The sequence below is a fragment of the Sphingobacterium sp. UBA7249 genome (assembly GCF_002472835.1).
Classification (GTDB): Bacteria; Bacteroidota; Bacteroidia; order Sphingobacteriales; family Sphingobacteriaceae; genus Sphingobacterium; species Sphingobacterium prati.
In genome coordinates this window covers 128,942-186,612 of record NZ_DKST01000007.1, presented here as the reverse complement: position 1 = coordinate 186,612, position 57,671 = coordinate 128,942, and the positions used below count along the sequence as shown (strand labels likewise).

At 37.5% G+C, this 57,671-nt stretch carries 56 protein-coding genes (2 of these 56 running past the window's edge); 45 read left to right on the top strand and 11 right to left on the bottom strand.

Going from position 1 to position 57,671, the window contains the following annotated elements; genetic code table 11:
* From B4A24_RS04810 to B4A24_RS04670, 29 genes are all read left to right on the top strand, one after another.
* Positions 1-902, top strand: the 3' portion of a protein-coding gene (locus tag B4A24_RS04810) for a UDP-GlcNAc--UDP-phosphate GlcNAc-1-phosphate transferase (protein WP_293943148.1). 220 nt of this gene lie to the left of the window's left edge; the window shows 902 of its 1,122 coding nt (coding positions 221-1,122); the start codon falls outside the window, past its left edge; the stop codon is at positions 900-902.
* 50 nt (positions 903-952) lie between these two features.
* Positions 953-1,474 carry a 3'-5' exonuclease gene (locus B4A24_RS04805; protein ID WP_293943146.1) on the top strand — a complete coding sequence of 174 codons (522 nt, stop codon included), beginning with the start codon at positions 953-955 and terminating at the stop codon, positions 1,472-1,474.
* A 116-nt stretch (positions 1,475-1,590) separates the two neighbouring features.
* The gene (locus tag B4A24_RS04800) at positions 1,591-2,070 is read left to right on the top strand and encodes an adenylyltransferase/cytidyltransferase family protein (RefSeq protein WP_293943144.1); all 480 of its coding nucleotides are present in this window, start codon (positions 1,591-1,593) and stop codon (positions 2,068-2,070) included.
* Positions 2,071-2,082: 12 nt separating this feature from the next.
* On the top strand, positions 2,083-2,505 hold the full coding sequence (locus B4A24_RS04795; RefSeq protein WP_293943143.1) for an adenylyltransferase/cytidyltransferase family protein: 423 nt from the start codon (positions 2,083-2,085) through the stop codon (positions 2,503-2,505).
* 4 nt (positions 2,506-2,509) lie between these two features.
* Positions 2,510-3,508, top strand: a complete 999-nt coding sequence (locus tag B4A24_RS04790; protein WP_293943141.1) for a mannose-1-phosphate guanylyltransferase — start codon at positions 2,510-2,512, stop codon at positions 3,506-3,508.
* A 268-nt stretch (positions 3,509-3,776) separates the two neighbouring features.
* Complete coding sequence (locus B4A24_RS04785; RefSeq protein ID WP_293943139.1) at positions 3,777-4,250, top strand: hypothetical protein; 474 nt, start codon at positions 3,777-3,779, stop codon at positions 4,248-4,250.
* 236 nt (positions 4,251-4,486) lie between these two features.
* A complete protein-coding gene (locus B4A24_RS04780) occupies positions 4,487-5,005 on the top strand; it encodes an ArsR family transcriptional regulator (protein ID WP_293943137.1) in 519 nt (172 codons plus the stop codon).
* A gap of 13 nt (positions 5,006-5,018) precedes the next feature.
* A complete protein-coding gene (locus tag B4A24_RS04775; RefSeq protein ID WP_293943135.1) occupies positions 5,019-5,987 on the top strand; it encodes an SDR family oxidoreductase in 969 nt (322 codons plus the stop codon).
* A 27-nt stretch (positions 5,988-6,014) separates the two neighbouring features.
* Positions 6,015-7,298 (top strand): nucleotide sugar dehydrogenase, encoded by a 1,284-nt coding sequence (locus B4A24_RS04770; protein ID WP_293943133.1) that lies wholly within the window; start codon positions 6,015-6,017, stop codon positions 7,296-7,298.
* Between the two features lie 8 nt (positions 7,299-7,306).
* Positions 7,307-8,833: an MATE family efflux transporter gene (locus B4A24_RS04765; protein WP_293943131.1), complete on the top strand. Its 1,527-nt coding sequence runs from the start codon at positions 7,307-7,309 to the stop codon at positions 8,831-8,833.
* 4 nt (positions 8,834-8,837) lie between these two features.
* Positions 8,838-9,902, top strand: coding sequence for a polysaccharide pyruvyl transferase family protein (locus B4A24_RS04760; RefSeq protein WP_293943129.1), 1,065 nt, complete (start codon positions 8,838-8,840; stop codon positions 9,900-9,902).
* Positions 9,895-10,857 carry a glycosyltransferase gene (locus B4A24_RS04755; protein WP_293943127.1) on the top strand — a complete coding sequence of 321 codons (963 nt, stop codon included), beginning with the start codon at positions 9,895-9,897 and terminating at the stop codon, positions 10,855-10,857. The genes B4A24_RS04760 and B4A24_RS04755 overlap by 8 nt, the downstream gene beginning before the upstream one ends.
* Positions 10,857-11,927, top strand: coding sequence for an EpsG family protein (locus tag B4A24_RS04750; protein WP_293943125.1), 1,071 nt, complete (start codon positions 10,857-10,859; stop codon positions 11,925-11,927). The genes B4A24_RS04755 and B4A24_RS04750 overlap by 1 nt, the downstream gene beginning before the upstream one ends.
* Position 11,928: 1 nt before the next feature.
* A complete protein-coding gene (locus B4A24_RS04745; protein WP_293943123.1) occupies positions 11,929-12,837 on the top strand; it encodes a glycosyltransferase family 2 protein in 909 nt (302 codons plus the stop codon).
* Positions 12,837-13,406, top strand: a complete 570-nt coding sequence (locus B4A24_RS04740; RefSeq protein WP_293943121.1) for an acyltransferase — start codon at positions 12,837-12,839, stop codon at positions 13,404-13,406. The genes B4A24_RS04745 and B4A24_RS04740 overlap by 1 nt, the downstream gene beginning before the upstream one ends.
* 2 nt (positions 13,407-13,408) lie before the next feature.
* A complete protein-coding gene (locus B4A24_RS04735) occupies positions 13,409-14,512 on the top strand; it encodes a right-handed parallel beta-helix repeat-containing protein (protein ID WP_293943119.1) in 1,104 nt (367 codons plus the stop codon).
* A 208-nt stretch (positions 14,513-14,720) separates the two neighbouring features.
* On the top strand, positions 14,721-15,872 hold the full coding sequence (locus B4A24_RS04730; RefSeq protein ID WP_293943117.1) for a glycosyltransferase family 4 protein: 1,152 nt from the start codon (positions 14,721-14,723) through the stop codon (positions 15,870-15,872).
* Positions 15,869-16,765: an NAD-dependent epimerase/dehydratase family protein gene (locus tag B4A24_RS04725; RefSeq protein ID WP_293943115.1), complete on the top strand. Its 897-nt coding sequence runs from the start codon at positions 15,869-15,871 to the stop codon at positions 16,763-16,765. The genes B4A24_RS04730 and B4A24_RS04725 overlap by 4 nt, the downstream gene beginning before the upstream one ends.
* A 30-nt stretch (positions 16,766-16,795) precedes the next feature.
* Complete coding sequence (locus tag B4A24_RS04720; protein WP_293943113.1) at positions 16,796-17,755, top strand: UDP-GlcNAc--UDP-phosphate GlcNAc-1-phosphate transferase; 960 nt, start codon at positions 16,796-16,798, stop codon at positions 17,753-17,755.
* An 8-nt stretch (positions 17,756-17,763) separates the two neighbouring features.
* On the top strand, positions 17,764-18,195 hold the full coding sequence (locus B4A24_RS04715; RefSeq protein WP_293943111.1) for a WxcM-like domain-containing protein: 432 nt from the start codon (positions 17,764-17,766) through the stop codon (positions 18,193-18,195).
* A gap of 187 nt (positions 18,196-18,382) precedes the next feature.
* A complete protein-coding gene (locus B4A24_RS04710) occupies positions 18,383-19,165 on the top strand; it encodes a polysaccharide biosynthesis/export family protein (RefSeq protein ID WP_293943110.1) in 783 nt (260 codons plus the stop codon).
* Positions 19,166-19,173: 8 nt separating this feature from the next.
* Positions 19,174-21,573 carry a GumC family protein gene (locus B4A24_RS04705; protein ID WP_293943109.1) on the top strand — a complete coding sequence of 800 codons (2,400 nt, stop codon included), beginning with the start codon at positions 19,174-19,176 and terminating at the stop codon, positions 21,571-21,573.
* Positions 21,574-21,708: 135 nt separating this feature from the next.
* Positions 21,709-22,401 (top strand): outer membrane beta-barrel protein, encoded by a 693-nt coding sequence (locus B4A24_RS04700; protein WP_293943107.1) that lies wholly within the window; start codon positions 21,709-21,711, stop codon positions 22,399-22,401.
* A gap of 33 nt (positions 22,402-22,434) precedes the next feature.
* Positions 22,435-23,733, top strand: coding sequence for an SUMF1/EgtB/PvdO family nonheme iron enzyme (locus tag B4A24_RS04695; RefSeq protein ID WP_293943105.1), 1,299 nt, complete (start codon positions 22,435-22,437; stop codon positions 23,731-23,733).
* 29 nt (positions 23,734-23,762) lie between these two features.
* Positions 23,763-24,806: a gliding motility protein GldN gene (gene gldN / locus B4A24_RS04690; protein WP_293943103.1), complete on the top strand. Its 1,044-nt coding sequence runs from the start codon at positions 23,763-23,765 to the stop codon at positions 24,804-24,806.
* Positions 24,807-25,007: 201 nt separating this feature from the next.
* Positions 25,008-26,849, top strand: coding sequence for a glutamine--fructose-6-phosphate transaminase (isomerizing) (glmS, locus tag B4A24_RS04685; protein WP_293943101.1), 1,842 nt, complete (start codon positions 25,008-25,010; stop codon positions 26,847-26,849).
* A gap of 30 nt (positions 26,850-26,879) precedes the next feature.
* Positions 26,880-27,842: a nucleotidyltransferase family protein gene (locus B4A24_RS04680; RefSeq protein ID WP_293943099.1), complete on the top strand. Its 963-nt coding sequence runs from the start codon at positions 26,880-26,882 to the stop codon at positions 27,840-27,842.
* Positions 27,843-28,067: 225 nt separating this feature from the next.
* Positions 28,068-29,234, top strand: coding sequence for a glycosyltransferase family 4 protein (locus B4A24_RS04675; RefSeq protein WP_293943097.1), 1,167 nt, complete (start codon positions 28,068-28,070; stop codon positions 29,232-29,234).
* Between the two features lie 11 nt (positions 29,235-29,245).
* The gene (locus tag B4A24_RS04670; RefSeq protein ID WP_293943095.1) at positions 29,246-30,187 is read left to right on the top strand and encodes a glycosyltransferase family 4 protein; all 942 of its coding nucleotides are present in this window, start codon (positions 29,246-29,248) and stop codon (positions 30,185-30,187) included.
* Here B4A24_RS04670 and B4A24_RS04665 read toward each other — a convergent pair.
* Together B4A24_RS04665 and B4A24_RS04660 are read right to left on the bottom strand one after the other, a co-directional pair.
* Positions 30,182-31,453 (bottom strand): protoporphyrinogen/coproporphyrinogen oxidase, encoded by a 1,272-nt coding sequence (locus tag B4A24_RS04665; RefSeq protein ID WP_293943093.1) that lies wholly within the window; start codon positions 31,451-31,453, stop codon positions 30,182-30,184. The two genes, B4A24_RS04670 and B4A24_RS04665, sit on opposite strands and share 6 nt — an antisense overlap.
* A gap of 418 nt (positions 31,454-31,871) precedes the next feature.
* A complete protein-coding gene (locus tag B4A24_RS04660; protein ID WP_293943091.1) occupies positions 31,872-32,972 on the bottom strand; it encodes a nucleotidyltransferase domain-containing protein in 1,101 nt (366 codons plus the stop codon).
* A 216-nt stretch (positions 32,973-33,188) separates the two neighbouring features.
* Here B4A24_RS04660 and B4A24_RS04655 point away from each other — a divergent pair, with 216 nt between their 5' ends.
* Positions 33,189-34,502 carry an aminotransferase class I/II-fold pyridoxal phosphate-dependent enzyme gene (locus tag B4A24_RS04655; RefSeq protein WP_293943089.1) on the top strand — a complete coding sequence of 438 codons (1,314 nt, stop codon included), beginning with the start codon at positions 33,189-33,191 and terminating at the stop codon, positions 34,500-34,502.
* Positions 34,503-34,600: 98 nt separating this feature from the next.
* Here the strand turns inward: B4A24_RS04655 and B4A24_RS04650 are convergent, their stop codons facing one another.
* The gene (locus tag B4A24_RS04650; protein WP_293943087.1) at positions 34,601-35,266 is read right to left on the bottom strand and encodes a TetR/AcrR family transcriptional regulator; all 666 of its coding nucleotides are present in this window, start codon (positions 35,264-35,266) and stop codon (positions 34,601-34,603) included.
* Between the two features lie 517 nt (positions 35,267-35,783).
* Between B4A24_RS04650 and B4A24_RS04645 the strand changes: the two genes are divergently transcribed.
* From B4A24_RS04645 to B4A24_RS04630, 4 genes are all read left to right on the top strand, one after another.
* On the top strand, positions 35,784-36,380 hold the full coding sequence (locus B4A24_RS04645) for a methyltransferase domain-containing protein (RefSeq protein ID WP_293943085.1): 597 nt from the start codon (positions 35,784-35,786) through the stop codon (positions 36,378-36,380).
* A 141-nt stretch (positions 36,381-36,521) separates the two neighbouring features.
* A complete protein-coding gene (locus tag B4A24_RS04640) occupies positions 36,522-37,142 on the top strand; it encodes a hypothetical protein (RefSeq protein WP_293943083.1) in 621 nt (206 codons plus the stop codon).
* A gap of 344 nt (positions 37,143-37,486) precedes the next feature.
* Complete coding sequence (locus B4A24_RS04635) at positions 37,487-37,672, top strand: CsbD family protein (RefSeq protein ID WP_108635218.1); 186 nt, start codon at positions 37,487-37,489, stop codon at positions 37,670-37,672.
* A 182-nt stretch (positions 37,673-37,854) separates the two neighbouring features.
* Positions 37,855-38,763, top strand: coding sequence for a DUF4625 domain-containing protein (locus B4A24_RS04630; RefSeq protein WP_293943080.1), 909 nt, complete (start codon positions 37,855-37,857; stop codon positions 38,761-38,763).
* A gap of 561 nt (positions 38,764-39,324) precedes the next feature.
* On the opposite strand, the gene B4A24_RS04625 is transcribed toward B4A24_RS04630, so the two are convergent.
* A complete protein-coding gene (locus B4A24_RS04625) occupies positions 39,325-39,924 on the bottom strand; it encodes a hypothetical protein (protein ID WP_293943078.1) in 600 nt (199 codons plus the stop codon).
* Between the two features lie 879 nt (positions 39,925-40,803).
* On the opposite strand from B4A24_RS04625, the gene B4A24_RS04620 reads away from it, so the two are divergent.
* Genes B4A24_RS04620 through B4A24_RS04610 form a run of 3 tightly spaced genes read left to right on the top strand, consistent with a single transcriptional unit; the run spans position 40,804 to position 46,037 of the window.
* Positions 40,804-41,430, top strand: a complete 627-nt coding sequence (locus B4A24_RS04620; protein ID WP_293943076.1) for a TlpA family protein disulfide reductase — start codon at positions 40,804-40,806, stop codon at positions 41,428-41,430.
* A gap of 1 nt (position 41,431) precedes the next feature.
* On the top strand, positions 41,432-44,620 hold the full coding sequence (locus B4A24_RS04615) for a SusC/RagA family TonB-linked outer membrane protein (RefSeq protein WP_293943075.1): 3,189 nt from the start codon (positions 41,432-41,434) through the stop codon (positions 44,618-44,620).
* A 40-nt stretch (positions 44,621-44,660) separates the two neighbouring features.
* On the top strand, positions 44,661-46,037 hold the full coding sequence (locus tag B4A24_RS04610; RefSeq protein WP_293943073.1) for a RagB/SusD family nutrient uptake outer membrane protein: 1,377 nt from the start codon (positions 44,661-44,663) through the stop codon (positions 46,035-46,037).
* Between the two features lie 47 nt (positions 46,038-46,084).
* Here B4A24_RS04610 and B4A24_RS04605 read toward each other — a convergent pair whose 3' ends face one another.
* The 5 genes from B4A24_RS04605 to B4A24_RS04585 form a co-directional block, all read right to left on the bottom strand.
* Positions 46,085-46,528: a hypothetical protein gene (locus B4A24_RS04605; protein ID WP_293943071.1), complete on the bottom strand. Its 444-nt coding sequence runs from the start codon at positions 46,526-46,528 to the stop codon at positions 46,085-46,087.
* Positions 46,529-46,722: 194 nt separating this feature from the next.
* On the bottom strand, positions 46,723-47,718 hold the full coding sequence (locus B4A24_RS04600) for a helix-turn-helix transcriptional regulator (RefSeq protein ID WP_293943069.1): 996 nt from the start codon (positions 47,716-47,718) through the stop codon (positions 46,723-46,725).
* 17 nt (positions 47,719-47,735) lie between these two features.
* Positions 47,736-48,683 (bottom strand): hypothetical protein, encoded by a 948-nt coding sequence (locus B4A24_RS04595; protein ID WP_293943067.1) that lies wholly within the window; start codon positions 48,681-48,683, stop codon positions 47,736-47,738.
* A gap of 4 nt (positions 48,684-48,687) precedes the next feature.
* Positions 48,688-49,194, bottom strand: coding sequence for a hypothetical protein (locus tag B4A24_RS04590; protein WP_293943065.1), 507 nt, complete (start codon positions 49,192-49,194; stop codon positions 48,688-48,690).
* Positions 49,195-49,204: 10 nt separating this feature from the next.
* On the bottom strand, positions 49,205-49,417 hold the full coding sequence (locus B4A24_RS04585) for a hypothetical protein (RefSeq protein ID WP_293943063.1): 213 nt from the start codon (positions 49,415-49,417) through the stop codon (positions 49,205-49,207).
* A gap of 138 nt (positions 49,418-49,555) precedes the next feature.
* On the opposite strand from B4A24_RS04585, the gene B4A24_RS04580 reads away from it, so the two are divergent.
* The 3 genes from B4A24_RS04580 to B4A24_RS04570 all read left to right on the top strand — a co-directional run bounded on the left by B4A24_RS04580 (position 49,556) and on the right by B4A24_RS04570 (position 51,929).
* Positions 49,556-50,383 carry a LytR/AlgR family response regulator transcription factor gene (locus B4A24_RS04580; RefSeq protein ID WP_293943061.1) on the top strand — a complete coding sequence of 276 codons (828 nt, stop codon included), beginning with the start codon at positions 49,556-49,558 and terminating at the stop codon, positions 50,381-50,383.
* 4 nt (positions 50,384-50,387) lie between these two features.
* The gene (locus B4A24_RS04575) at positions 50,388-51,464 is read left to right on the top strand and encodes a histidine kinase (RefSeq protein ID WP_293943059.1); all 1,077 of its coding nucleotides are present in this window, start codon (positions 50,388-50,390) and stop codon (positions 51,462-51,464) included.
* A gap of 147 nt (positions 51,465-51,611) precedes the next feature.
* Positions 51,612-51,929 (top strand): hypothetical protein, encoded by a 318-nt coding sequence (locus B4A24_RS04570; protein ID WP_293943057.1) that lies wholly within the window; start codon positions 51,612-51,614, stop codon positions 51,927-51,929.
* 57 nt (positions 51,930-51,986) lie between these two features.
* On the opposite strand, the gene B4A24_RS04565 is transcribed toward B4A24_RS04570, so the two are convergent.
* The gene (locus tag B4A24_RS04565) at positions 51,987-53,033 is read right to left on the bottom strand and encodes a Fic family protein (protein ID WP_293943056.1); all 1,047 of its coding nucleotides are present in this window, start codon (positions 53,031-53,033) and stop codon (positions 51,987-51,989) included.
* Between the two features lie 874 nt (positions 53,034-53,907).
* Here B4A24_RS04565 and B4A24_RS04560 point away from each other — a divergent pair.
* From B4A24_RS04560 to B4A24_RS04540, 5 genes are all read left to right on the top strand, one after another.
* Complete coding sequence (locus tag B4A24_RS04560) at positions 53,908-54,564, top strand: fibronectin type III domain-containing protein (protein ID WP_293943054.1); 657 nt, start codon at positions 53,908-53,910, stop codon at positions 54,562-54,564.
* A 5-nt stretch (positions 54,565-54,569) separates the two neighbouring features.
* Positions 54,570-55,052, top strand: coding sequence for a DUF5675 family protein (locus B4A24_RS04555; protein ID WP_293943052.1), 483 nt, complete (start codon positions 54,570-54,572; stop codon positions 55,050-55,052).
* Between the two features lie 42 nt (positions 55,053-55,094).
* Positions 55,095-55,364 (top strand): hypothetical protein, encoded by a 270-nt coding sequence (locus B4A24_RS04550; RefSeq protein ID WP_293943050.1) that lies wholly within the window; start codon positions 55,095-55,097, stop codon positions 55,362-55,364.
* Positions 55,354-55,524 (top strand): hypothetical protein, encoded by a 171-nt coding sequence (locus B4A24_RS04545; RefSeq protein ID WP_293943048.1) that lies wholly within the window; start codon positions 55,354-55,356, stop codon positions 55,522-55,524. Before B4A24_RS04550 ends, B4A24_RS04545 begins: the two co-directional genes overlap by 11 nt.
* Before the next feature lie 228 nt (positions 55,525-55,752).
* Positions 55,753-56,754 (top strand): Rpn family recombination-promoting nuclease/putative transposase, encoded by a 1,002-nt coding sequence (locus B4A24_RS04540; RefSeq protein WP_293943046.1) that lies wholly within the window; start codon positions 55,753-55,755, stop codon positions 56,752-56,754.
* Between the two features lie 261 nt (positions 56,755-57,015).
* On the opposite strand, the gene B4A24_RS04535 is transcribed toward B4A24_RS04540, so the two are convergent.
* A protein-coding gene (locus B4A24_RS04535; protein ID WP_293943044.1) for a DUF2268 domain-containing putative Zn-dependent protease crosses the window boundary here: on the bottom strand, positions 57,016-57,671 show its 3' portion. 289 nt of this gene lie beyond the right edge of the window; the window shows 656 of its 945 coding nt (coding positions 290-945); its start codon lies off the right edge, out of view; the stop codon is at positions 57,016-57,018.

Here is a 57,671-nt window from a genome sequence, read left to right as displayed (position 1 = left end):
CCTATATTTCATTCTTAGATGATATTCGTGGGGTGCATCCAACAGCGAGATTAACAGTTCATTTAGCATCCGTATTACTCATGGTTTATGAGTTTGGTGTATTCAATTACCCATGGTATTATCTTGTGTTAGCATTTGTATTCAACATTGGTGTCATTAATGCTTATAATTTTATGGACGGTATCAACGGAATGACAGCATTTTGTACCTTAATTATGGGGGGGCTTTTACTTTACGTTAATACCAAAATAAACTATATCGAACAGGATTTCTTGATCTATACTTTGATTGGTGTAGTTGTTTTTGGATTTTTTAATTTTCGTAAGAAGGCGGTCTGTTTCGCCGGAGACGTAGGGCCAGCGGTACTCTCCTTTATGTTGTTGTTTGCCTTGGGAAAATTAATTCTAAAAACAGGTGATTTTACCTATATCCTTTTCCTTAGCGTATATGGTATTGAAATCGGCTGGTCCGTTGCGCGTCGTGTGTATCAAGGATATCATATCTTTGAGCCACATCGTACGTTTTTACTGCACATGTTAAGTAATGAAGTTGGTCATAGCAGCCTATTGGTCTCAACTGTCTATGGTCTTGTCCAATTAGTGCTTGGCGCATCGGTAATTTATATTGTACAATTTGATGCTTCCGTACAATGGTCTTTTGCTATCACAACACTTGCGGGATTGAGCGCATTTTATCTGATCGTAAAGCAGTATATCTTCAATAATTACTATATTAAGGGAGAGGAGAAGTATGCTATCCGTCACAGGCGTATTCTCAGGTTGAAAGCGCGTAGAAACACAGCGCGAAAGTTGGTTTCAGAAGTCAAATTAGCCCAGGAAGCCAAGATTATCGAAATGCCTAAAAAGGAGAAACGAGAAGATTTATTGCATACCGGAATTTGATATGATCTAAAAAACCTCTAATTTTACCTCGACTTTTAAGAGGAGTGAACATGCAGTCAGGATTAAGTTTTACAGCAATAGATTTCGAAACAGCCACAGCCAACCAAAATTCTGCCTGTGCTATCGGATTGGTGGTGGTGGAGCAGGGAATTATTGTTGATGAATTTTATTCACTGATCCAGCCTCCTCAAAACCAATACATGTGGCAGACTACCCGTGTGCATGGTATAAGGGCAAAGGATACCGCCACAGCACCTACGTTTAAAGAATTATTTCCGCGTATTTTTCCATTAATCAATAATCGTGTTATGGTCGCACATAATGAATTATTTGACCGTGGCGTTTTGCGCAAGACCATGAATTACTATAATCTCCCTTATGATAGCCTGGGTTTAATGGAGAAATGGGAATGTACTTTCAAGATCTATCAGGGGAAAGGTTTTAAGCCTGCCAGACTAAATGCTTGCTGCGAGGTATTGGGAATTGAGCTGAATCATCATGAAGCACTTTCCGATGCCCGTGCCTGTGCCAATTTATACCTCAGACATGCTGATATCCCTTCTTTGGCATGATATTTACATTGAATTTACGTAGAATGAAAGGAGGTCATCCATTGTTCTCATTATAAATTTTATCTTTGATAAAAGAAAGAGATTGTCATTTTATTGGTTTTAATTTTAATTTAATTATGATAAATATTCCAGCCAAAGGCATGCGTATAGGGATTACCTTTAGTGCTTTTGATTTATTGCATGCCGGGCATATTAAAATGCTTGAAGACGCTAAGCGTCAGTGCGATTTTCTGATCTGCGGCTTACAGACTGATCCAACTTTGGACCGGCCAGAGAAAAATAAGCCCGCGCAGACCGTTGTCGAGCGTTATATTCAGCTTAAAGGGTGCAAATATGTGGATCAGATAGTACCTTATGCTACTGAACAGGATCTTGAGGATGTACTTCGTTCTTTTAATATTGACGTACGTATCGTCGGCGACGAGTATCGGGAGAAAAACTTTACCGGTAGAGCGTATTGCGAGGAAAAAGGAATCGAATTGTATTTCAACAGTCGCGACCATCGGTTCTCTAGTTCTGGTTTGCGTAAAATAGTGGCAAATGCCAATTTAGAAGAACAATCCTTATTGAAATCAGACCTTTCATCAACAATCTAAGAAAATAACTACATGAAAATAGGAATTACTTTTGGTGTATTTGATTTGTTGCACGCCGGTCATATTATGATGCTGGAAGAGGCTAAGCGCCACTGCGATTATTTAATTGTTGGGCTCAATACCGACCCATCGGAAGTATCGCCGGAAAAGGCTAAACCCACACAGACCATTGTTGAGCGATATATCCAGTTGGAGGGCTGCCGTTATGTGGATGAGATTATTCCTTACGAGACTGAGCAAGATCTGATTGACATGATTAAGGCGTTACCAATCAATATGCGTATTATCGGCGAAGAATATCGCGACACTGACTTTTCGGGACGGTCGTATTGTGTAGAAGAAAATATCGAGATCTATTATAATAAACGCACACATCGTTTCTCGAGCTCAGGTTTACGCAAAGTTGTCGCAGATAAAGAAGCAGAGAAAAAATAATATTATGAGCACAATTATCCATGTGGTATTAACGGGGGGCGTAGGGAGTCGTTTATGGCCACTTTCCCGGAAGAGCTACCCAAAGCAGTATCTTTCCTTATTTAAAGATGGCTCCCTGTTTGAAATGACCATTAAGCGCAATCAATCACTATGTGGACAGGTTATCGTGGTAGGCAACTGTGATAATCACAGTTTGAGCCGTGAGGTCATGGAAAACAATAAGGTTGATTATATCGATATTGTCGAGGCGACCCCACGTAATACTGCTGCTGCAATTGCTTTTGCCGCATTCGCGGCTCAGCCCGATGATATCCTTATTGTCACACCTTCGGATCATGTTATTGTAGGTGAGAAGGAATATGCGGAGGCTATAAAAGCTGGTATCGAAAAGGCCAATAAAGGTTATATCGTCACTTTTGGTATACAGCCAACTCGACCAGAAACGGGGTACGGTTACATCGAGTATAAAGATGATAAGGTCCTTTCTTTCCGGGAGAAGCCTAATCAAGATACGGCAGAAGATTTTATTGAGCGGGGTAATTTCCTCTGGAATTCAGGTATGTTCTGTTTCCGCGCGGATACTTTCTTAAGCGAATTGCAGAATTTTGAACCCAAGGTATATGCAACGGCGTTTAATGCCTGGCAACACCGTCAGGATGGGGAGCTTGATTTAACTTTATCTAAGGAGATTCCTTCTATTTCGATTGATTATGCCGTAATGGAGCGATCGAAGAAAATCCGTGTGGTTGCTACGAGTTTTCAATGGTCTGACCTGGGATCTTTTGAGTCCATGTACGATTACTTAAAACAGACCGGGCATCCTGTCGATGAGAATGGTAATATGGTGATCGGTACGGATATTTATACCGCTTTTGTTGGTTTGAGAGACAGTATCTTGGTGCATACAAAAGATGCAATTTTGGTCTTGCAAAAAGAAAAATCGCAGGATGTTAAAAAAATCTACAATACTTTAGAACGTCATCAATCCAAATTGATTGACTAGATTACTAGAATAAAAGCTGAACCTGATCGTTACAGTCCGGCTCAGCTTTTATGATATTATCCTTTTATTAGAACCGATATCCGTAAAGTGCTTGGTTAACAAAAAGTTAATCTTTATGGCTGATTGTTTGCTCGTGCATTCTCAAATGTCCCCTATTTGTCCCTGCCGAGTTAATGTTTAATTAATAGTATTATTATATATTTGGTTAGTATTTAATAGCGTCGGTGCGCAATACTTTAGTCATTTAACTTTAACCAACATATTTAATATGATGACCATAGCCATACTTATTGTTTTATTTTTAGGGGGATATTTTTTCTGGCGGAGAAAACAGCTGGAACAGCGATTTAATAAAAGCGTCGGAATGACTGTCAACTATATGTTTCAGGAGCGCCCCGGGCAGTACAGCGGCGATAGAAATGCCAGAAGTGGTGTATTTATCTTCAAAGCTGAACGAAACGATGACCGGCTGAAGAATATCGTTATCCGAAAAGTAAAACCATTACATTCCGCGTTGGATGTCAATCTTGAGCAAATTTTAGTGATACCATTTGAGCGACAAGATAGCATAAAATCAGATGTTTCAGTACGTTTTAAAGTTAACCGAAGGAGTGCAAAAATTGAAGATTTAAAGGGCGGACGTATAAGTATTTCGGGCGTGTTAAACTTCGAGCAAAACAGACCAGAATCATTTACTGCTATAGTGCCAATTTCGGATCTTTATCAAAGAGCTGAGATCTGATCGATTAAAAAATACTCTTGTTTTATATTTTTTGGATACCTTGTTACAAGGTATCTAAACTTATACCCATTTCAGACTTAATGTTCCACGTGAATTGTAGTGCCGAAACTCTGTGATTCAGGAGGCTAAAAAACGATTTGTCAAAAATAAATAGTTTATTTTTATTATTTAACAATTTATTCATTTGCATAGCAAATCCGGATTGAGTACTTTTGTTACTCATTATTACTAAACCGATGTTGGATTCATTGATTACTTCTAAGACCCGGCTCAAATTGTTGATTAAGTTTTTCGTTTCTGCGAGTAACCAAGGACATTTGAGGGGACTGGCTGATGAATTTCAGGAGTCAACCAATGCGATTCGCAAAGAGCTTAACCAACTTTCAGAAGCAGGCTATTTGGAAAAGAATACATCCAAAAACAAAATTCTGTACCGAGCCAATACTTCCCACTCCTTATTTAAGCCGCTTCAAAGATTAATTCATACCTATTTGGGTATTGATGAAATTGTGGAATATATTCTACAGAAATCCGGAGATATTCAGGAAGTTGGCCTATTAGGCGACTATGCTGCAGGAATAGATTCTGGAGAAATAGATGTGTTAATTTTAGGTGAAAATATAAATCAGGCATATTTATTGCAGTTAGCGGACAAGGTTGGAAAAAAGTTGGATAAGAAAGTGAATCTTTCTTTTGAGAAATCTACAGAAGAGCAACGTTATCTTAGTTTATATACAAATAATTCCAATATATAATACTTTTTATAAAATGAGTAAAATATTAATTACGGGAGGGGCCGGATTTATAGGCTCTAATCTTACAGAGCATTTTTTAGGTAAAGGACATCAAGTGGTTGTCTTGGACAACTTCGCGACTGGTCACCGTCATAACATCGAGCAACATACCAATAATCCAAATTTTAAATTGATTGAAGGTGATATTCGTAACAATAAAGATTGCCAGATAGCTGTAGAGGGAGTTGATTATATATTACATCAAGCAGCATTAGGGTCAGTCCCACGATCGATAAAAGATCCACAGACAACGAACGAAGTAAATGTAACTGGTTTTTTAAATATGCTGGTGGCAGCCCGTGATGCTGGTGTTAAGAGATTTATTTATGCGGCATCATCTTCAACGTATGGCGATTCGGAAAACCTACCAAAAGTAGAAGATATCATTGGTAAGCCATTATCCCCATATGCAATTACAAAATATGTCAATGAATTATATGCGGATATTTTCTCGAAAACTTATGGTTTAGAGACTATAGGACTTCGTTACTTTAATGTATTTGGACGTCGCCAAGATCCCAATGGTGCATATGCAGCGGTAATTCCGTTATTTGTGAAGAAGTTTATGAGTCATGAAAGCCCAGTGATTAATGGTACGGGAGATTATTCACGTGATTTTACTTACATCGACAATGTGATTCAGATGAACGAGCGTGCTATGACAACTAATAATGCAGCTGCCGTTAATACTGTTTACAATACAGCTGTTGGGGACCGTACTACTTTAAACCAATTGGTCGGTTATCTGAAGGAATTTTTGACTGAATATGATGCGCAGATTGCCCAGGTAGAAATAATCCACGGCCCTAATAGGCAAGGGGATATTCCACACTCACTAGCTTCAATTGATAAAGCTCGCCAGTTATTGGATTATGAGCCTACACACGTCATCCGTGAAGGTCTGAAAGAGGCGGTAAAATGGTATTGGGATAATTTAAAATAGATTAATTAGATTAAAAGCATATAGATAATGAAAAAAATAGCTGTAATAGGGTTGGGTTATGTCGGCCTTCCTTTGGCAAGATTGTTCGCAACTAAATTTCCAGTATTAGGATTTGACATTAATCAAAAGCGTATTGACGAATTGCGGTCTGGCAAGGATTTAACCTTAGAGGTTGAGGATGATATTCTTCAGGCGGCATTGGTTAATGAGAATCCATTTGCCACAAATACAAATGGTCTGTATTGTTCGAATCAATTAGCAGATATTGAAGGGGCTAATTTTTATGTAGTTACTGTGCCAACTCCGGTAGATAAAAATAACCGACCAGATTTGACGCCGTTATATAAAGCTTCAGAAACCGTAGGGAAAGTACTGAAAAAAGGAGATATTGTTGTTTACGAATCTACCGTTTATCCAGGTGTGACAGAAGAAGAATGTATTCCGGTTTTGGAAAAAATATCAGGACTAAAATTCAACGAAGATTTCTTCGCAGGTTATTCGCCAGAGCGGATCAATCCAGGTGATAAAGAACATACCGTTGAGAAGATCTTAAAAGTTACTTCTGGCTCCACTCCAGAGATTGGTGAGGAGGTTGATGCTGTTTACAAGGAAGTAATTACCGCAGGTACACACTTAGCTCCTTGTATCAAAGTTGCTGAGGCCGCTAAGGTAATTGAAAATTCACAACGTGATATCAATATTGCGTTTGTCAATGAATTAGCCAAGATCTTTAATATCTTGAACATTGATACCCATGCTGTATTAGAAGCTGCTGGAACGAAGTGGAATTTCTTGCCGTTTAAACCAGGTTTGGTTGGCGGTCACTGTATCGGTGTAGATCCATATTATTTAGCACAAAAAGCACAAGAGCATGGTTATCATCCAGAAATTATTTTGGCAGGTCGTCGTTTAAATGACTCTATGGGCGAGTATGTAGCTTCGCAAGTTGTTAAAACCATGATCAAGAAAGGTATTAATGTAAATGGCGCAGAAGTCGTAATGCTTGGTGTGACGTTTAAAGAGAATTGTCCAGATGTACGTAATACAAAAATTGTTGACGTCATTACTGCTTTAGAAGATTATGGTGTGAAGGTAACTACTTATGATCCATGGGCAAATCCAGCTGAAGTTAAACACGAATATGGAATTGAGAGCGTGACAGAATTACCCGCGGCTAAATTTGATGCAATTGTATTGGGGGTTGCACATGAAGAGTTTTTGAATATTCAACTTAGTGATTTGAAAAAAGAATCAGCTATTGTTTATGATGTGAAAGGAATTATTTCTGAACAGGCGGATAATAGACTTTAAAATAGAAAATGTCAAGTTCAAAAACAATAGCAAAAAATACCCTCTTTCTTTATGTGCGAATGTTTTTTAATATGGGAGTATCTCTTTATACATCTCGTATTATTCTTAGAACACTAGGGGTTGATGATTATGGTATTTATAATTTGGTTGGGGGAGTTGTAGTTTTGTTTTCTTTTTTGAATGCAGCTATGTCATCTTCAACTCAGCGATTTTTGAATTTCGAAATTGCTCAAGGAAATCTATTAAAAGTTAATAGGTTATTCTGTACAAGTTTTAATATTCATCTCTTAATCAGTTTCGTTGTATTGCTTTTAGGAGAAACAATAGGTTTATGGTTTTTAAATCATAAATTAAATATTCCAGAAGATAGGCTGTATGCAGCGAATTGGGTCTATCAGATGTCATTGCTTACGACTATTATCGATATTACTCGGATACCATATAATGCAGTGATTATAGCTTATCAAAGGATGTCTTTTTATGCCTATGTCGGCATTTTGGAAACAATATTAAAATTAGTGATTGTATACCTCTTGCTGGTTTTCAATGGATATGACCGATTAATAGTTTATGGCATCCTTTTAATGATTGTTAATTTTATGATTAATATAATATACAGATGGTTCTGTATTAAGAAATATAACGCACAATCTATCTATCGTTTTGTGTACGATAAAAAATTAATGTTATCAATGGCATCTTTTTCAGGATGGAACCTTTTAGGGCAAGTAGCTAATGTTGGTGCAAGTCAAGGTATTGGGATGATATTAAACATTTTTTTGGGGGTTACGCTAAATGCTGCGGTAGGAATTGCGAATCAGGTTAATGCGGCGATATATAGTTTTGTGAGTAACTTTCAAGTAGCTTTTAATCCGCAAATTACTCAAACATATGCAAAGGGAGAATTTGAAAGACATAACAATTTAATATTGACAACGTCTAAGATGTCGTTTTTTCTATTAGCATTCTTAGCTTTTCCTATTTTAGTAAATACAGATTTTGTACTTCAGTTATGGTTGGGAGATAACATACCAAGCTATGTACGAGAGTTTACGCAGATTATTATTTTTATATCTCTTATTGATGCCTTGAGTGGGCCATTTTGGATTGCGGCGCACGCAATAGGCAACATAAAAAAATATCAAATAATATTATCGCTAATTCTCTTGCTTAATTTACCTTTGGTATATTTATCATTAAAACTCGGTTTATCTCCTACTTACGCTTTTTTATGGAAATTTTTACTGAATATCTTGGCTTTTTGTTATCGATTCTGGTATATTAAAAATAGAAATCATCTAGACAAAAAGAAGAGCTTAAGTTTCTTGTTTGTCGCAGTAATTACATTAATATTAATTGTAGGCATGACAAACTATTCATGTTATTCGTTCACAAATAATAATTATCTAAATTTTGCTATAAAATGTGTTTTGGTTGAATTTATACTATTTACAATTGCAGTATGTATAGGATTAAATAAAAAAGAAAGAGAACAAATTGTTGTATTTATTAAACGTAAAATAAGTAAAAATTGATATTATGATAAAGACACTAGTTGCAAAAATGAGATCGCTGAAAAGAATCATTTTGAATAGACTACAACTAAGTCAAATTGCGAAGAATCTTGTCGCAGATAGTGTGGGACAAAAGAGAATTTTTCTGTTTCAGACTCCAACACATTCTAACATTGGGGACCATGCTATTGCAGCGGCGGAAATTGATTTTTTTAAGCATTATTATTCTGATTATAAGCTTATTGAGATTAATCAGTCGCAGATGATAAATTTCGTTAAAAAGTATAGAGCCCTGATTAAACAAGAAGACATAGTAACATTACATGGTGGAGGAAATTTTGGTAATGAATATATGGCAGAAGAAAAGCTAAGAAGGTTTTTAGTTGGGAATTTTCCCGACAATAAAATTGTTGTTTTACCTCAAACTATTTATTATTTTAACAACGACGAAGGTCAAAGGGAATTAAAAATTACACAAGATATTTTTTCAAAACACCCAAAGCTTACATTGACAGCTAGAGAAAGTATTTCGTACGAATTGATGAAAGAGTATTTTCCAAATAACAACGTGATACTTACTCCGGATATCGTATTGTTTACATCACAGATATTATCTCAAAAAAGATCTTATGGATTGGAGGTGATTAGGCAAGACCAAGAGTCAATATTGTCAGAAGAAGATAAGAAAGAAGTGAAAAAATTATTAACAAGTAATTTTAAACAAGTAATTTCATCTGACATGCATGTTAAGGACTTCAGGTCCATCAATACTGTGAACGAAAGAGCACAAATTTTAGAAGGTAAGTTTAAACAATTTCGCTCAGCAAAGATTGCTATTACTGATCGTTTGCACGGAATGGTGTTTGCCGCGATTACAGGTACACCCTGTATTGTTTTTAGTAATTATAATCAAAAGGTGACAGGAACATATGATTGGATTAAGGACTTAAAATATATCAAATTCGTTAAAAACGTTGAGGAAGCAAAATTGGCTTTTGATGAATTGATCCAGTTAGAAGATTACCAAATGTATGACAATTCGAAATTGCTCGAAAAATACAATCCTTTAAAACAAGCTATCGATGAATAAACCATTAATTTCTGTAATTGTACCCATATATAATGTGGAAGAGTTCCTTCCTATTTGTATTGATTCTATTTTGGCTCAAACTTATGAAAGAATGGAAATCATTCTAGTCGATGATGGGTCGCCTGATGGCTGTGGCGCAATATGTGATGAGTATGCAGATAAAGATAACAGAATTGTTGTTATTCATAAAGAAAACGGTGGTTTATCAGACGCACGGAATGCCGGGCTGGAGGTCGCCAAAGGGGAATATATATGGTTTGTCGATAGTGACGATTATATACTATGTGATTGTTTAGAAGATTTTATGTCAGAGATTCATAAGAATTCACTAGACTTGCTTTCTTTTGGTTTTCAGAGAGTTACTGCAGAAGGACGAACGTTGCCAACAAAAATTAATTATAACACTAACACATTTATAATTGATGGTGTCGAGTTGTTAAATAATTACACAGTTATATCCAATGCTTGGATGTACATATATAAGAAGGAAATCATTGATAATAATAACATCAGATTTATAAAAGGTATATATCATGAAGACGAAGCTTTTACAACAATCTATATCTCTTATGTACAAAAGTATAAACATCTTGGAGATGCTGTAGCTTATGCCTATTTATCTAGGCCGGAATCAATTATCAATACTTCAGATTATAATAAAAAAGTCAAACGATTAGTAGATATGGTAGTTGTGGTAGATGCTATAAACCTAATACGAATAAAAACTTCAGGACTTCTTTATCGCGGTCTATCTCGTAAATCTGAACAACTGTTAATATCAATATTTTTAAGAATGAAAAATGAGAAAATAAAAAGGGAAGATATGGAAAATATTGTTAATAAGCTAAAAGACATTGGTCTTTATCCGTTGGCTATAAAGAGTGAGCGTTTGAAATTCAGAATTTTGGGTAGGCTGCTTAACAATAGATTTTTTCTTAAAATATTTCATCATTGATGCAAGAGATTTATTTTATACAAGGATATTATTATTATCTGCTGTTCTTTCTATTAGCTACGGTTGGGACTTCATTTTTTAGCTATTTTGATAAGAAGCAAATCAATAACCTGCAATTTTTTATATTGATCTGTTTTTCTTTGTTTACAGTGTTTTATATTGGCGATAGAGATAATGAAATCGGCGTAGATACATATAATTACAGTCGTGCTTTTGAGTTATATAGAAAATCTGATACGTTTTTTATAAAGAAAGATTTCTTTTTCGACTTCTTTACTTACTGCGTCTCGAAAATATTTGATTTTAATTTTTTTTTGAAAATATGTGCATTTTTGTATGTATTTGGAGCCTTTATTGGTCTGAAAAAAATATTTAAAGAGAATTTTTATTTACCATTTCTTTTATTTATTGTTTCACCGTATTTCTTCCAATTTGGAATAAATGTAATGCGTAATGGAATTGCCGCATCTTTATTAATGATTGTAATTGCATACTATTATAATGGAGAAAAGAGATGGAAAATAATAACAGTTACAATTCTCTCGTTGGGGTTCCATATTTCAATGATTATTCCTATTTTAATGTTTTTTATAGCAAAATATTTAAAAAAAATAGAGTTAATACTGCTTATTTGGCTTGGTGCAATTGGCATTAGTTTGTTGAAGATTAATATAATGGCTCCAATTGCTAACTTAATGTTAGATTTTTCTGATCGTGTCGGAAGTTATGCGGAAAGTAGTGATGAAAGTAGCTCTTGGGGTAATTTTTTAGTTTTTGGTGCATTCCCTGTCTTATTCGCTGTTTATATGATAGTGTATAAGAAATTTAGGAATGTTTTTTATTTAGAATTAACAAAAACTTATATGCTAACACATACAATCTATATTGTTCTTATAAACACTACTTATGCATTACGATTTGGTTATCTTGCAGAATTCATGATGTCTATTTTGCTGTTTTTTCCATTGATAGATAATTCTGGTCTAAAAATAAGTTTTGTTAGGTTTAAATTAAGTTTGTTTATATTAGTTGTTTTTTTGGTTAAAGGTTATAAAATATTGGTAGTTTAAGATGATGATAACAGTTTTTACAGCAACCTATAATAGAGCTGACACCTTGCCACGCTTATATGATTCTCTATTACAACAAATATCAAAAGATTTTGAGTGGTTAATTGTTGATGATGGTAGTACAGATAATACGGAATATCTGGTTAAAGAATGGATTGATGAGGGGAAAATTTCTGTTACATATTTTAAGCAAGAAAATGGCGGTAAGCATAGAGCTATTAATAAGGGGGTAGATCTAGCAAATGGAGTTCTCTTCTTCATTGTTGACAGCGATGATTATCTTCCAATGAATAGCTTAATGTTGGTTGAAAATTACTATTCACAGATTAAAAATAATGATGAATTCATTGGTGTAGTAGGTTTTAACGCATATCCGGATGGTGAATTAATGGGTCAGAATATGTTTCCTGAGGCAATAACTGACTCTAATTTAATTGAAAGAAGGGAGAAATTTGGAGTAAAAGCTGATATGGCTAAGGTATTGATTACAGAAAAATTTCGCTCCTTTAAATTTCCGGATATTATCGGTGAAAAGTTTGTTGCGGAATCTCTTGTTTGGAATAGGATGGCAATACAATATAAATTCAGATATTTTAATGAAGTGATTTATATTGCTGAATACATGGAAGGAGGGCTTTCTAATAATAGTATAAGAAATAGGAGGAAAAATCCAAAATATACCACATTGTTATATCAAGAATTATCAAAAAATCCTATGGCTCCGCTAAAATTGAGATTTCGGGCGTTAATCAATTTTTGGAGATTTGCATTATGTAAATCTAGTAATATCTTCGAGCTATTAAAGGAAGTGCATTTTTCCATGTTAGCCGTTATCGCACTTCCATTAGGTGTAGTGTTATCTTTTAAAGATAGATTTATGCAGGATGTAAATATTAAAAAAATCAAATAATGCAGGGTAGAAAAATATTTAAATATGTAAAACCGCTTTTGAATACTTGTTCGGCAATTCTTAGATTTTTCCCGGCTTTTGTAAATTACTTTCTATGGGATTTGTTTTCTAATTTTGGAGGAAAGTTATTTTGTGGACTGAGATTTATTCTTGCTAAAGCAATTTGTAAAAATGTTGGAGATAATGTCTATTTTGGAAAGTATGTTATACTGAAAAATGCAAAACACATTTCGATTGGAAATAATGTTAGTATCCATGATTACTGTTATATCGAGGGAGCCGGAGAATTAAATATCGGAGATAATGTTTCGATTGCTCACAATTGCTCAATATTAACGTCAAATCATACATGGGCTAATGTGGATATACCAATTAAATATAATAAAGAGGTTTTTGAAAAGGTAATTATTGAAAATGATGTTTGGGTTGGATGTGGTGTGAGAATTCTTGCAGGAGTTTTGATTAAAAGAAGAAGCATCATCGCGGCTGGATGTGTTGTCAATCGAGATGTGGAGAGTCATACAATAGTGGGAGGAGTACCTAATAAATTTTTAAAAAAAATAGACTAATTATGAAAATATTTGCTTTGTTAATTGTTGTGTTTTCTAGTATATGTGGAGCTTGTTCACAGCCAGTGTTTCGATATAGCACTAATTTACAGCCTAAAAAGGTTTCTGTATCTACGGAAATACAAGGACGCCAGTTCGTAGAGATAGTAAATTATCTTCCTCCAAATCATGTGAAAGATGGAAGTGTTGATTATACTAATTTCATACAAAAGGCAATTTCGGAAAATTCTTATGTAAAAATGCCAAATTTTCCGATTCAAATAAATGATAATGGGATACATCTTTCAAACAATAGTATAATAGTATTTAATGAAAAATCGAAATTATATCTCAAGCCCTCGAGAAAACAACAGTTCGCAATGTTAAAAATTGAAAACAAGAAGAATGTAACGTTGATTAATCCAGTACTTGAAGGTGACCGTAAAAAACATCTGGGAAGTGGAGGAGAATGGGGGATGGGAATTAGTATCTTATCGTCATCCAACGTAAAAATATTAAACCCATCAATTAGGAACTGTTGGGGTGATGGTATTTACATTAATCGCCTTTCAGGAAATAAAAATTCCGACAACATTATTATAAATGGAGGAATGATGGATTTTAATCGTAGAAATGGAATTTCTATTATCAGTGGATCTAATATTTATATTAAAAATATCCTATTATCCAACCAAAGCGGTACCTTACCAATGGCAGGATTGGCTATTGAACCAAATAATAGTAATGATATATTAAAAGGGATACATTTGGATAATATCGTGACTCATAACAACAATGAATCGGGAATTGGTATAGTATTGGTTAAACTAATTGGGAATTCACTTAAAACAGTCTCTATTGATGTCAATAATCATATAGATAATGGATCTAAAAATAGTGTATTGATTTCGGGGCTCAAAAGTAAATATCAAAGCCAAATTAAGAAGATAGGGGGAAATATTTCCTTTAATAGCTGTGTTTGGAATGGAAAATCAAACGCAGCTAGAATTGGTAGCAACTTTAATTATATGCCAACATTAACTATTTCTAAGGTGAGATCGACTGATAAGAAGTTACCTCAATTAAAACGGGATCTAAAAGCACGACGAATTTCCGTAATCAATTAACGAGATCTATAAACTATGGAAGCTTATTTGTAATTCAGGAAGACAATAAAAGAGTAGATATTTTAATCACAGTCAGTTATTATTTTCATATTGTTATTAGGCAGTTCTTCAAATTAGAAGTGAGCTACCGCTGAAGGGGCTTATTTGTATTATCTACGGCTAAGAAAATAGTGTCTTGTGTTTCAACTAAGAAATGTGATCAAATTTTATGATTAAATTATTAAGGATAACAACAGTTTCTCATTCATTAGATCTGTTGTTAAAAAACCAACTTAGATATGTTGGGGAAAAAGACATCGAAGTAACTATTGCATGTACTAAAGATGAGAGGATCAGAGAGATACAAGAAAGAGAGAAAGTGGACTACTGTGAGTTGAAATTGACTCGCACATTAAATCCTTTCAAAGATTTACTTTCATTATTCGCTGCAATTAAAATTATCAGGAAACTAAGACCTGATGTTGTTCATACACATTCTCCAAAGGCTGGCATCATTGGCATGTTGGCCGCTTGGATCTGTAATGTCCCTTTAAAAGTGCATACCGTAGCAGGGCTACCATTGATGGAAACTGAAGGTTTAAAAAGGCAGATGTTAATTCTAGTAGAAAAAGTTACCTATTTATGTGCCGATTATGTTTTACCTAATTCGTTTCGACAAAAAGAATTTATTGAAGACAAAATTTATACAGGAGATAAGCTCCAGGTTATTGGTAAAGGAAGCTCCAATGGAATAGATTTAACATATTTCAATCCCGATTTATTCAACTCTGTTTATTGTGAAAATTTCCGTAGTGGTCTCAATATAGAGAAAGATGATATTGTTTACTGTTTTGTTGGAAGATTAGCATATTATAAAGGAGTCAATGAATTAATAACGGCTTTTTGCACTTTGAATAATAAATATGCTAATGTCAAACTTCTTCTTGTAGGCCCTTTTGAAGAATTGAATCCTTTAAAAGACAGTACTTTAGAACTGCTCAAATCGAACAAAAGTATTATTTCTGTAGGGCATCAGAATGATATTCGCCCTTATTTAGCGATATCTGATATATTTGTGTTCCCAAGTTATCGAGAAGGATTTCCTCAATCATTAATGCAGGCAGCGGCAATGAATCTAGCCTGCATTGCTACTAATATCAATGGTTGTAACGAAATTATTGAAGATAATGTAAGTGGGGTTTTAATTAGTCCTAAAAGTTCAGAGGAAATTTTAGACAAGTGTGAATTTTTATATTTAAATTGGGAATTTAGGATCAAGATTTCGAAGAATGCTAGATATAATATGGTTCAAAACTTTGAGCAAAAAAAATTCTGGGATAAGTTAATAGACTTTTATAAGGAAAAGTTGAAGCAGAGATGATAAATGTTATATTGGGCTGTTCGGGCTTCATCGGAAAAAATTTACTTAATTCGCTATCTGATTCTGTTGGATTATCATTAAGACGTCAAGATTGGAAAGATAAATTGGCTGCTAGTAATGTTAACGCTATAATTAATTTAGTCGGGAAAGCTCATGACCACAGTGGGAGGTCTGTTGAGAGTGACTATTATTATGCCAATGTAGAATTGACAAAGCAGATCTTTAAAGAATTTTTGAGATCTTCTGCTAAACTTCTAATTCATGTTAGTTCAATTGCATCCCAAGAGGAATTTGAATCTCTTCAGCCGCTGAATGAGACAGATGAATGCCGTCCTGTTTCCTGGTATGGACAATCTAAACGCCAAGCAGAAGAGTGGTTGTTACAGCAAGAAATTCCAGTAGGTAAAAAGGTAATAATCATTCGCCCACCTATGGTTCACGGACCTGGAGATAAAGGGAATTTAGGTTTATTATACAAAATGATTTCAAAGGGAGTCCCATATCCTCTAGCCTCTTTTGATAATGTTCGTTCCTTTATTGCTATCGATAATTTGGTTTTTTTTATTCAAAAAATTATCGAAAAAATGAATAGTCTGGATACAGGGATTTATCATGTAGCGGACAACGAGCCTGTTTCCACTAGAGAAATCATAACGATAATAAAGAATGTTACAGGAAAAACTGTTCCAGATTTAGCGCTTCCTAAATTTTTTGTGAAAAGTATTGCTAAGATAGGGGACTTCATTCCCATCCCGTTAAATAGTAAGCGTCTAAAAAAAATGACAAGTAACTTGCTAGTTTCTAATAATAGGATTAAACAGCTATTAGATATTGATTGCTTGCCAATGACAGCACAATTAGGAATAAAAAAAACAATCGAATCATTTCGATAGATATAAATTATATAAAATTATTTTATAAAAATGACATATATTTTAGTGTTGATTGCAATGTTTATCTTAGAGCTTTTTTATTTCAAAATAGCAGATCGTTTTAATATTATTGACAAGCCAAATGAGAGATCATCACATTCTTCGATTACATTAAGAGGCGGGGGTATTGTTTTTTATCTTGCTGCCTTGACGTATTTTATTTCATCGGGGTTTCAATATCCATATTTTTTTATTGGATTGACATTGATGACAGTTATCTCTTTTCTAGATGATGTTTTTACTTTGTCTAATAGAATACGACTATTGATACATTTTTCATCTGTGCTTCTTATGGCATATCAGTTAGATCTATTTGATATGTCTTGGTATTATTTGTTAGGTGGATTTGTTGTTGTCGTTGGGGTTATTAATGCATACAATTTCATGGACGGTATTAATGGTATAACCGCCTGTTATAGCTTGGCAGTAGGTGGTTTACTCTTAATTGTCAATCAAACTATACATTTTATTGAAAATGATTTATTGCTTTTTTCTTTAATAGGAGTGATGGTTTTTGCTTTTTTTAATTTTAGAATTAAAGCAAAATGTTTTGCTGGAGATGTTGGCTCTGTGGCCATCGCTTATATTTTACTCTTTGCATTAGGTTTATTAATCTTAAAAACGACTAATCTCATTTATATATTATTTTTAGCTGTTTACGGTATAGATACAGTATGGACAATTATAGGAAGATTGTATCGAAAAGAAAATATTTTCAAAGCACACCGATCACATTTGTATCAATTTTTAGGAAATGAGGTTGGAATAAATAAACTACTTATTTCTTTTATATATGGACTAATTCAAATTTGCATAGGTTGTTTAGTTATATGGTTTTCGAATGAAGATACTAATACACAAATATTATTTTCTATTACAGTCTTGTTTGGATTGAGTATGATTTATTTAGGTATAAAAAATTATGTTATTAAAAGGTTTGTAGCACATTAATATATATTATGGCAAATATAAGTACTATACAAGGTGGGAAAGCTGAAGATCACCGAGGGCAAATTCGATTTGTGAATGATTTTGATATGTCTTTGGTTAAAAGATTTTATATTATTAAAAATTTAGATACAGAGTTAATTCGAGGATGGCGCGCCCATCGAGTAGAACAACGTTGGTTTTATGTTCTTTCAGGAGCTTTCTCTATTGATTTAATCGAAATTGATAATTGGGAAACTCCTGATCCATGCCTTCCTGTAATAAATAAAATATTGACGGCTAACGAAATGCGATTGTTACATGTTTCGGCAGGATTTGGTACAGCTTTTAGAGCATTGGAACCTGGGAGCGAACTATTAGTATATGCAGATCGCTCTATTGCCGATGCATCATTAGATGATTATACTTGGCATACTAATTACTTTTTAAATTATCAACCATAGTGTCTGTCTCTTACAATTTAAATTTAAACATATTCTGTTTTTTATATATTTGGGCATGGCTTTTGATAACAATGGTTTTTGACAATAGATATTATTTTATTTTAAAATTGCATCTTTACACCTAATTTGGATAAATAAATATATTTTTGTTGATAAATTACTAAGAAATTATAATATATAAATACGCATGCGATTATTTTCAAAGTATGGTCTATTCCTGGCATTATTTGCTCTAATTTTAATAATGTTTGGTTCCTGTGGTTCCCGTAAGAACATGGTCTATTTACAGCCTGATTCGAGCCAAATAAATACGTTGTATGAACAATACGTGCCCAAGATTCAGATTAACGATATCTTGACCGTTGTTGTTACAGCAGCCGACCCTAAGGTGACAACACCATTTAATCCTGTAAGTTCAATGACAAGCGGTACCTTAACGCAGCAAACTGATATGGCTCTTCGCCCCACTTATACGGTTAACGATGAGGGAGATATCACCTTGCCTATGTTAGGAAAGGTTCATGTTGCAGGTTTAACTCGTGTCCAAGCTATAGAGAAACTGAGAATTGAGTTAGCTCAGTATATAAAGGACCCAGGTGTAAATATAAATTTTAATAATTTTCGGATTTCCGTGTTAGGAGAGGTAGCTCGTCCTGGATCGTTTACCTTACCAACGGAAAGAGTGACTGTATTAGAAGCTTTAGGAATGGCTGGCGATTTGACCATTCGTGGACTTCGTGAGAATATCATGTTGATTCGAGAAGTGAACGGACAAAAAACAATGCATCGCTTGGACTTAACTCAACAAAACACATTAAATTCGCCATATTATTATTTAGCGCAAAATGATGTCATTTATGTCGAACCAAATAAAGCGCAAATCAACAATTCGAAATTGGGAGCAAATACTAATATCATTATTTCGATTGCAAGCTTATTAATTACAGTGATTTCAGTATTGACCCGATAATAAATTTCATGGAAAAATATCCTAAACAAATTAAGGAAACTCAAGAAGAGGAAATTAATCTACGACAGCTTTTTGAGCAATATGCCTATTATTGGAAATGGTTTGCAGTGTCAATTATTGTGTGTATTGGGATTGCAGTGGTCTATCTTAGATACGCTCAGAAAAATTACAATGTAACTGCAAAAATTTTACTAAAAGATGAGCGAAGTGCTTCTGCTGGAGAACTTGCAGGAATTGCAGAATTAAGTAGTGGTTTGGGGTTTGGTGGCAATCGGTTCGCTTATGTAACAGATCAAATAGAGGTTCTTTCTTCTAGAAGGCTAATGCGAAAGGTTGTTGATCAACATCATTTAAATATTTCTTATGCGCTTAAAGGTAAAATCCTTTCTTCTGAAATTTTAGAAGCCGAAATGCCTTTTGTGTTGCAGACTCAAGGGAACCAAGATAGTATAATATTAGATCTTCGTGTAGTCACAATCGATGGGAAGCAGCTACAAGTAACTGATGCTATAACTGGGAATAAAATGACTTGTAACTTTGATGAGTATTTTAAGGTTGGAGAAAGACCTATATTATTCCATAGAGTTAACCCAAAGCGTATCGATTTAGGAGTCGAGTATACAGTAAGCGCTATTCCGAAAAATTGGGCTGTTGATGCTAATTTGGCCGCTATTTCTATTCTTCCGAGTAAAGAGGCTCAGTCCTATGTGGTTAATTTTTCGATGATAAATTCATTGGAGAAGAAAGCTAAGTTGGTCTTAAATTCATTAATTGATGTTTATAATAATGATTTGACGGATGATAAGCTCAGAACTACTCGTGCGACCTCTGACTTTATTAATAAACGCTTATTGTTGATTTCCAAAGATCTTTCTGGGGCTGATGAACAAGCTGCAGAATTTAAATCGGCAAACTCAATGGTCGATATGGCTACTGAAGCTGGTGTATTTTTGAATAATGCTTCAGAGAATGACAAAAAAGTGTTAGAATATCGTACACAGCTACAATTGGTTGATCATATGAGTGATTATCTTAAGAACCAAGAAGTTGGTAAACTTATACCGTCTAATATTGGCTTGCAGGATGCTTCTATAGGCAATTCGATAACTGCTTATAACAAATTAGTTTTAGAGCGTGACGATTTGTTAAAATCGGCCTCTGAACAAAATCCTGCGGTAATCGCATTAAATGAAAGTATTACTGAATCTGATAAGAATATTCGCCAGTCATTGAAAAACTATCAGAAAGTAACACAATTAGCTTTAAGTAGTATTCAAAGTAAATCAAATGAGATTAGGGGACGTATTAACTCGATTCCCAACCAAGAACAAGGCTTTAAAAAGATTTCAAGGCAGCAACAAATCGTAGAATCACTTTATCTATTGCTTTTACAAAAACGTGAGGAAAGTGAAGTTAAGGCTGCTGCAACTCCCGATAATTTGAAAATTATTGATGCTGCTTATGGCAATGGTATTCCTGTTTCTCCAAAAAAAGCAATAGTACTAATAGGAGCACTGATTGCAGGCTTCTTGGTCCCCTTTATAATTCTTTACCTTAAATTTCTATTGGATAATAAAATCCATTCGCGTAAGGATATCGAGGACATTGTCAAAGTACCAGTTCTTGGTGAAATTCCTACTGCTGAAGATACTATCGTGCATTTAAATGATCGTTCTTCTTTAGCTGAAGCTTTCCGTATTCTGCGAACCAATATGAACTTTATGTTTGGAGCTGAACAGAAAGATGCTTCAAAAGTTGTTTTCGTTACTTCAACAATTTCTGGTGAAGGTAAGTCATTTGTTACGACCAACTTGGCGCAGATCTTATCTATGTCTGGAAAAAAGGTTTTATTGATTGGTGCGGATATTCGAAGTCCCAAAGTATTGGATTATCTTGGACTGTCTCACTTACAGCATACAAATGTAGGGATTACGCAATTCTTGATCAATCCGGATATGGATGTAGATAATATCATTATTAAGAAACCGGGGAACTATGATTTTGATGTGGTTTATTCAGGATATATAGCTCCAAATCCGGCAGAGTTGTTGATGAACGGTCACTTTGACGACGTGATTAAATACGCTCGTGGACATTATGACTATATCCTAGTCGATACTGCACCAGTTAGCTTAGTAACCGATACATTATTAATTGCACATAATGCTGATTTAACGCTCTATGTATCTCGTGTTAATTATCTTGATAAACGTCTGCTTCAGGTGCCTCGCGAGCTATATGTAGATGGAAAATTGAAAAACCTTGCGGCAGTAGTCAATGACGTAGACTTTGCCCGCGGTTATGGCTACGGCTATGGTTATGGCTACGGTTATGGTGATAAAGGAAAAAAGAAAAAGGGCTTAGCAAAGGTTTGGCAAGACCTTAAAGATCGTTTAAATATAAAATAGCCATATACGAAAATTGAGTTTGGCTTCATTATTGCAAAGCCCCAAGTCGAAGAGTCGATTTGGGGCTTTATTTTTATACTAAATTTTATTACAATTCGTTATGACTGTAATATTTTTAATACTAATCAACTTACTATGGTAAAAAAACTATTTTGCACTTTATTCGCATTACTGGGTCTGGTTATCGGGACCGTTTCGGCTCAATTTTCTCGACCAATAAGTGTAGGTGCCGGTGCTGGGGGCATATTCGCGTTAACGGATCTTTCCAATAATGGAGCTAAATTTGCTTTTTACGGCGAAGCAGATTACCTTATTACTCCGTTCATATCTGTAGGGCTGCATGGCGAAAAAGGTAAATTGAATGGTAGCGGTTATAATAGTGAATTTGAAAATAACTATTATGCAGCAAATGTGAATGGAAAGGTACGGATAGGACAATTTCTAGGGGCCTCAAAAAATTACAGCTATTATACACTTCAATCAAATACCCTTTCAAAAATTCTTTCGAATGTTTATGTAGGGGCAGGTGCTGGAGCTCTTAAAAATCGTATTAAACTACAACTTGATCCAGCATATGCAACTTCTATTGTTGACCTTGGCGGAGAAATTGCTGAGGATCGGTCGGAAATTCATTTTGTGATACCTCTAAGTGTAGGCGTTGACATTCCCTTTGGCCGCACTTTATACGGGCCACAATGGGCAATCAATGTCAACTATCAGCATACCTTAACGACCAATGATAATTTAGACGGGATAATTAATAAAAATAATGACCAATATGGTTTTGTGTCCTTGGGTTTAAAATATGCACTTTTCAATCGGAAATAAGCTAATCGAACAACCTAATTTAAATAACAAATGATGGTAAATATATTAAAACAGGTCTATAAAAATCGTCTGTTGGGTTTTGGCGTTTTGGCGATCGTAATTGGCTTTTCTGCCTGTAAATCAAATTCAGCAATCTATAAAGCACCTAAAGTAAATGCCTTTCGAGGTGGTAAGCTGCCAGCGCCCCCAGGTATGGTGTATGTTCCTTCGGGAACAATCCTTTTTAAAGGATCTTTGGATAGTGGCAATGTGGGTAAGAATGTCAGTGTCAGTGCATTCTTTATTGATGAAGCTGAAGTAACAAATAAACAATACCGTGAATTTGTCAATTGGGTGGCTGATTCTGTTGCTGTGACAGATTACCTACAGGATGATCAGTACTTTTTAGAGATCGCTGGGGAGCAAGTAGGACAACGGAGAATTAATTGGGCGAAGGTCAAGAAAGTTTCTCCGTTATGGAAGAGCAATGATCCGAGCATTCAGGAACGCATTGCGCCAATGTTGGAGATGCGAGGTAATCGACGTGCACTTAATCCAGAAGTAATCAAATATCGTTTTTCCTATTTACAGTCGAAGGGTAATCTGAAAAAGGGCTATGTGACGGATTCCGTTGCTGTCATGCCGGTGGAAGATATCTGGACAAAGGATTTTCCAAATGCGCAACTAGCCTCATTAGATGCAAATTATTTTTCCCATCCTTCTTTTGATTATTATCCCGTTGTTGGGGTCACATGGAGACAAGCGCGTGCGTTCACGGATTGGCGTGCGAGCCAAATGGCGGCTACAGTATTGAAAAACTCTTATCTTAATGGATATCAACTAAGCCTGAGTTTACCAACAGAGGCGCAATGGCAATATGCTGCATCCGGTAAATTGGATCCGCAAGATACCGTAGCAGGTTCTCGTATGACCATTGACGGTGCGGAAGGTAAAAAGAAATTAGCTGTCAACTTTAAACAAGGCGAGGGTACTTACTCGCGCGATGGTGCTACATTCACCTTGCCGGTTAAATCGTATATGCCAAATGCTTTTGGTGTCTACAATATGGCTGGTAACGTTTCTGAATGGACATTGGATGCTTATAGCCCATCGGCAGTCGTATTTGTCAATGACCTTAATCCTGCATTATTGTATGATGCTGATGCGAAAGACGGTGATGCCCTTAAACGAAAAGTTGTACGTGGTGGTTCATGGAAAGACAATGGCGAGCAGCTGAATAGTGAGACACGGAATTATTCGGTGGATTACGAACCGCATTCTTATATTGGCTTTCGTTGTGTAATGTCCGCATTTGAAATGCCGACCGTACAAAGTAAAACACGTAAATATTAATCTTGGCTGTAAATATAAACACGATTACGATGAAAATGAAAACAGTAATGACAGCTTCCATGACCTTGGTCGTTGGGTTGTTGTTCGCTCAGCAAGAGACGACAATAGATACAGTTCCTCGACAACAGGATACGTTAAATAACGTAATTTCCGGGATTCCGGTTGAATCGGGGGAAATTAATCCCGATACTATCCCCACCACAGACGGATTTTATCAGGCCAATAGCATGGAAGATGCTGTTCCTTTCGCTTATCCTGAGGTGAATAAGAAGAATATCCGTTTCTACAAGCGCGTATGGCGTGATATTGATCTAAAGGATGAAAAAAATAATATATTGGCGATCCCGGGCAATTCTCTTATAGAAGTTGTAATGAAAGCGATCGAAAAAGGGAAGCTTTCGCTTTATAGCCCTGATGACGATTCTTTCAAAGGACGATTAAGCGCACAAGAGGGGATGGCACGTTTTGCGGATAGTGTGTTAGTCCCAATCTTTGATGATGAAGGGAACCAGATTGACTCCAAAATGGCGCTGAATGAGTTTGATCCTGCTCGTGTAACCAAATTTCGGGTGAAAGAAGATATCTTTTTTGACAAACAGCGCAGCAGATTGGAGACACGGATTATTGGTGTTGCTCCGCTAATGAATATTACCACTTCAGCGGAGTTGGCCGAATCAGTAGGTGCTACGCCAGCCTTTTGGCTTTATTTCCCACAATTGCGCTACAGCCTGGTACAAGTGGATATTTCCGATCCAGACAAAGGGCTTTATGATATGACCATGGACGATTTCTTTGTACAGAATAAATTTGCAAGCACAATTGTACGCGAGTCATCTCCAGGGATGTTACAAAATGTAAAGGAAGCTGAAAATGGAGCGCAACAATTGGATGGTAAGAAAGTAGAGGAAAAACTGGATGCTTACAAGAAGAAATTGTGGAGTAATCCAAAAGGTGTGAAAGCGGAAGAATTGGAGGGCAACCAGTCTAAAACGCAGGAGCAGCAAAATCAATCCAAGACGGAAGAAGTGAGAGAAGAGAAGGTCGAAGAGGAAACAAATTCCGAAAAATTATAAAAGAATTATTAAGCAAGCAAAGGCCTTTTCTGTTCCCCAGAGAAGGTCTTTGCTTTTTAGAAATTTTACGATTTGTTAACGTGTCATTCGGACACTTGGCATATATTTTGTCTAGGTAGACAGGTTTGAGCTGGCGACAGCTTAAAGCAAAACAAACAGAACAAACAGAAATCACTTATTTTAAACTAAACTTAAACTTTTATGTGTGGAATCGTTGGTTATGTAGGCCAGGAAGAGGCCTATCCAATCCTTATTGATGGCTTAAAGCGGCTCGAATATCGCGGCTATGATAGCGCTGGCGTCGCTCTTTTACATCAAAATACAATCAATCTTTATAAAAAAGAAGGTAAAGTAGCAGCACTGGAACAAGAAGCTCAAGGGAAAAATCTAAGTGGAAATGTAGGTATTGGTCATACCCGTTGGGCAACACATGGTGAGCCCTGTGACCGAAATGCGCATCCGCATTTATCGGACTCCGGAAGGATCGCATTGATCCATAATGGCATTATTGAAAATTATGGTCAATTAAAAGCTGATTTAGTGCAAAAAGGATATGATTTTAAAAGTGATACAGATTCTGAAGTACTGGTTAACTTTATCGAGGATATCCAAATTAATAATAACTGCTCACTAGAAGAAGCCGTGCGAATCGCACTTAAACGTGTTACGGGAGCTTATGTGATCTTACTTATCGATCCGCAATTACCGGATACGATCATTGCTGCCCGGAAAGGATCACCTTTAGTGATTGGTGTAGGGGAAAAAGGCCACTTCTTGGGCTCAGATGCTTCACCGATGCTGGCTTATACAAAAGATGTCGTTTATATCAATGATTATGAAATGGCCATCGTTCGCCCCGATGAATTGATACTCAAAAATTATGGAAATGAAACGATCACGCCTTTTGTGCAACGGCTCGACTTAGACCTCGAAGCGATAGAAAAAGGGGGCTATGAGCATTTCATGTTGAAGGAAATCTTTGAACAGCCGCAGACAATTTTTGATTCTTTCAGAGGCCGCTTAGATGCCGAGCAGTTACGCGTTACATTAAGCGGTTTAGATAGTATCGCTGATAAATTACTGAAAGCACGTCGTATTATTATTGTCTCTTGTGGTACGAGCTGGCATGCGGGCTTAGTTGCCGAATATATTATCGAGGAACTGTGCCGGGTGAATGTTGAGGTAGAATATGCTTCTGAGTTTAGGTATCGCAATCCAATCATTGATGAGAATGATGTCATCCTGGCTATTTCTCAAAGCGGTGAAACAGCTGATACACTAGTTGCACTGGAGACTGCGAAAAAACAAGGTGCGACGATATTTGGTATTGTGAATGTCGTAGGCTCTTCTATTGCACGCTTAGCGGACGCAGGTGCGTATACACACGCTGGACCGGAGATCGGTGTGGCAAGCACCAAAGCTTTTACGGCACAGTTGGTCGTATTACAGCTTTTTGCCTTACGTCTGGCCCAATTAAAAGGGACAATATCGGATGAACGCTTTAAAACATTGATTGAAGGGCTTGCAAAGATCCCTGAGCAAGTCGATTGGATATTAAAAACACAAAAGGCAACGATACGGACTATCGCTGATAAATATCGCGAATCTTCAGATTTCTTATACTTAGGTAGAGGCTATAACTTCCCAATAGCTTTGGAAGGGGCACTAAAATTGAAAGAAATTTCATATATCCATGCTGAAGGCTATCCTGCTGCAGAGATGAAGCATGGCCCGATTGCTTTGGTGGATGAAACGCTTCCGGTGGTATTTATTGCAACACAAGATCCTTTTTATGAGAAAATTGTAAGTAATATGCAGGAGATTAAAGCACGCAAGGGACGTTTGATCGCAGTGGTTTCTGAGGGTGATACGCAGGCTGCTGAATTAGCGGAAGATTATATTGTAGTTCCTCAGGCAGATGAGATTTTAGCTCCTTTATTATCTGTAATTCCATTGCAATTACTGTCCTATTACATCGGTGTCGAACGCGCTGTCGATGTTGACAAGCCGCGTAATCTTGCAAAATCTGTCACAGTAGAATAAGGTCTTTTTTTATTGATAACAATTCAAACAATGATAAATAACAAAGAGAATAACCAAAAGCCAATTCTGGTTATCCTGGCTGCCGGGATGGCAAGCCGTTATGGTTCAGCTAAACAAGTTGAAAGCTTTGGTCCATTTGGCGAAAAAATTATAGATTATTCCATTTACGATGCAATACGTGCTGGCTTCGGTAAAGTCGTTTTTGTGATTCGTGAGGAATTTTTGGCCGTAATGAAGAGCAATGTTGGTGACAAACTTCCTGATACAGTTGAAGTCGAGTACGTCTACCAAGATTTTGATTTACGCAAATTTGGTGTAGACCGCGTAGTCGAACGTCAGAAACCATGGGGTACGGGACATGCCGTAATGAGTGCTGAGCCAGCTGTAGATCGTCCATTTTGTGTGATCAATGCAGATGATTTCTATGGTTACGATGCATTCCAGAAGATGGCTGATTTTCTAAAGGAAAGAGCCACTGATCAAGAAATGGCTCTGGTTGGATTTGAAGTAGGAAATACATTGTCTGATTTTGGCTATGTATCCCGCGGGGTATGTGAAGTCAACGCGACAGATCACTTACAAAGTGTTACCGAACGCACCAATATTTACCGTAATGAGGGTAGCATTGTTTATGCGCAGCAGGAAGATGAAACAATCTTACCAAATAATACACGTGTTTCGATGAATTTCTGGGGTTTCACACCCAAGATCTTTGAAGTTGCCCGTGCGTTATTTCCTGGTTTCGTCGAACAAAATTACGAAAACCCCAAAGCAGAGTTTTTTATTCCAGACCTACCAGACTATATGGTTAAGCAAGGCCTAGCCAATTTCTCTGTGTTACCCACAGATGCAAAATGGTTTGGAGTAACCTACAAAGAGGATAAAGAACAGGTGCAGCAAAGTATACAACAGTTAATTGTAGATGGGCATTATCCACAACGATTGTGGCCAGTTAAGAAAGTGGTAGATGAGAGTATTTATTTAGATTTTTAGTCTTTTTGAAGATATCTTTTAATCCTTCATGAAAATTGAGAGAAAATATGTTTTATCCTGGCAATTTAATTTAAATTGCCAGGATAAATTCTAAAACGCCCTTTCTGGGGGAGGTTTCAAAAAATTTAATTGTTTAATAATCAACTTAATTTTGTAATTTGTTTTTATAGGCATGAGTTAAACATTTTTAATTGATTTATTGAATTGATCTTATTCCGGAATGCTATGAGAAAACTTGCTAACCATAAATCTCTCAATAAAAAGATTATTATATCATGTAGTTATTCAAATTCAATAATAAATTTGCGTGGGAAACTAATAGAGGAATTATCCAAAAAATATCATGTAAGCATTATAAGTCCTCAAATAAATAATAATCAAATAAGGGAGACGTTAGAAAAATGGGGCGTTTCTATTTACGAAATCACACTACACCCTAATAAAATTTCGTTTTTATCTGATTTAAAGTATATTTTCCAAATCAGAAATATACTCAGCAAAGTACAGCCAGATATTTTTTTCGCTTATACCATTAAACCCATTCTTTATGGCAATATTGTTTCTTGGATTTGCGGAATACACAAAATTGCTAATTTATTTACCGGCATGGGTTATATGTTTCTAGAGAAACGTCATAAGACATTTATTGATAAATTATTTCGAGTAATCTTGAAGGTAAGTCTAAAAATAAATAGATCAACATTAATTTTTTTTCAAAATCGAGATGATTATCAAGAATTAACGAATCTTAAGATATTAAATAAAAGAAGTAATGTTTTGATTGTTAATGGTTCAGGTGTAGATTTGGAAAAGTTTTCCTATAATAAGCCCGACATATCTAAGGTTAGCTTTCTTATGATAGCAAAGCTTGTCAATTCAAAAGGAGTAAGGGAATTTTACGAATCAGCTAAAATTATAAAAAATAGATATCCGGATGTAACATTTAAACTATTGGGCGAATACGATGGACATGGAACTGATTGTATTTCTAAGACATTATACAATGATATAATTAGTAATCGAGTGATAGAGTACCTTGGCTGGTTAGATGATGTTCGTTCGGTTATTATCGATTCATCTGTAGTTGTTTTACCCTCCTATAGAGAGGGGGTGCCTAGAAGTTTGTTGGAAGGTATGGCAATTGGGCGGCCATTGATAACAAGCGACGCTATTGGTTGTAGGGAAACTATTGAATCCATTCCTGGGAAGATTAATGGATTTATGGTCAATCAGCAGGATATAAATTCTTTAACAAATAGAATGGAATTTTTTATCATTCATCCTGAGAAAATAATAGAATTCGGATTAAATGGCCGAGAATTTGCTGTAAGAAAATTTGATGTTAACGAAATAAACAATTATATAATGAAGGCGCTCCGCCTGAACTCTTAAATTCCAAAATTATGAAAGATACTGGTTCGACTAATATTACATTTATTATTGTTGAGGTAATGTTACCGCTAGTTTTATCATATTTTATTACATTTATTTTATTCAGTTTTTTGCTTAACAAAAGAATAGACTTGAAAATGGTTGCTCAACCTAATGCGAATACTGTAACCCATGTTTTACCTACTCCGCTTATAGGGGGGATAGGGATTTTTATTGGAGTTATGCCTTCTATTTTGCTCTTTTTAGATAAAAATTTTCACTTGAAATCTTATATTTTTGGATTACTACCTCTCGTTTTCTTGGGTCTTTATAAGGATAGATTTCAGTCTGCATTATCACCAATTCTTCAGCTAATATTTCAAATTACAGCATCAGTTGTTTTATATCTTCATTGGAACGAAATAAACCATCTTAACTTTAACTGGTTTAATATGAGCATTTTTATAGCGGTATCTTGTGTCATTATCAATGCGTATAATTTTATTGATGTGATGGATGGATTAGCTGGAGCTTATATTTTGACCGTATTTATTACTCTGGGGGGTGTTATGATTTATCAAAAAGATGTTCAACACATTTCTTTTGTCTTTTCTTTTATTGGTGGAATTTTCGCTTTTCTAAAATTTAATTGGACGCCAGCAAAGCTATTTATGGGCGACCTTGGTTCATTTGGGCTTATATATTCACTCTTATTTTTACTAATTTCGGCGCGTCCGTCAATGGGTATCCCTACAATTCTAGAGTACCTTTTTATTTTCTTTTTAGTGATTTTTGAGTTTATTTTTACTATTTTAAAAAGAATAATGAAAGGAAAATCTCCATTAATAGGAGATGGTATTCATATCAGTACCATATTGTTAAAGAACGGAGTTAAAAGTCAAGCGATAGTTACTTATGCAATAGTAATCACTTTACTTACGAACATAATAGCTTTTTGTATAAGAATATTATAGTTTTTTATCAGAAAATAACGATCGTACTGCGTCCTTTCCAGATAAATACGCTTCTTCCATAGAAAAATATTTCCACAATCCGTATCTGCCGATGGGCGTAATATTATTTACTGTTAGTTCATCCATCAAAGAGCTGATTATAATTTTTTGGCCTTCACTAATATATGTATATGCTGGTGATATAATTATGCTACTGACTGTAGAAAAGCTGCCAAAATCAATCAGTTTATAATCTAATAAGTATTGGATTACAAGATCTGCAATTCGCTGATCGGTGTAGTTTTGGCAATGCCTTGTTTCAACCTCCACCGATATGGACACATGCCCAGGAGGACAAGTATCATTAATGACATTCTTGGGAAAGCCTAATCTGTAGAAAGGAACCCTTTTATCTGGAACATAGAGCCAGTGGTATTTATGTAATAACGAACCCTTTATAATAATTCTGATATTCTTTATGCTTGTATATTCATAATTTGATATAATTTTATTTGAAGGATCAATTAAAGAAGAAAGCTGAGAAAGGGGAACGGAGCTAATTAGGTGATCATATTTATACTCCTTCCCCTTAAGGTCATAGCAAATTTTCTTTTTGACATTGATAGAAGTTATCTCTGTCTCATAAAAAATATATTTTTTTATTTTTTCAGCTAGGGCTTCTGCCATAGAACTGATCTTGCCTGATTTTGGATAATAAAAGAAATCATTATATCCCTGGTAGGGGACGTCTGAAGTTGCGCTTTTTAACAGTAAATCCATGTCAATAGCTGGAAAATAATTTCCCAAACAGTCCTTCGGTAGTTCGTCCAACGGTCTACCCCACAGTTTTTCGTTATAGGGTTCAAAGAATAATTCAAATAATGTCTCACCAAAATGCCCTTTTATAAACTGACTTAACGTATTTGATTTTTCTTTTCTTTCTTTCCCGATTTCACTGATAATTTTATGTGTAAGCTCTTTTCCTAGATGTTTAATATTGTATTGAACGGGATAGGGGACAACCTGTTTGTCAATAAGAACAGCGGTCCGTTTTTTAACTTTTGCAAACTCTGTAGTACCCTGTAACAGATCTTTTAATCCTTCGTCAGTCTTTACATGCAAGTAATGACCCGTAAAATCAAAAAAGCAATCGTCGATAGAGTCTGTTCTCCCCAGCCCGCCAGGTTCAATGGCGGATTCAAGGACTTTAAATTCTATACCACGTTCTTTTAATTCGATGCCAGCACCTAGACCAGCTAAGCCAGCACCAATTACTATTACAGTCATAAAAATTAGTTGAAATATGAAATAAAAAAATCAACAATTTAAATATAAAAAAAAGTTGTTGCCGTTGTGTAACATTTTTTATCTTTTGTGTTCTTTAGTGGGTGTTGTTTTTTCTTAACTAGTTATACAGTCCACTTTATTTAATATATCATATAAGTTCTATAGAGTATTCGAACGGAATTAACATGGTTGATTATTGTAACAAAAAATAATCGGCATTCTAAATTGCAGAACTATGTATTTTAATTATTCATTAATAACTCCTTCGCAGATACTCTTGTTATATAAATGTGGGAAAAAGCTTTGGCCCATTTGGCGAAGAAATTATAGATTATTCCATGCAATACGTGCTGGCTTCACATATTTTTCATCAATAGGAGGATACGCCTTTTATATGTTCAAAATAATCTTGACGGTGCTAATCACTATCCTTGCCCAAAAATTTGGAATAAGTATGTATCAGTGGAAACGCGATAGCCTCTTCTGGGGCATATTTGACATAGCGTTTGAAATTCTGCCATAGACGTTTGGGTGAATCTGGACGAGCAAAAAGTTTTGCCGTTTTGCTATTTTCAAATCGTTCGTCGTTGAATCCGAAATTCCCCGAGTACCATACCTCGTCGAACATCCAGTCCACTTCAAGATCGTCCGGATAGGGAAAGGGTAGCTTATTTTTAGGGAGCCCCAAATTTTCGACCAAAAGTTTATGCAGCAGATGTATCCATTTTAGGATGCCAGTTTTTTCGTAGATCTGGTGTAGTGCTTCATTATTTATTTGGGAAGAGACTGTATAATAAAGTCTTGCAGAATCACAAAATTGACGTAAGCCTATTCCATAAGTAATCAGATGTTTTAATATGTGGATATTGACTTGAAGCAACTGTAGTTCCGGTGCTAATAACCGAACCTGGACGCCATTAATGACCAAACTCTGCTTTGCATGCTCATATTTTTTTAAAAGTTGATTAAGATATTTTTTTTTCAACGGACTACGAAAATCAAATGTCCTTTTGTGATGTTCAATATGAATTCCTCTCCAATCATAATCCAAACTGAATCCAGCAGTGTCCTGAAAGCTTGGGTGATTCTCTTTTAGAAAGTTACGTGCCTTTGTATAGCCATCCTCTTCGAAACAGAAATCAATATCCCCACTGATCCGATGGTTAGGCACTCGATAATAAGAAGCAACACCCTGACCCTTTTGTAATATGGGACGGATACCATGCGCACTGAAAGTAGTAAACTGCTCGGCTATGACACTATTCATCTTGGCATTGTGTCTTTCAATCTGATCGACCCTAACTGCCCATTTTAGACGCAGCGATTGCGGTGGAAGCTGATTTTCTTCTAAAAAAGAGAAGCTATCGTAAATTAAACCTTCGATAGTGTGGTTGATCGCATAACGATATATTTTGTGCCAATCATTGATAGTCATTGGGCGATCCACCGATAAGGTTCCCTCCCCCCATAATCCTATTCGTAGCAATTGAAAGAATATATCCTTTAGCTGATTGTCCATTGAGATTTTTTGCAGAATAATTTATCCAAAGATAATGATTTATATAGATTGGCAATGGGTTATTGACAACATTTTGCTTGTTGAGGAAAGTATGTGCTTTTGATTTGTCTAACTCTAGAAAAGTTATAAAATAATATCAAATAACGAAAAATAGCACTACTTTTTATTAGGAAAATCGATAACTTTAATGGAGAACTTTAATATAAATACAAAGCCATGAACCATTATAATTTTATGAGCGCTATTGATCAGAGCATTTCTGAAGGCGTTAAAAGAGGGATACTTCATTTAACTCAGGAAGGTGATTTAACAACCGACAATCTCATCCATATCAATGATTCAGCATTAGTGAACTTTACCTCTTGTAGCTACCTTGGATTAGAACATGACGAGCGTTTAAAACGTGCGGCAATAGCTGCTGTGGAAAAATATGGCGTGCAGTTTTCCGAATCAAGAGCCTACGTTTCCATCGAATTATATAGGGAATTAGAAGAGTTGATGAGTGAGATTTTCGAAGCCCCCACCCTTATTGCTCCTACCACCACCCTTGCCCACTTGTCCGCCATACCTGTAATTTTGGATTCAGATGATGCTGTGATCGCTGATCAACAACTCCATAATTCGGTATTGAGCGGCATCAACGTATTTAGGGCAAATTGGCCAATTCATTTTGAAGTCCTTCGACATAATCGGTTAGATTTGCTCAAGGAACGCATTGAAACACTCCAAAAAACATACAAGCGAGTTTGGTATTTTGCAGACGGCATCTATTCCATGTTTGGGGATCGCTGCCCGGCTGATGAAATCTTTAATTTGTTAGAGTCCTATCCTTCATTTCATACTTACATAGACGATGCACATAGTATGAGTATATTAGGCAAAAATGGAAAAGGATATATACTCAGCAACCATACCATACACGAAAGGATGATTGTAGCCTCATCGATGGCCAAAGCCTTTGCTACAGGTGGCGGTATTTTGGTTTTTCCGAATAAGGAATTAGCCAGAAGGGTGCGTGCCTGTGGGGCTCCATTCAATTCCTCCGGTCCGTTGCAGCCGGCGACCTTAGGTGCTGCGGTAGCTTCTGCAAAGATCCACTTAACTGACGAAATCTTGGAGCTGCAGACAGAACTGGCAAATAGGATAAAATATGCAAGCGCGTTATTTAGGGACACCGCACTGCCACTAATTTCGAATTTTGATTCCGGAATATTCTTCGTTGGCACATCAAGAGCCGAGCTAGCATATACCATTATGGAAAGGATGATCAAACGCGGATTTTTGCTGAACATCGGGGTATTTCCCGCTGTATCCAAAAATCATTCGGGGATAAGATTTACAATCACTACACTTCAATCCTACGATCAGATCCAAAACATGGTTAGGACGCTAAATGAAGTATTTTTTGAAACTTTGGAGGAGCATCAATATTCGGTTGATCAGATCTATAATGCGTTTAAGGTCGTAGCCCGATTAGACGATCGTGCGGTCGGCGAATTCATTGACGAACAAAGCGCTGAAAAAGAATAAGAACGAATTCTCCAGTAACCTGAGATATAGAAGGGCATAGACCTTATGTCCTTATTAATTCTGAAATTTTCTGGCGGCTTTATGATTGGAGCACTGGGTTAAGCGACAGGCTGTTCCACCGAGTTATAAGCCCATCCCAAGATGTTCTTGATTGAAGTTTTGATCCTGTCCAATCCTTCTGGCGTTGAGATATCGATTTCACAAACGGTACTTTTTGTATGCGCCGAGTGAAGGACAATGTAATAAATACCTGCAACGAGAATAGTTACGACAGCCCTCAAGTCGAGATCCTTACCTTGAAGTTCTTTATCCGCAAAAGCGAAGAATAGCGCACTCATCTTTTCCCGTTCCTGAGACATCTCAGACATGAGTACAGACTCTTCACAAATCTGCCAGGCCAATATCTTTTGCATTTCAGTATTTGTAAGAAAATCTTCGAATTGATTTAATAATAAAGATTCTAAAAAGCCTCTTGATCCCACCTCAGGCGAATTGCCGAAGTATTCAACAGCGTTCACGGTTGCAGAAAGCCAATAGTCTTTTCCTCTTATGTAAGTTTCAACCAACTTGTCCAACGATCCAAAGTATAAACTAATGAGCTTACGGTCCACACCTGCCGCCTTTGAAATATTGGCTATCGTAAGTCCGGGATATCCTTTTTCTTCAAGAACTTTACCAACTGAAGCAATTAACTTGCCCATGGTTCGCTCTTTGTTGTTTTTTTCTCCTTGATATTTTTTTCTCGACTGTTGTTTAGTGTTCATAATACTAGTTGAAACCGAAAGATTTACGGATTAAAATCAAATATAAAAAAAATCATCTTCGCCTGGGCTTAATTAGCTAAAATGTTGTAAATTATTTAAACGAAAGGTTATAAAAAACGCTACACGAACTGTTTGAAATAGGAATCAATGCCATCGGACGATGACCTAAAACTTGTTTTTATAATCTCCAAATTCTCTTTTTGAAACATTGGATATGTTTTTGGAGGGACAACAACGCTGTTGCACACTAAAATAGAAAATTGTAAATTAGTAGACACTAATATGAATGTCCTGAATGGGTAATAATCCACTAGGAATATCAACTCACGACCGGGTATTAAAAACATATTCAGCTAGAGATCCTGAACATCCGGATTGGAATATCTAAGAACATGAAAATCACCGAAAGATAATCGTTGAAATAGACCCCAAATCAGGGAAAATATACTTTCTTCGACAACGTTGATTGTTACCCAGCTCTTCAATCAGAGCTATTTAATCCTTACAAATTAAAAAAATGGTTTTTAAATTATTGCGATCCGATGTGAATGTAGATGATAGTACATTCAATGACCTTTATTCTCCTAGGATTAGAGAGCTGGCAGAGCGCTATTGGACACCTGTGAATGTAGCCCGGATGGCGTCACAATATTTAGTTGAAAATTCGAATGACAAAGTACTCGATATCGGAGCCGGTGCTGGCAAATTTTGTTTGGTGGGCGCTGCTTGCACAAATGGAAGGTTTTATGGTGTCGAACAACGCGAATCGCTTGTCCGTGTTTCTAAAGACTTGGCTCAAAAGCATGATATACAAAATGTAGAGTTTATTCATGCCAACATTGATCAGATTTCTTTCGCTGATTACAATGGCTTTTATTTCTACAATTCTTTCTACGAGAACCTGGATCAATCCTTTCCGATTGATAATTCAGTACTTCCTAACAAGGATCTCTATTATACTTATACAAATTACCTCAGAGGTCAGCTTCAAAAAATGCCTATCGGAACCAAAGTTGTTACGTATTGGAGTGGATGGGACGAAATTCCATTGAGCTTTGATATGGAATACACGGCATGTGATGGCTTCCTGAATTTTTGGAGAAAGAATATATAATGCTGTTATTTTTTTGCTCTCTATAGTTTGATTCTCTTTTTATGAGATTGACTCCCTGAATAAATGGGTTTAGAAAATTAGCTTATACTCGAATAAACATTTATTGTTATCTTAGATTAACCAGCAATAAATGAGTTGATTATGAAACGATTTTTATTTGTAATAATTTTTTTTCTTGTCTTCACTATTGGCTTACGGGCACAGGAAAAGTTTGACCCTGTAGCCTGGAAAGCTCCGTATAGCCTTGGTCTTGATGGCTGGGGGATCGAACGATTTTCGATACCGATAGATTTTGCGCCTAAGATTCCCTATAAGGGAGTAGAGGATGTGCGTTTTACGGTAGGATGGAGCAAACCCGAGAGTGATGAGTATTGGTCTTATGCTTTCTTGTGGTATATAGAGGGCCAGCAAGTAATCGATTCAAAAACAATTGAAAATAATCTGTCGATGTATTTTGATGGATTAGTCAATCGCAACATTGAGAAGCGTCATCTTCCAAAAGATCTGATCAAGAAAACCAAGGCGAGATTCAAGAAATTAGCCGAGTCCGAGGGAGATGATGAATCGACTTTTATAGGTACAATTCAAATGGTGGATTATATGGGCAAGCAGCCAATAACATTGCAAGCAACAATACATTTGAGAAAGTGTCCCGGTACAGATCATACCATTATTTTCCATCAGTTTTCGCCGCAGGAAAGATCTGCCCCAGTATGGTCAAAGTTGGATGGACTGTGGGATACTTTTCGGTGTTCGGAATAATTTCAAAGGCTTGTCAATTTGGCTATTTCCAGTCTATGGAAATAGCCTTAAAGTCTACAAAATAAGGCTCCCCTGCTGAATGCGAATAACCGAATTTAAATAATTTGATCATTTTCACAGCCGGGAGTTTTTGAACATATCCTTTGTTTTAGATTTATCATTGAGTGACTTATTAAAGATACAAAAGGATTCCGATTATTGGATATATTTTTATTTATCGAATGAATTATTACTCCCTATTGCGGGCTATGGAAAGCCGGAACGATTTTAACATTTTATAACAATTTCTTTTAAACGAATCGAGCTCTAGGCTGTTCTATTTATAAAAAAGAAAGGAAAATGTTATGAGTGAATTAACTTGGAAAGGCCGTTGGAATGAGATTAAAGGTAAAGTAAAACAGCAATACGCAGATCTTACGGATGATGATTTACTGTATGCAGAAGGCAAAGAAGATGAATTGGTCGGTAAACTTCAGAAGAAGACCGGAAAAACACAAGATGAGGTAAATAATTGGTTGAACGGTTTGTAGAAATAGTGTTTTTTTGTGATAATGAAAAGCGGATAGCAGTAATGTTGTCCGCTTTTTTTGTGAACATGTTGGGATACTTCCAAATAAAGTTAAGGTGTCGGATTGATTTATTAATGCAACTATATTGCTTTTGTTTGTATGTTTGTTTATTTGCAACCATATTGCATTAAAAACTATACCATATGATCAGACCAATAAAAATTATCTTGGCATTTATGTTCACAGCAGGGTTATTTATATCCTGCAAAAAGGACGGGGAAGTGCCCGAGATTAGTCAGCCGAAGGCTGAAAATGTAGAAATCGGTTATGCAAATAATAAGCAGGCGATCAGAGGACGGGACTTCCATTTTAATGCGGATCTCCTTGCGGGAGACAAAATCGAATCCGTTCAAGTAAAGATTTTACCCAAGGTAGGGGAGACCTATACCTCATCATGGAAAATGGAAATCACATGGGATGAGTTTAAAGGACTAAAAAATGCCAATGTACATAAGCATTTTACTATTCCATTGGAAGCACCCGAAGGTAAATTTGATTTTTTCTTCATTGTAAATGATGCAAGCGGATCGAAGCTGGAGCTAAAGGAAGATTTTCAGATCTTCGATGCGGCTAATATGCCCGTCGATCCTGTCGTAGACCGTGATATTTTCTCCCGAAATGACGAGATGATCTATTATATGAATACCTATGTCGAAAACCCCTTGCTGTTCAAAAAAGGGGATAAGTTTACAGCCCGGGCACAGATTAAGCAGATACAAGGTGATGGTATCCTATATACAGCATTGATCAAACGGACGCTGAATTATTTTCCTGAAATCATAGATAAACTTGACTTGACAAAGGCTATCATTATCTCTAAGGTGGAGCATAAAGATTTGGGGCCAGCATCTAAAGTCAATACCTATAAGTTGGTCGATGGAGCCCTCAGTGGTGACGATATTATTATCGGTGCGGAGAAAGATGGCTTGGGTAGTCAAATTGCAGGCGACAGACAATGGCAATCTGGTCAGTACAATCTTGTTATTTTATATAAAAATACAACTTTTAACATGAGTACATTCAAGTCTATTCCTATTACAATTACGTTTTAAATCAATAGGCCCTTTAATATAAAAAAACTCCCCTATCATCGGGCGATGCAAGGGGAGTTACCTTTTTTATTAACCTAATTTTTATGAAAAGTACTTTATTGAAATTCAAGGATGATTTAAAATAAAGCCTCCAGATGTAACTCAGGAGGCTTAGTTAGAGTTGGTTTTACTTTAACCGGCATTACTAATATAATGATAAATATTTAAATATCAAAAGTTTTTGGAATTTGTTTTTGGTTAATGTTTATTCATCACTTAGTTTATTTGGAAGGTACGATTCCAATCATCGGACGCTCGCCATCGCCGTAGAAGTATTCGAAGAGTTGACTAGGTGTGATTTTAGAAATTTTTGCCAAGGCATATACTTAGTACGGATAAAAGTCGGTTTAATCAGTCATGTTTCTTACTCTGCTTATGCGACTTCCATTTGAGCCAATCTCAGTTTAAAACTAGGGGTTATAAAATAAAGATCCGCATTCTGTTTTAATGGGAAGCAGTACGAGTGTCTAAAACGGGAATCATTGGAGGACCTAGAGTTTTCTTATTATAGTTGAACTGAATCTATTTTTTTATATAGGTCGCAACTATTTGAGCTGATATGGAACCGTCTTTATTTATGCGATTAGTCTGCCCTTGGATAAGAGACACTCCTACATGCTTTTTTAATAATTTATAAATCCTATCGGGGTTTAACAATACTGAATACTTAGTTTCTAAATACTCTTGAACTTCGGCAGTTGTCTTGGTGGTTTTAAAAAATGGAGTGTGGAGGACTATATATGCAATTACCTTAATTTCCCACTTACCTCTATTATCTTTTAAAAGAGGAAATGCGTTAGTCTCTTCCCCCGAAAAGTATTCATTGATATTCTCTTTATTTCTCTCTTTAAAATATTTTATTTCTTCGATGGCGCTGTTCAAAAGTATAATTTCAGATTCGAAATCAAAAAATTCTACGAGACTTATAGAAAGTGGCTTGCATATTTTGTCTACTGTTTCGACAGAAATAGGTATTGTTTTGCTATGGTAGCTTTTGATGGCACTTTTGCCAATATCTGTGAAAACGGCCAGCCCTAATAATGTAAACCCTGTTTTTTCTAGAATATCATCAATTCGGGTCGATATTTTTTCGGAAAGGATTATGTTAGTTACTTTGGCCATATTAAAAATCAGCGTATTTTTTATTTAAAAACTTTTGATATTTATGTCTGTTGTTTGTATATTTGTAGTACAATCGGTTCGTTGATTGTAGTCTCGGATATCGAAACGGCAAATTTCAAATGACACGAGGCGTAGGGTTTGCGAACCCCCAAGCTTTTTGTATCTTTACAACAAGTAGGGGCGAGCACTCTCTATTGGAAACTGTGTCAAGGGCTCTTTGCCGTGCCTGATATTTGGTGGAAAATAGTGAGGCTCGCCTCTTCTATATTTATAGATGCTTCCCTCTTACTTCCCTCGAGACTCTTAATGATAACCCAATTCATAAATTATGATTACAAAAGAGTCCAGAATCACAACACAGAGACGACAGATCAAGGATCCTAGTCGTAAACATGCAGTAATCCTGCTGATCAAGAACAAATATTGCCCTCCGGAGTAGTATCAAAGAGCTTAAAATCAACAACGACCGATACCATATGGTACCGGAGTGTACATAAAAAAGCCTGTAAGGCCTGCTTATAGCATCAACATTGTTGGTTTTGCCGACCTGATTTTTTCAAGATCAATGCCCGACAATCGCACTATCCTCGTTTCTTTTATTCTTAGCAGCTTAAAAGTACGGATTTTGCAATTCATAAGCAAAGATTCTAAAAAATAAATATAGTTTTTCTATAAGAAAGGTCGGTTTTTCATTTTCCATATGGATGCGGTATCGTCCATATCTATTCACCCGTAATTGTCTAGCACCGCATCTGAGAACCTATTAATAGTTCTAATTATTTACTGGAGTGACCTAAGCAAGGCTTAGGAACCTGGAAAAACTGATTTAAGTCGGAAGGGCGAGTTATATGCTTTGGTCACTCTTTAAACACCTAAAAAATGAGATATTTTTTTGGGGCAGGAGAGGTCTTGCCCAATCCGAAGACAATCAAACTGTGTAGTGCCCTACTATCTATCCTATGGTTTTCTATGTTTAGTTTATCGGCTCAGACGCCCCGCAAGGACAGCGGGGCCGATGGGCTAACGATAAAGACAATCAATATCGGTGATGCTATACCTGATGATTTTTGGAAACGAGAATTTACTGTGTTCAACAACGGCCATTTGTCTAAATCAACGCTCGCTGCTTTCAGAGGGAAACTTCTGGTCCTAGATTTTTGGTCGACAACCTGTTCTCCCTGCCTGATTCATCAAAGGGAGATTGAATTCTTTAAGCATAAGTACGGCAATGAAATTAATGTTGTTATGGTAAACTCCGTGCGTACAAGGGATAACATACAAAAAATTGAAAAGCTTAATAATCGGTTGAAAAATAGTGATTTCGGTCTCAAATCCATACACTCCATTATAGACGATGATTACCTCCATCGCCTATTCCCCTTTAATGGATTTCCCTTTTATGTCTGGATAAATCAGAATGGTAATGTCCAGACTTATACGATGCGAAATTTATTGGATAGAGATTATAATGCGCCTTTTATTGATCCGACATCTAGTACAAAGTAAAATGAAAAAGTATATTTTCCTTTTTCTGCTTTCTTTCTGGGGATCGATAGCAGCACATGCACAATTTAGGATAACTGGCAAAATACTAGGATTTAAACATCAAGCTCTTGAGAATGCCACTGTAAAGGCTGGGGCTGTAGCGACTTCTACAGGTCGGGATGGAAAGTTTGAACTTCTTGTACGAGATAAACATGGATATATAGCTGTATCGCATATTAATTATCGCGCTAGGAATATCTTGTACGCATCTCCAGATTCAGTGATCGTTGTCCTTGAGCCAAAAGAACTTGCCTTAGAAGAAGTAATCGTTTATAGTGACGGATACCAGTCGCTTCCAAAAGAACGGGCCACAGGTAGTTTCGAAATGATAACTAATAAAGTGCTTAATCAACGCTCCTCCTTAAATATCATTGATCGATTGGAGTCGACAGTACCAGGACTTCAATTTGACCGACGTAAATCCGCCACCGCTATTAATGTTAGGGGACTAGGTTCTTTTTCTGATGCATTGCTTAAACCGCTGATTATATTGGATAATTTTCCCTATGAGGGAGAATTGTCGAATATAAACCCTAATGATATAGAATCCGTAACAGTTTTAAAAGATGCTGCAGCAAGTTCAATATGGGGGGCAAGGGCTGGCAACGGAGTAATAGTCCTGAAATCTAAACACAATGCTGAAAAGTCTTCAGAAAAATGGGAGGCCGGCGTTAGCTTCATGATCACTGAAAGGCCTGATCTGGACTATGTGCAACAGATGTCTTCTGCGGATTTTATCGGGGTAGAACAACAATTATATGAAAAGGGATTTTATAAATCGGCATTAAGCAATAATAGCCCATCATATCTGTTTTCACCAGTTGTCAAGTTGCTTCACGATATAGATTTGGGTAAGATATCAAAGGCGGAAGCTGATAGGCAATTTGAAATATATCGAAATACGAATTATAAGGATGATATGAAGCGTTACTTCTATCGGAATGCAGTATTGCAACAGTATAATGCAAGTTACGCCACGCATTCCAATAAACTCACATCACGTTTTAGTATTGGCTACGATAGAAGCTTGGCAAATATAGTTACGGATAAAAACAACCGATTCTCTTTAAAATCTGACATGATGTATCAGCTCGCTAAAAATCTAAAACTGAGTAGCGTCCTCCAATATGTCAGTACAAGTAATAATCAGTCGCCAGCAATATTTAGTTTCCCTATATACCCTGGTGGCAATCGACAAGCACTTTATCCCTATGCTCAATTAGTCGACGGAAATCAAACAGCTTTAGCGATCCCGTATTCCTATGCAACAGATTATCTGATGAGCATTTCAGATCCTTTGCTGGACTGGACAATGAAACCCTACAAAGATATCTTTGATTCACGTACGGACGATAAGATGGACTATTTTAATGGCGGGCTCAGTCTGATTTATTCATTTTCCAAGAATTTTAAGTTTACTGGACAATATAATATTGAAAAGCAGATACAGCGTCAAGAGACTTTATTTACAGAAGAAGCTTACTTTACGCGAAATCTGATTAATCAATTTACAACGTCGACGAATGGTCTGCTTACTTATGGCATACCAAAAGGTGCAATAAATACCTTATCCGATAATCGAATGTTGAGCCATCGTGGACGCGCTCAGTTAAATTATGAACTGAATAATACTTCCCACAAATTGTCTATACTTTCGGGAGCTGAATTTTCGAAAAGGACAAACGAAGCCTCGTCAAGTCGGGTCTACGGTTATGATGTAAACTTGAAAACCAACCAGCCTGTAGATTATGTAACCCTATTTCAGACGTATAGCGGATTGGCGGGTAAACAGGCTATCCCTTACCTCATGTCGGAACAGATGCGTGAAAACAGATTCGTATCTTTTTTTGCCAATGCAAGCTATACTTTCCTAAATAAATATACCATCAGCGGTTCCGCTAGAAGAGATGCGTCTAACCTGTTTGGAGTAAAAACAAACGATAGGTGGAATCCTTTGTGGTCATTTGGTGCGGCTTGGTCTGTGAGCAAAGAGAAATGGATGCGGACAGTTCCAGAGATTAATCATTTGAAACTGAGATGGACCATAGGTCATAGCGGGAATATCGGCGGTATAACCGGAACCCAACCGATCATAACTTATACCAAGCCACCTTCGGGAGCCCAGACATCTTTGCCAAGAGCAATAGTAAGTTCCCTGCCAAATCCTTCGCTAAAATGGGAAGATATCCGTATGATAAATTATGGTCTTGACTTTGGTTTATTCAATAACCGAATCTCAGGGTCCATCGAGTATTTTAACAAATTGTCATCTGACTTATTGGCCTCCGACCTAATTGATCCAACCTCTGGTTTCTCAAGCATGACGAAAAATGTTGGTAAGCTGATCAATAAAGGATTTGATTTCAAATTATCCGGACGTATTGGAAATAGTGGAATTTCTTGGACTCCGACTCTATTTTTGTCCAGCAGCAAAAATAAAGTGCTTGAATTTTATGGTACTTTAAGCACAGGAACAACTTATACAACAAAGACCGGGACATCAATGCGCCCGTTGAAAGATAAAAGCCTTTATCCTGTGTTTTCCTATGTTTATGCGGGCTTGGACCCCCTTAATGGTGATCCTCAAGGTTTATACAAAGGTGAAATTTCTAAAGATTATCGCAATATGTTGCGTGATTCTATTCAATACCTAAATTATTACGGTACAGCATTGCCTCCTTATTATGGTGCTTTTCGTAACGAATTCAACTGGAAAAATATGTCGATCTCATTTAATATTAGCTACAAATTTGGTCATTATTTCCAAAAAGAGACTATTCGCTATGCCTCCCTTTATAACAACTGGATATCACATAAAGATTTTGAAAATAGATGGGTAAAACCGGGAGATGAACTGACCACGACTGTACCTTCAATGAATTACCCTGCTGATACAAATAGGGATACCTTTTATGCTAATTCGGAAGCTAATATTGAAAAAGGAGATATTGTGAAACTACAAGATGTTCAACTCAACTATATACCAGACTGTTCTCGATTTTTTCAATCAAAAAAAATAAATGTTCGATTCTTTTTTAATGCAAATAATGTGGGCGTATTGTGGAGGGCAACGAAGTCTGATTTGGATGCAGATTTTCTTGGAATACCAAGTGCAAGAAACTTCACCCTCGGACTGAATATCTCCTATTAAAGAATTGCTAACTAGTTATCATTAATAAAATTATAATTTTATGAAATATGCAAATTTTAAAATTTTAAATTTTGTGTCGGTCCTGTGTCTGTTTATTGCAAGTTCCTGTGGGAAATATCTGGATGTAAAACCTGATTCTTCCCTATCCACCCCGCAGACATTAAAAGATCTTAGGGCTTTGTTAGACAACGAAAGTCGTATAAATCAGACTTATCCGGGATTGGTCGAAGTCGGGACTGATGATTATTACTTGAATTTTGATCAGATCTCTTCTCAATATCAACTTTATCAAGACTTTTACTTTTGGAAGAAAGAATTAATCAATTCCGGTACATCAAGTTGGCAAGCTAGTTTTGGGACTATTTTGGTCGCCAATATTGTATTGGAAAACTTGGAAAATATAGTTTCAAGCGATTTTGCGATGAAACAAGAATTGAGTGGTGAGGCTCATTTTCTCCGTGGTTTAGCCTATTATTATCTCTCCTTGGTCTATTGTCAAACGTATAAATATGGAAAAGAAAATAATGAATTGGGGCTGCCACTACGAACAAGTTCTGATTTTAACATTAAGACACAAAGATCGTCTTTGAATAAAACATTTGAGTTTATCATAGCCGAACTAAAATTGGCAAGGGAATTATTGGCCGAAAATGTTGCTGTTAAAACACGACCGGATAAAACTGCGGCAAGCGCGGCCTTAGCAAAGGTCTATCTTTATATGCAGGATTATCAAAATGCGGAAAAGATGGCGTTAGAGGTGTATAATAAAAGCAATGTCTTGCTGGATTATAATAATCTGGATATACAATCCATTAGACCGTTTCCTGCCTTACATGATGAAATGATATACCTTGCTTATTCCGTGGAAAATGCCGAACTGCTCAATGAAGATGACCTTAATATATCTCCAGAATTATACAACTTATATGAGGAAAATGACCTTAGAAAGAGAGTTTATTTTAAGGATAAGGGAGATGGTTTTAAGGGATTCAAAGGGAATTATGCGAGCAATTTCTCTACTTATTTTGCGGGGTTGGCGATGGATGAAATCTATCTTATATTGGCTGAATGTAAGACGAGGATGGGAATGAGCTCAGAAGGGTTAGCATTTCTAAATAAATTGCTTATCACCAGATATCAAAATGGTGTATATGTGTTGCCTGATTTTGCTAGCGATAGCCAAGCATTAAAATATATCTTACAAGAAAGACGAAAAGAATTGCTCTTTAGGGGAGTACGTTGGTCTGATTTGAAAAGATTGAACCTCGAAAAGGAATTTGAAACAAGGCTTAGACGTGAAGTCCGTGATGGTGATCTGGTACAGACAATTTATTTGGAATCTAACGATAGCCGATATGTTTATCCAATTCCTGAAGATGTTATTCTTTTAGGAGGCATCGAGCAAAATACCAGATAAAGAAATGAGGGAGAGATTATCGGTTTCTCCCTCATTTTCGTCAGGTATTAGTGTTTTCTGAAGGCAGTAACAGTCTCGTTTTCTGTTGGCGTTTTTGATGGTTGTAATGTTTCTATTGCGTCTTCAATTCGCTGTTCAACTGTTTCAGTTCCCGAAGCGACATAATTCATGTCCGGCTCGTTCGGATTTGAAGGGTTTGCAGGAGCTTGCAATTCACATACGGTTTGATAAGGTAGACTATTGCAACTTTTTCCCGCAGGTAAACTCGTAGAATATTTACTCGGGTCCGTCGGACTATCACTCGAAGACCCTGTAAAATACCATGTCTGATTTGCACGTACAATCTTCGTTTCTTTGCTAGTCTTAACTTCTTTCTCAGCCTTTACCTCTTTTTCATTTTTAATACTTTGGGCATTTGCACCCATTGAAATTCCTAATGTCATAACACCAATGCTCATGGTGCCGATGATTCTTTTTACTATTTTGTTCATGTTTCTATGTTTATAATTTTAAAAATTTACCTATCCTTATTATCCTCCTGGATCAGCCATGGAGTTGTTCCCTATTGACCGGCCGGTACTGCCCGAGCCCAGCGGATCTGTTATCTTATACCAAAGTTAGGGCAGCAATCTTCCATGGATGTATGACTTTTCGGTAGGCCATTGTATGATTTTTCGATCAATCGCTATCGGTCATCCTTATTTTTATCGGTACCATATTGCCCCGGAGCAACTCCTGTCTGCTTCTGGAAAAAAGTCGAGAAATTTTGCTGATGTCCATAACCACAATAATTGGAAACCTCTTTGACAGAATACCCCATGAGCAACAGGTCTTTGGCCTTTTGGATCAGGAGCTTATTCCAGGTCTGCTTTGGCGTTTCACCGTACGTCGACTTGTAGACTTTGCCCAGTTTATTGATGTCCGTCTCCAGTGCATCGGCAATGGCCCGGATCGAACAGCAGCTAAAGGTCTGCATTACCTGATCGCTGATCAGCTGTAGGGCGCGTTCGGCCAGCAGCTTATCCGGATTGATCTTTTCATGCCCCTCAAAATTTTTGTAAATGGCAATATCGTACAGGTCATAGACGAGCTTTACCGCCAGGGCTTCGTTGTCCTTATGATACTTGAAAAAACGCGTTTCAATCTGGGAAAGCTGATAGCGGGTCCGCTCTTTGATAGGCCAGATGGCACTCTGATAAAACCGATCTTTATCCCGTAGATGGGCGGATCTGAATTCTGATAGAAAATGGCGCTCCTGGTATAGGACGGGTCGTATATAGCCTATGTCGACCAAAACGCCATATACCAGATACTCGCCAGGGGCTAGGTCGGTATGGAGCGCCCCATTGGGAATATAAATATAGCTGGCGCATGTGGAGGGAAGCGCTGCCCGGCTGTTACCTGATGCTTGCTCAAGTATGATTTCGGTAGCTGAATGGAGACTGTACAGCAGGTGGTAATCTGCTTTGGACGTTTCGATGGATAGCCTGTTGAGTACCTGCACATGAGCCTGCAACCGATAGAATATAACACTATGGTAGTCCATATATTCTTCCACTAGCTGGATGCCTGTATCTTCATAACGCTGTAGCTCGGAATCTGGCAGCTTGGGCAAAAAGGCCTTCGTCTGATCGCAAAATTGATCTACTTCGGGTAGCATAAAATGGAATGTTTTTTTCATAAATAATTGGCTTTTGGTTATTTAACGTGTTTGTTATTACCTCCTTCCCTTGTATCGAGATCCGCTGTCGCCGTTCGCACCTGTAACGTTGGCTCGGTGGTCTCAAGAGGTTTTATAACTGGCTTGGCAATGCGGTGTAAGAGGGGATGATCCCAGGCACAGAGGTTGTACCAGATCATCAGACAAGAGAAATGGATCAAGCCCATGGTCAGTGCGATACCCAAATGCATTAAAATAATGCCGGTACTGATATAGATACGTACTCGGCCTTTGATCCATAGCAATCCATATCCCAATTCTAAAAGCAGGGTGGCGATTCCCAACCCGACCCAAAGAGCGGTAAGTTGCTGGGCTGACTGGGGGATAGTAACCAAAGCGGGGCTCAAGGGCTGCTGAAGGGCTTTCCACATGGCTTCGCCATTCCACCAACTAGATCCAATGGCCTTGCCCAGGCCGGCAAAAAAATATACGAATGTAAGCTGCAACCGGAAAAGCTTTGTACCGAGCGCGGCCCACTTTTCGTTGGGTAGCCAACGGCTGCGGAAACAGCAGAAAATGACACTGAAAAATAGGCCTGTCTGTCCGAGATAGTCCGCCCCGTAGCTCCAGGTATAGTTGGCTATAAAGAAAAGGTAATGCAATATAAAGAGTATCAAGATAGCGGGGCCGCTGCATTTGTCCAAAAATACCGCCAACCCACAGATGATGTACAGCAAGCCAAAGAAATGGATCCATTCTAGGCTGGCTATTGAGTACTCCGGTAAATTGGCAATTAGGGTGTGGATGGAGAGTGTACCCGGTCGTTGCTGCGAAAAAAGACTGTGCTGGTCCAAGAATATTCCTGTTCCGTATAGCATACTGAGGTCTGGCCAGAACCGCCACATTTCTATGGAAAGCAGCAGGCCCAATCCCCTAGACATCGTGGGTAGGGCTGTATCGGTGCCCAACTGTAATTCCTTGCTCATCAACTTAATTTTTGGTATGCTCAAAAAGAATAATGTATTGAGATGAATGGAGCTGGTGGCTGTTTTGATCGACTAATGGGGGGACATATTTCGCTATTAGACGGCATGAAACGCTATCGGCAGCAACAATATTGGCCAGACTGCCTGTCAGGGAGCTGACGGATGCACGCATCTGATCCTGTAGGGATGACTGACTGCTGTCAAGAAATGATGAACCTAGTTGAAGGTAGCTGTTGAGCCGGAGCATTCCGGTCGTGCTTTGTATGCGTGGTTCACCTAGAAAATTTTCGTTACCCCCTTGATATTGGATATATTCAAGCTCTACCTGCATGCCCACGCTGGGGCCATAAAATGTATAGCCGCCACTCAGACCTGCAAGATCCCGGTATAGGCAAACCTGCCTGAACGCTTCTGTTAAACGGTATGGAAGGTTAAAAATGCTGCTGAGATTATAGGCTGATACCATACCGAAATGTATGGCACAGCCTAGCGTAAAAATCAATCTTAACATGGCGCTATTGTTATCTCGAGCGTTTCGAGAACTGTTCTTTGGGGGAGGAGGGAAAGAATAATCGGGTAGATAGTCCATCTTGAATGGGATTGTCCACCGCTTTCAGGTGTATGTAATTTGTACTGGATCTGTCCTGCACAGACATGGTGGAAGTAGGGATAAGGTCAATGGCAAAAAACAGGCATACGCTAAGTAGATAAATGGATAACTTGAATGGTTTCATGATGTAAGTATTTTTTGTTTATTTCTTTAAATTGGTAAAATCAAGGGATAACTTTGGGTTAACTATTTGTTTATGTCGGCTGTAATTATTTATTTTACGGCTATAACTATTTTTGTTGCCATTCAAGATAAACCTATTATGAGCAAATTTTCAGTTGTTATTATCGATGATTTATATGGTGCGCTAGAGGATACAGCCGCCGTATTGGAAGAGCTTGGCTTATTTCAGATAAAAGGAAAATTTACTTCGGTAAGAGATGCTGAAGTATATTTTATAAATGCGGACGAAAAAGTTTATATTATATTCTGTGATATTGAGATGCCGGACTATTCGGGATTTGATGCGATTAAACGAATCCGCTGTTACTGTTCTCATTTTGTTTTTATCACAGGATATGCTGACAAATATGCTTTAAAAGGCTATAAAGTACATGTTGATGGTCTTTTGTCTAAACCTGTTGAAGCGAGTGAACTGCTTGATTTATTAAAGTATTTACAAAGTAAGGCCCCCGTCAATAGCGCTGATCTCGACCTCAAGACCGAACCGACGATCTTCCTGGATTTCGTTGACACGAATAGTGAGCTCCATTTTGCACGAAAGAATGGTCCGCCAATGCGAAAACATCCAGAAAATAAAAGGGTATATGAAAAAGTCCCAGTCGCGCTTGCGGAAATTTCTTATTTGGAAAAAATAAGAAATTACATTCATTTTTTTGCGCTTAGACCAAATGATCAGTTTGTCTTGCTGGGGGTGCTCAACAAAAGGATGATAGATATAGAAGATATACTCCAGCAGGATCCGAGATTTGTCCGGGTCGATCAGTCTGTATTTATTAATTTAAACTATGTTAAAAAAGTGGGCCTGGAAGGGGTCACTGTCGGGTCAAAATTTCTATCTGTTTCAAAATCACGTGCTGATGAACTCAAAAGAAAATTGATGCTGATGGATATTAGCCACAAATCGTAAGGTCATGCCAGCAAGAAAACAATTTATGCTTACTTGGCTCAAAAATATTGTACTGAGCACTGCGATTGTCTTCGCGCTGGCTTATATTTTCCTGATCATACCTGCAGCATTTCAGGATTGGCGGGATCAATTGACTGCCATGGGCCTTATCGGTATTATATATGGAGTGGTTAGGCACCTGATACTCCCTAGACTATTTATATGGTCCAGGTATAATGCTTGGCTATTGATTACTTTCCTCATGCTGCTTTTTCTGTTTTTTTGTTCTATTCCAATCTTGATTAGCCTGTCTACGGGTGCATTGAAATGGACACCAGGAAAATGGGATATTGAAAATTTCTGGCCCGTGATATTTTTAATCATTCCGCCCGTACTGGTAGCTTTCTTTATGTATAGCTGGCAGTTTGGTGTTGATAAATGGTTAGCCTACCGGGAAGTGCAGCAGCGGCTTAACGAAATCGAACATATATCCATCAATTGGGAATTAATTGCCTTAACAAAAAATCTCAACCCTCATTTTATCGCTAATAGTATGGCTACTGTCCGGACATTGATCCGAAAATCGCCTGACAATGCATTGCGCGCGATTGGTTTATTGAGTAATATAGTTACTTTATACATGAATAATGAGGGGCCTTGGATAGACTTGAGAAGGGAAATGGAAATGGTAGATAAATTGGTGCGGATGTATGAATTTATCAAGGGGCATGCGATTTCGCTAAATGTGGAAAATAGATCGGATGGGGCTTATATGATTCCCAAAATGCTCTTGTTTAATCTGGTCGAAAATGCATTGCAATACGGTGAAACTTCTATAAGGGAGTATCCTATATGGATAGGGATTACCCTATCGGAAGATAATCTGGTGACACTGCAGGTATCAAACCGCATTGCCGCGCAAGCAGTGGCTGGTAAGGTAAGTCACAATACGGCGCTAAAAAGAATGGAGCGTCAGCTGCTGCTGCTGAATCCACAGCATTCGGTCCTTGTGGTGTCTAATGATGAATCCGTATTTACGGTTTTGGTCTCTTTTTATCAGCATAGCATGGCCAATACGCAGATAGATCGGAAAAATGTGTAACTTTAGGTAATTATAAACCTTCACCATCCGTGGGTATTTCCTTTGTTTCGCGGGGCTTGGCAGACCTTGAAATGGAATTAATTGATTTCTTTGTCCATGGAAATAAATAACCCTACCTGTGCGTCGATGGTCTTAAACCCATAGACCATGAACCTAAGTGTATTCTTATATACATTAATAAATCGTATAGAAAAATTGACCGAAATTTTAGTGGCGATATACGGTCTGCTGACGGCCCTAATCCTTATCCTTAAAGTAAAGAAAATAGAACAAAAGCCACTGCGCGAACGTAAACTCTGGACACATACCGAAGTGACGGCATACCTGGGGATTAGCGTCTCGACTTACAAGCGCCGTGTGCAGGAGGGGCTGCTCAATCCGATGACACTCACCGGGGATGACCGTTACTTTGAGGAAGATCTGACCGAAGCGCTCGAAAGGAGCCGGCTCAAAGGGAAAATATAATTTGCAGGCTTAGTCCTTCTTAGGGCAAGCCTGCACTGTTGTGTCACATGGAATGTATTAATTTAAAATATAAGCAGTGTTCTTCCCTTGCCCTATTTTGCTGATATGATTGGATTTTACTAAATGCTCTAAGTGCTTTTTTAAAGTATTTCTATTTGCTTCTGTTAATGTAACTAGCTCGGCTATTGAGGAGTGACCGCGCGATTTTATGATCGATAAAATGGATAACGACAACGGTGGTAGTTTGGCCATTAACAATTTTTCCTGCGAAATTTTAAGCTCTAATTTTTTCTTTTGTTGATCTAGCGCCTGTAAAAAGAATAATAGCCAAGGTTGCCAATTAGGCTCTTCCTCCTGCAGTGTAATTTGTGTGTTTCGTAAAGCTAAGTAATAGGCATCTTTACTGTTTTCTATGACAGCCTCCAACGAGGAATAAGGCACATAGATGTAGCCTGCATTCATTAATAGGTATGTAGTTAATATGCGCGATAAGCGGCCGTTCCCATCTTGAAATGGATGAATAGCCAAAAATTCAACAATAAATATTGCGCATATTAATAATGGGTGGAGTTTTTTTTCTGCGATGGATGCATTCGTCCATTCAACAAGATTTTTCATTCTGAAAGGGGTCTCAAATGCACTCGCAGTAACAAATATAACCCCTAAACTGTTTCCTGACTGATCAAACGCCTCTATTTGATTGCTTTGGGACTTATAAATACCGCGATGCCTTTCATCCTTTTCGCTGAATTTTAGAAGCTCTTTGTGAAGTTGGCATATATAATTCTCAGAAAGCGGTATTTCGTTGTAGTGCTGGAAAATAATATCCATCACTGCAGCATATCCTGCAACTTCTTGCTCATCTCTATTTTCTAGTTTTTGTATGGCGACATTTGATAGTAACTTTTCAATTTCTCGATCCGAGAGTTTACTGCCTTCTATTCGCGTAGATGATCCAATACTTTCTATTGTGGCCACTCGTCTTAATGAAGTTAGTTGCTCGGGAGCAATATTTCCAAGTGCTTTCCAGGCTCCTTTAAATTCGTCAATTGACGCTATTAGTTGAAGAATATCGGGGCTGATTAATAGTGATTCTGTTCTCATTACCTATATATATACCCAAATATACCCAAATCATTTGAATTTTATTATTAAATACCTGCAAATATACCCAAATATACCCAAAGGCTTTTCGGTAAATCGGCGAAGGTTCTCGTCAATTTGATAGATCTATCAAGATAAAGCAGATAAGGGAAGTTCATTACGCGAACGTAAACTCTGGACACATACCGAAGTGACGGCATACCTGGGGATTAGCGTTTCGACTTACAAGCGCCGTGTGCGGGAGGGGCTGCTCAATCCGATGACACTCACCGGGGATGACCGCTACTTTGAAGAAGATCTGACCGAAGCGCTCGAAAGGAGTAGGCTCAAAGGGAAGATATAATTTTCTGGCCCCAGCGGTTTGATTAGGCGCTAAGGATCGGTGACTTGGCGCTGTGACTTTGCGATCTTCCCGACCAAAAGTATGAAACAGACCGGTGACTGTTCGTTTTTTCCGCTTGGGAAAAACGAACAGTCAGTGGACTGAATAGAAATTCCCCCTGACTGGTTGGCGCAGTCGGGGGAATTTGCGGTTCAGTCACCCGGAAAGTTTGAACAAACACTGGTTTGTTTCATTTCCCCACCTGGCCAAATGGACTTTTCACTGGTCTGCTCGGGTCAGTCATTGGATTATGCGAATATTCCTAGCGACGGAATCACTATTTTACTGTGCGAAACTGAGCAGTCACCCCGCAAAATCATCCTTTTCTGGCGTATTGCCGATCAGGTTGGCTCAAATTGGCTCAATGAAGTTCAATCTGGCTCAAAACTTCATTTTCGGTCCGTTCCCATACTATGTTTGTGTCATTAAATGATCTCGCGAGGAATATTTAATCGTTAATAAACAGATTTTTAACTGACTCTGCCAAATAGCATGTGCAGGTCAATAAATAGAACAAATATGGCAACAAAAATGAAAGCCTTGATCGGATTTGGAAAAATGAAAGATGATGAACTGGTGATCAGCTGCAATACAATTATCGGTGCAATGACCGGCAACGCCAAGTACCCGACACCGACGCCCGCACTGGCGGATATACAGATTTTGCTGAATGATTTCACGGCCAAACTGGCCATTGCACGCAAGCGTGGTTCGCCAGAAGATACCGCCCTCAAAGATGAGAGCCGCAGCCCGCTTATTGTGGTGATGCAGCAGTTGGGATACTACGTCAATTCGGTGGCCCAAGGCCATCTCTCTACCTTACTGAGTTCGGGATTCCCGACCAATAGCACCTCATTTGCCAATCAGGTGCCCCTAAAAGTGGACAATGTAAGGCTCTCGGACGGACGGCAGTCTGGGCAGGTGAAGCTGGACTTTGCGCCTCAAAAGATAGCGACCATCTACGAATACCGCTATCGCATACGAACGGATATTCCGGTCGAATGGGGAGATCGGTTTACGACGACTTCGTCCCGGAGCAATATTATCGCTCCGCTGGAAGTAGGCAAATTCTACGAAGTGCAGGTGCGTGCGATCAACACCCAAGGGGTAGGCGACTGGAGTGATTCGGCCAATATCTTGGTGCGCTAATGAATATGTTGCTCAAAAGAGTCAGACAGGGGAAAAATAGTACCCTGTCCGAATTGTATATAGATGGCCTGTTTCAATGTTATATCCTCGAAAACAGGATACGTGATCATAAAATCAAAGGACAGACTTGTATTCCGGCCGGGAGGTATTGTCTAGGGATTAACTATTGGGGCGGGATGAATACTGCTTATAAAAAGCGTTTTCCGGATATACATCAGGGGATGATCGAGATACGGGATGTCCCAGCGTTCAGCAATATCTATATCCATATCGGCAATACGCATGCGGATACGGCTGGCTGCCTGCTGGTGGGGACTTATTTCCATAAGGACAGGAACCACGAAGACTATGAAGTATATAAATCTCAGGAAGCTTACCTGAATTTATATCAAGTGGTGATCGATCAGGTAAAAAGTGGCAAGGTCATCCTGTCTATCGAAAATAGGCTGATAGGAGGGAACTACGCCCGTTTGAGCCGGGGCGTGTAAATCACCGAAGGTAGCTAACGTATAATAAAAAATTTATTACGAATGAAACAGATAATCAATAAAATAGGAAAGGTGTTGGGACTAGTACTCGCAGCACCGATAAAGCTGCCCGGAAAGGCATTAAATATAGTACGGTATCTTGCGTTGGGGCTGGGGATCATCGAATCGGTCATCAACAAAGATGATCAGATGATAAGTGATGGGGAGACGGATGAAGCGGGCTCGGAAGATAAGGTTGACCATTTAGGGGAACAGACGCAAGATAGGCAAAGGGTAAACCCGGTGGAGAAAGGAGCGATCAATGAAACTTAGTGATATGCGGTTGTCGGCAATCGGTGGTACGCTCTGTGGTATCTGGGTTTCTTTTTCAGTAGGCGACCTGATTAACGGCGCATTGACGGCATTGGTCGGAACGCTTGTGAGTTTCTCGTTAAGCCGTATTTTAAACCGGATATTTAAGCGCAAACAATAAAATGCCATAACCCTACCGAAAGTCTTTCCAGGGTTCCCAAGGTAGAGCTGGCACAGGAGCGAAGTACGATCGCAGCTACGCTGATACAGACAAATAGATAGGGTAATTTTTAAAATTTATAATTGTTAAAGCCATTTCCGCAAGGGAGTGGCTTTATTACTAATTATTTTAGTATTTGTAAGTCTTATTTGTTCTATTTGCTTTATAACCAGTAGACTAAATAATATTATGGATAATTTGGATTTTAGTAATAACCCTGATTTTCAGGATAAACCGGTATTTATTGATCCCACGGTTGATGTAGGCTTCAAGATCCTGTTTGGGGACAAGCAGAATCTGCTGAATTTTCTGAACATCATTTTTCAGGGGAGAAAAGAGATCGTGGACCTTAGCTACCGCAACACGGAGCGAATAGGGCGTGGTGAAGAAACTGGGACGGTCATATTTGACCTTGTTGTAGAGACTACCACTGGCGAAGAAGTGATCATCGAGATGCAAACGAGCAATCATAGGAACTTTAAAAAGCGTATGCTGTACTATGGGTGCAATGTAGTTTCTGAGAAAGCGCCACGAGGCAACCGTGCGGGATGGGGATATGACATTCCCGAGGTTTATACCATTGTTGTCATGGACAATTTTAGGATGCAGGGTGTGGACGATGGCTGTTATTTTCACGATATTTGTCTGTGTGACAGAGGGGACGGGAAAATATTTTACGAAGGATTTGGTTTTATTTACCTGCAATTGATTAATTTTGTGAAAAGCGAAGCGGAGTTGTCAACTGATCTTGATATGGTATTTTACATGTTAAAGCATCTGTCGACGCTGAGGAAACTACCGAAGATCATGAACAGTGCGATTTTCCAACGTTTTTTCCGGCTGGCACGCTACGCTAAGTTATCAAAGGAGGATCAGGCTATGTATGACATCAGTTTAAAGCGCAAATGGGATGCAGAGGTTGTTCGTCAATGGCAGATTGAGGAGCAAGAGCGCAAAATTGCAGAAGGCATTGAAAAAGGCATTGAAAAAGGTCTGGCAGAAGGTCTTGTCCAGGGTAAAGCAGAAGGTCTTGCTAAGGGTAAGGCAGAAGGACTTGCTAAGGGTAAAATAGAAGGCAAGATAGAAGGTAAAATAGAAATTCTTAGGGAATTGGGGTTTACTATTGCTGAAATCTGCCAAAAGCTCGGTCTAGCCAAATCTGAGGTCGAGAAATATTTCAAAGGAGCATAAAAGCCAGAATACATATTTTAAAATTTATAATTGTTAAAGCCATTTCCGCAAGGGAATGGCTTTTTTATGTGGATAGCAAAAGAAATATATACCTTCTAAAGCCCATTCGACAATGGTGTCAAACGGGGTAGTACCATTTTTGGCATGGAACTATTTCAAGGACTTTACAATTGAATATTCCATTGACATAAGACATCGTATGTATGCGATCGCTCACTCGGATGACTAAAAACAGGTAGGATATTCATGTTTAATGCTTTGTTAGTTATAAAATCTGGAGGCTGTAAGAAATGATCTCACTTTTTCTTCCTCACTATACTCGAGTTCAATAATTTCTTGAATTGCTTTGGATTTATTTTTTGCGTTATTATAGAAAGATTTACAAATTTCATAACCTATAAAATAACCTAAATCTGCGCTTTCTCCCTTCTGGCCACCATTATACAGCCAATTCTTATAATCCGTGGATAACATTTCTCTTTTAAAATCAGATTTAAGTTGGCTGTAATGAAGTTTTCCGTAAGATATATATTTTCTTTGCAATGGTTTTTCTAGTACAAGCTCTGTGATAAAATCACATGCACCTTCTCGGATTACCTGACTCAGTAGTAGGGGGCTTTCTTTTTGAGATTGTTGTGTATGGATGTATTCGTGAATATTTAAGGAGATAATATTATCCAGGGATTGTTCCTTAAAGACATTTTTCAACCAGTCATTTTTAAATTCAGAAACATCAGTTTCCGCATTGGCGGTAGCGATCTCTGCTCCAATCAAAACCATATCTTCCAATGTCGTCCCCCCTGAACGTAAACCTCCGACAGTAAAATACATTTCAGAGTCTTTCATTCCAGGATAAAGTAGGGCAAGCTTATTCACGGCATTATTTAGGTCTTCCGTTTTACTTTTTATGGACAAGG

Excerpts from the sequence above, each read along its gene's own strand:
- B4A24_RS04805 (WP_293943146.1), top strand. The coding sequence starts at position 953 with ATGCAGTCAGGATTAAGTTTTACAGCAATAGATTTCGAAACAGCCACA.
- B4A24_RS04800 (WP_293943144.1), top strand. The coding sequence starts at position 1,591 with ATGATAAATATTCCAGCCAAAGGCATGCGTATAGGGATTACCTTTAGT.
- B4A24_RS04795 (WP_293943143.1), top strand. The coding sequence starts at position 2,083 with ATGAAAATAGGAATTACTTTTGGTGTATTTGATTTGTTGCACGCCGGT.
- B4A24_RS04790 (WP_293943141.1), top strand. The coding sequence starts at position 2,510 with ATGAGCACAATTATCCATGTGGTATTAACGGGGGGCGTAGGGAGTCGT.
- B4A24_RS04785 (WP_293943139.1), top strand. The coding sequence starts at position 3,777 with ATGATGACCATAGCCATACTTATTGTTTTATTTTTAGGGGGATATTTT.
- B4A24_RS04780 (WP_293943137.1), top strand. The coding sequence starts at position 4,487 with ATGTTGGATTCATTGATTACTTCTAAGACCCGGCTCAAATTGTTGATT.
- B4A24_RS04775 (WP_293943135.1), top strand. The coding sequence starts at position 5,019 with ATGAGTAAAATATTAATTACGGGAGGGGCCGGATTTATAGGCTCTAAT.
- B4A24_RS04770 (WP_293943133.1), top strand. The coding sequence starts at position 6,015 with ATGAAAAAAATAGCTGTAATAGGGTTGGGTTATGTCGGCCTTCCTTTG.
- B4A24_RS04765 (WP_293943131.1), top strand. The coding sequence starts at position 7,307 with ATGTCAAGTTCAAAAACAATAGCAAAAAATACCCTCTTTCTTTATGTG.
- B4A24_RS04760 (WP_293943129.1), top strand. The coding sequence starts at position 8,838 with ATGATAAAGACACTAGTTGCAAAAATGAGATCGCTGAAAAGAATCATT.
- B4A24_RS04755 (WP_293943127.1), top strand. The coding sequence starts at position 9,895 with ATGAATAAACCATTAATTTCTGTAATTGTACCCATATATAATGTGGAA.
- B4A24_RS04750 (WP_293943125.1), top strand. The coding sequence starts at position 10,857 with ATGCAAGAGATTTATTTTATACAAGGATATTATTATTATCTGCTGTTC.
- B4A24_RS04745 (WP_293943123.1), top strand. The coding sequence starts at position 11,929 with ATGATGATAACAGTTTTTACAGCAACCTATAATAGAGCTGACACCTTG.
- B4A24_RS04740 (WP_293943121.1), top strand. The coding sequence starts at position 12,837 with ATGCAGGGTAGAAAAATATTTAAATATGTAAAACCGCTTTTGAATACT.
- B4A24_RS04735 (WP_293943119.1), top strand. The coding sequence starts at position 13,409 with ATGAAAATATTTGCTTTGTTAATTGTTGTGTTTTCTAGTATATGTGGA.
- B4A24_RS04730 (WP_293943117.1), top strand. The coding sequence starts at position 14,721 with ATGATTAAATTATTAAGGATAACAACAGTTTCTCATTCATTAGATCTG.
- B4A24_RS04725 (WP_293943115.1), top strand. The coding sequence starts at position 15,869 with ATGATAAATGTTATATTGGGCTGTTCGGGCTTCATCGGAAAAAATTTA.
- B4A24_RS04720 (WP_293943113.1), top strand. The coding sequence starts at position 16,796 with ATGACATATATTTTAGTGTTGATTGCAATGTTTATCTTAGAGCTTTTT.
- B4A24_RS04715 (WP_293943111.1), top strand. The coding sequence starts at position 17,764 with ATGGCAAATATAAGTACTATACAAGGTGGGAAAGCTGAAGATCACCGA.
- B4A24_RS04710 (WP_293943110.1), top strand. The coding sequence starts at position 18,383 with ATGCGATTATTTTCAAAGTATGGTCTATTCCTGGCATTATTTGCTCTA.
- B4A24_RS04705 (WP_293943109.1), top strand. The coding sequence starts at position 19,174 with ATGGAAAAATATCCTAAACAAATTAAGGAAACTCAAGAAGAGGAAATT.
- B4A24_RS04700 (WP_293943107.1), top strand. The coding sequence starts at position 21,709 with ATGGTAAAAAAACTATTTTGCACTTTATTCGCATTACTGGGTCTGGTT.
- B4A24_RS04695 (WP_293943105.1), top strand. The coding sequence starts at position 22,435 with ATGGTAAATATATTAAAACAGGTCTATAAAAATCGTCTGTTGGGTTTT.
- gldN (WP_293943103.1), top strand. The coding sequence starts at position 23,763 with ATGAAAATGAAAACAGTAATGACAGCTTCCATGACCTTGGTCGTTGGG.
- glmS (WP_293943101.1), top strand. The coding sequence starts at position 25,008 with ATGTGTGGAATCGTTGGTTATGTAGGCCAGGAAGAGGCCTATCCAATC.
- B4A24_RS04680 (WP_293943099.1), top strand. The coding sequence starts at position 26,880 with ATGATAAATAACAAAGAGAATAACCAAAAGCCAATTCTGGTTATCCTG.
- B4A24_RS04675 (WP_293943097.1), top strand. The coding sequence starts at position 28,068 with ATGAGAAAACTTGCTAACCATAAATCTCTCAATAAAAAGATTATTATA.
- B4A24_RS04670 (WP_293943095.1), top strand. The coding sequence starts at position 29,246 with ATGAAAGATACTGGTTCGACTAATATTACATTTATTATTGTTGAGGTA.
- B4A24_RS04665 (WP_293943093.1), bottom strand. The coding sequence starts at position 31,453 with ATGACTGTAATAGTAATTGGTGCTGGCTTAGCTGGTCTAGGTGCTGGC.
- B4A24_RS04660 (WP_293943091.1), bottom strand. The coding sequence starts at position 32,972 with ATGGACAATCAGCTAAAGGATATATTCTTTCAATTGCTACGAATAGGA.
- B4A24_RS04655 (WP_293943089.1), top strand. The coding sequence starts at position 33,189 with ATGAACCATTATAATTTTATGAGCGCTATTGATCAGAGCATTTCTGAA.
- B4A24_RS04650 (WP_293943087.1), bottom strand. The coding sequence starts at position 35,266 with ATGAACACTAAACAACAGTCGAGAAAAAAATATCAAGGAGAAAAAAAC.
- B4A24_RS04645 (WP_293943085.1), top strand. The coding sequence starts at position 35,784 with ATGGTTTTTAAATTATTGCGATCCGATGTGAATGTAGATGATAGTACA.
- B4A24_RS04640 (WP_293943083.1), top strand. The coding sequence starts at position 36,522 with ATGAAACGATTTTTATTTGTAATAATTTTTTTTCTTGTCTTCACTATT.
- B4A24_RS04635 (WP_108635218.1), top strand. The coding sequence starts at position 37,487 with ATGAGTGAATTAACTTGGAAAGGCCGTTGGAATGAGATTAAAGGTAAA.
- B4A24_RS04630 (WP_293943080.1), top strand. The coding sequence starts at position 37,855 with ATGATCAGACCAATAAAAATTATCTTGGCATTTATGTTCACAGCAGGG.
- B4A24_RS04625 (WP_293943078.1), bottom strand. The coding sequence starts at position 39,924 with ATGGCCAAAGTAACTAACATAATCCTTTCCGAAAAAATATCGACCCGA.
- B4A24_RS04620 (WP_293943076.1), top strand. The coding sequence starts at position 40,804 with ATGAGATATTTTTTTGGGGCAGGAGAGGTCTTGCCCAATCCGAAGACA.
- B4A24_RS04615 (WP_293943075.1), top strand. The coding sequence starts at position 41,432 with ATGAAAAAGTATATTTTCCTTTTTCTGCTTTCTTTCTGGGGATCGATA.
- B4A24_RS04610 (WP_293943073.1), top strand. The coding sequence starts at position 44,661 with ATGAAATATGCAAATTTTAAAATTTTAAATTTTGTGTCGGTCCTGTGT.
- B4A24_RS04605 (WP_293943071.1), bottom strand. The coding sequence starts at position 46,528 with ATGAACAAAATAGTAAAAAGAATCATCGGCACCATGAGCATTGGTGTT.
- B4A24_RS04600 (WP_293943069.1), bottom strand. The coding sequence starts at position 47,718 with ATGAAAAAAACATTCCATTTTATGCTACCCGAAGTAGATCAATTTTGC.
- B4A24_RS04595 (WP_293943067.1), bottom strand. The coding sequence starts at position 48,683 with ATGAGCAAGGAATTACAGTTGGGCACCGATACAGCCCTACCCACGATG.
- B4A24_RS04590 (WP_293943065.1), bottom strand. The coding sequence starts at position 49,194 with ATGTTAAGATTGATTTTTACGCTAGGCTGTGCCATACATTTCGGTATG.
- B4A24_RS04585 (WP_293943063.1), bottom strand. The coding sequence starts at position 49,417 with ATGAAACCATTCAAGTTATCCATTTATCTACTTAGCGTATGCCTGTTT.
- B4A24_RS04580 (WP_293943061.1), top strand. The coding sequence starts at position 49,556 with ATGAGCAAATTTTCAGTTGTTATTATCGATGATTTATATGGTGCGCTA.
- B4A24_RS04575 (WP_293943059.1), top strand. The coding sequence starts at position 50,388 with ATGCCAGCAAGAAAACAATTTATGCTTACTTGGCTCAAAAATATTGTA.
- B4A24_RS04570 (WP_293943057.1), top strand. The coding sequence starts at position 51,612 with ATGAACCTAAGTGTATTCTTATATACATTAATAAATCGTATAGAAAAA.
- B4A24_RS04565 (WP_293943056.1), bottom strand. The coding sequence starts at position 53,033 with ATGAGAACAGAATCACTATTAATCAGCCCCGATATTCTTCAACTAATA.
- B4A24_RS04560 (WP_293943054.1), top strand. The coding sequence starts at position 53,908 with ATGTGCAGGTCAATAAATAGAACAAATATGGCAACAAAAATGAAAGCC.
- B4A24_RS04555 (WP_293943052.1), top strand. The coding sequence starts at position 54,570 with ATGTTGCTCAAAAGAGTCAGACAGGGGAAAAATAGTACCCTGTCCGAA.
- B4A24_RS04550 (WP_293943050.1), top strand. The coding sequence starts at position 55,095 with ATGAAACAGATAATCAATAAAATAGGAAAGGTGTTGGGACTAGTACTC.
- B4A24_RS04545 (WP_293943048.1), top strand. The coding sequence starts at position 55,354 with ATGAAACTTAGTGATATGCGGTTGTCGGCAATCGGTGGTACGCTCTGT.
- B4A24_RS04540 (WP_293943046.1), top strand. The coding sequence starts at position 55,753 with ATGGATAATTTGGATTTTAGTAATAACCCTGATTTTCAGGATAAACCG.